This window comes from Streptomyces griseobrunneus (assembly GCF_046713465.1).
Taxonomy (GTDB): domain Bacteria; phylum Actinomycetota; class Actinomycetes; order Streptomycetales; family Streptomycetaceae; genus Streptomyces; species Streptomyces microflavus.
The window spans coordinates 5,514,317-5,571,987 of sequence record NZ_CP177080.1; the positions used below are offsets into that span (position 1 = coordinate 5,514,317).

At 70.9% G+C, this 57,671-nt stretch carries 44 protein-coding genes, 2 tRNA genes and 1 pseudogene (1 of these 47 cut by a window edge); 38 read left to right on the plus strand and 9 right to left on the minus strand.

The features are described from left to right. From mrdA to ACK8N7_RS25060, 13 genes are all read left to right on the plus strand, one after another. On the plus strand, positions 1 to 1,089 hold the end of the coding sequence (mrdA, locus tag ACK8N7_RS25000) for a penicillin-binding protein 2 (protein WP_500444198.1). It extends 1,128 nt beyond the left edge of the window; only the last 1,089 of its 2,217 coding nucleotides appear in the window; its start codon lies beyond the left edge, outside the window; it ends in the stop codon at positions 1,087 to 1,089. After that, positions 1,089 to 2,282, plus strand: coding sequence for a rod shape-determining protein RodA (gene rodA / locus ACK8N7_RS25005; RefSeq protein ID WP_500444199.1), 1,194 nt, complete (start codon positions 1,089 to 1,091; stop codon positions 2,280 to 2,282). Before mrdA ends, rodA begins: the two co-directional genes overlap by 1 nt. A gap of 30 nt (positions 2,283 to 2,312) precedes the next feature. Beyond that, a complete protein-coding gene (locus ACK8N7_RS25010) occupies positions 2,313 to 3,839 on the plus strand; it encodes a CYTH and CHAD domain-containing protein (protein WP_500444200.1) in 1,527 nt (508 codons plus the stop codon). A gap of 52 nt (positions 3,840 to 3,891) precedes the next feature. Then, on the plus strand, positions 3,892 to 5,820 hold the full coding sequence (locus tag ACK8N7_RS25015) for a TIGR03960 family B12-binding radical SAM protein (RefSeq protein WP_403208096.1): 1,929 nt from the start codon (positions 3,892 to 3,894) through the stop codon (positions 5,818 to 5,820). Between the two features lie 66 nt (positions 5,821 to 5,886). Beyond that, entirely contained in the window at positions 5,887 to 7,062 is a 1,176-nt protein-coding gene (locus ACK8N7_RS25020; protein ID WP_500444201.1) for a hypothetical protein, read from the plus strand. Between the two features lie 124 nt (positions 7,063 to 7,186). Next, positions 7,187 to 7,966 carry a TIGR03936 family radical SAM-associated protein gene (locus tag ACK8N7_RS25025; RefSeq protein WP_403208100.1) on the plus strand — a complete coding sequence of 260 codons (780 nt, stop codon included), beginning with the start codon at positions 7,187 to 7,189 and terminating at the stop codon, positions 7,964 to 7,966. A 230-nt stretch (positions 7,967 to 8,196) separates the two neighbouring features. Continuing rightward, positions 8,197 to 12,435: an Rne/Rng family ribonuclease gene (locus tag ACK8N7_RS25030; protein WP_500444202.1), complete on the plus strand. Its 4,239-nt coding sequence runs from the start codon at positions 8,197 to 8,199 to the stop codon at positions 12,433 to 12,435. Between the two features lie 346 nt (positions 12,436 to 12,781). Further along, complete coding sequence (locus tag ACK8N7_RS25035) at positions 12,782 to 13,900, plus strand: DegT/DnrJ/EryC1/StrS family aminotransferase (protein ID WP_403208104.1); 1,119 nt, start codon at positions 12,782 to 12,784, stop codon at positions 13,898 to 13,900. After that, positions 13,897 to 14,907 (plus strand): Gfo/Idh/MocA family protein, encoded by a 1,011-nt coding sequence (locus ACK8N7_RS25040; protein ID WP_351094093.1) that lies wholly within the window; start codon positions 13,897 to 13,899, stop codon positions 14,905 to 14,907. The genes ACK8N7_RS25035 and ACK8N7_RS25040 overlap by 4 nt, the downstream gene beginning before the upstream one ends. 119 nt (positions 14,908 to 15,026) lie before the next feature. After that, positions 15,027 to 17,621: a glycosyltransferase family 4 protein gene (locus ACK8N7_RS25045; RefSeq protein WP_403208107.1), complete on the plus strand. Its 2,595-nt coding sequence runs from the start codon at positions 15,027 to 15,029 to the stop codon at positions 17,619 to 17,621. A 20-nt stretch (positions 17,622 to 17,641) separates the two neighbouring features. After that, positions 17,642 to 19,228 (plus strand): glycosyltransferase family 4 protein, encoded by a 1,587-nt coding sequence (locus tag ACK8N7_RS25050; protein ID WP_500444203.1) that lies wholly within the window; start codon positions 17,642 to 17,644, stop codon positions 19,226 to 19,228. Further along, positions 19,225 to 20,844, plus strand: coding sequence for a glycosyltransferase family 2 protein (locus ACK8N7_RS25055; RefSeq protein WP_500444204.1), 1,620 nt, complete (start codon positions 19,225 to 19,227; stop codon positions 20,842 to 20,844). The genes ACK8N7_RS25050 and ACK8N7_RS25055 overlap by 4 nt, the downstream gene beginning before the upstream one ends. A 4-nt stretch (positions 20,845 to 20,848) precedes the next feature. Next, positions 20,849 to 22,132: a nucleotide sugar dehydrogenase gene (locus tag ACK8N7_RS25060; RefSeq protein WP_403208113.1), complete on the plus strand. Its 1,284-nt coding sequence runs from the start codon at positions 20,849 to 20,851 to the stop codon at positions 22,130 to 22,132. Positions 22,133 to 22,202: 70 nt separating this feature from the next. Here the strand turns inward: ACK8N7_RS25060 and ACK8N7_RS25065 are convergent, their stop codons facing one another. From ACK8N7_RS25065 to ACK8N7_RS25090, 6 genes are all read right to left on the minus strand, one after another. After that, positions 22,203 to 23,390, minus strand: a complete 1,188-nt coding sequence (locus tag ACK8N7_RS25065; protein ID WP_403208115.1) for an acyltransferase family protein — start codon at positions 23,388 to 23,390, stop codon at positions 22,203 to 22,205. Positions 23,391 to 23,543: 153 nt separating this feature from the next. Continuing rightward, positions 23,544 to 24,146 (minus strand): acyltransferase, encoded by a 603-nt coding sequence (locus ACK8N7_RS25070; RefSeq protein WP_403208117.1) that lies wholly within the window; start codon positions 24,144 to 24,146, stop codon positions 23,544 to 23,546. Positions 24,147 to 24,292: 146 nt separating this feature from the next. After that, positions 24,293 to 24,874 (minus strand): CHAP domain-containing protein, encoded by a 582-nt coding sequence (locus ACK8N7_RS25075; protein WP_500444205.1) that lies wholly within the window; start codon positions 24,872 to 24,874, stop codon positions 24,293 to 24,295. A gap of 14 nt (positions 24,875 to 24,888) precedes the next feature. Continuing rightward, positions 24,889 to 25,590, minus strand: a complete 702-nt coding sequence (locus tag ACK8N7_RS25080) for a hypothetical protein (RefSeq protein ID WP_500444206.1) — start codon at positions 25,588 to 25,590, stop codon at positions 24,889 to 24,891. A gap of 23 nt (positions 25,591 to 25,613) precedes the next feature. Further along, positions 25,614 to 25,784, minus strand: coding sequence for a hypothetical protein (locus ACK8N7_RS25085; RefSeq protein ID WP_403208123.1), 171 nt, complete (start codon positions 25,782 to 25,784; stop codon positions 25,614 to 25,616). A 228-nt stretch (positions 25,785 to 26,012) separates the two neighbouring features. Then, positions 26,013 to 26,240 carry a hypothetical protein gene (locus ACK8N7_RS25090; protein ID WP_403208125.1) on the minus strand — a complete coding sequence of 76 codons (228 nt, stop codon included), beginning with the start codon at positions 26,238 to 26,240 and terminating at the stop codon, positions 26,013 to 26,015. Between the two features lie 245 nt (positions 26,241 to 26,485). On the opposite strand from ACK8N7_RS25090, the pseudogene ACK8N7_RS25095 reads away from it, so the two are divergent. The 13 genes and pseudogenes from ACK8N7_RS25095 (at position 26,486) to ACK8N7_RS25155 (ending at position 43,892) form a co-directional block, all read left to right on the plus strand. Next, positions 26,486 to 27,414: pseudogene (locus ACK8N7_RS25095) on the plus strand (helix-turn-helix transcriptional regulator). A 252-nt stretch (positions 27,415 to 27,666) separates the two neighbouring features. Beyond that, positions 27,667 to 27,987, plus strand: a complete 321-nt coding sequence (gene rplU / locus ACK8N7_RS25100) for a 50S ribosomal protein L21 (protein ID WP_003969204.1) — start codon at positions 27,667 to 27,669, stop codon at positions 27,985 to 27,987. Positions 27,988 to 28,001: 14 nt separating this feature from the next. Further along, a complete protein-coding gene (gene rpmA / locus ACK8N7_RS25105) occupies positions 28,002 to 28,259 on the plus strand; it encodes a 50S ribosomal protein L27 (RefSeq protein ID WP_015608479.1) in 258 nt (85 codons plus the stop codon). A 143-nt stretch (positions 28,260 to 28,402) separates the two neighbouring features. After that, complete coding sequence (gene obgE, locus ACK8N7_RS25110; RefSeq protein ID WP_015608478.1) at positions 28,403 to 29,839, plus strand: GTPase ObgE; 1,437 nt, start codon at positions 28,403 to 28,405, stop codon at positions 29,837 to 29,839. A 362-nt stretch (positions 29,840 to 30,201) separates the two neighbouring features. After that, positions 30,202 to 31,701 carry a bifunctional cytidylyltransferase/SDR family oxidoreductase gene (locus ACK8N7_RS25115; protein WP_015608477.1) on the plus strand — a complete coding sequence of 500 codons (1,500 nt, stop codon included), beginning with the start codon at positions 30,202 to 30,204 and terminating at the stop codon, positions 31,699 to 31,701. 227 nt (positions 31,702 to 31,928) lie between these two features. Then, positions 31,929 to 34,052 (plus strand): hypothetical protein, encoded by a 2,124-nt coding sequence (locus tag ACK8N7_RS25120; RefSeq protein WP_403208129.1) that lies wholly within the window; start codon positions 31,929 to 31,931, stop codon positions 34,050 to 34,052. A 161-nt stretch (positions 34,053 to 34,213) separates the two neighbouring features. Beyond that, a complete protein-coding gene (locus ACK8N7_RS25125; protein WP_403208131.1) occupies positions 34,214 to 35,455 on the plus strand; it encodes a glycosyltransferase family 2 protein in 1,242 nt (413 codons plus the stop codon). 209 nt (positions 35,456 to 35,664) lie between these two features. Continuing rightward, positions 35,665 to 38,433, plus strand: coding sequence for a CDP-glycerol glycerophosphotransferase family protein (locus ACK8N7_RS25130; RefSeq protein WP_500444207.1), 2,769 nt, complete (start codon positions 35,665 to 35,667; stop codon positions 38,431 to 38,433). A gap of 234 nt (positions 38,434 to 38,667) precedes the next feature. Continuing rightward, the gene (proB, locus tag ACK8N7_RS25135; RefSeq protein ID WP_031122788.1) at positions 38,668 to 39,786 is read left to right on the plus strand and encodes a glutamate 5-kinase; all 1,119 of its coding nucleotides are present in this window, start codon (positions 38,668 to 38,670) and stop codon (positions 39,784 to 39,786) included. Positions 39,787 to 39,913: 127 nt separating this feature from the next. Next, entirely contained in the window at positions 39,914 to 40,405 is a 492-nt protein-coding gene (locus ACK8N7_RS25140; protein ID WP_403208135.1) for a DUF8830 family protein, read from the plus strand. 93 nt (positions 40,406 to 40,498) lie between these two features. After that, entirely contained in the window at positions 40,499 to 41,782 is a 1,284-nt protein-coding gene (locus tag ACK8N7_RS25145) for a glutamate-5-semialdehyde dehydrogenase (protein ID WP_403208137.1), read from the plus strand. 146 nt (positions 41,783 to 41,928) lie between these two features. Continuing rightward, positions 41,929 to 42,504: an SCO2584 family spore wall biosynthesis protein gene (locus tag ACK8N7_RS25150; protein ID WP_500444208.1), complete on the plus strand. Its 576-nt coding sequence runs from the start codon at positions 41,929 to 41,931 to the stop codon at positions 42,502 to 42,504. A 230-nt stretch (positions 42,505 to 42,734) separates the two neighbouring features. Further along, positions 42,735 to 43,892, plus strand: coding sequence for an SCO2583 family membrane protein (locus tag ACK8N7_RS25155; RefSeq protein WP_500444209.1), 1,158 nt, complete (start codon positions 42,735 to 42,737; stop codon positions 43,890 to 43,892). Here ACK8N7_RS25155 and ACK8N7_RS25160 read toward each other — a convergent pair. Beyond that, positions 43,801 to 44,946 (minus strand): M48 family metallopeptidase, encoded by a 1,146-nt coding sequence (locus ACK8N7_RS25160; protein ID WP_403208143.1) that lies wholly within the window; start codon positions 44,944 to 44,946, stop codon positions 43,801 to 43,803. The genes ACK8N7_RS25155 and ACK8N7_RS25160 overlap by 92 nt on opposite strands. Before the next feature lie 111 nt (positions 44,947 to 45,057). Between ACK8N7_RS25160 and ACK8N7_RS25165 the strand changes: the two genes are divergently transcribed. The 10 genes from ACK8N7_RS25165 to ACK8N7_RS25210 all read left to right on the plus strand — a co-directional run bounded on the left by ACK8N7_RS25165 (position 45,058) and on the right by ACK8N7_RS25210 (position 50,088). Then, positions 45,058 to 45,210, plus strand: a complete 153-nt coding sequence (locus ACK8N7_RS25165) for a hypothetical protein (RefSeq protein WP_015608467.1) — start codon at positions 45,058 to 45,060, stop codon at positions 45,208 to 45,210. Positions 45,211 to 45,294: 84 nt separating this feature from the next. Next, on the plus strand, positions 45,295 to 45,456 hold the full coding sequence (locus ACK8N7_RS25170; RefSeq protein WP_015608466.1) for a hypothetical protein: 162 nt from the start codon (positions 45,295 to 45,297) through the stop codon (positions 45,454 to 45,456). Between the two features lie 38 nt (positions 45,457 to 45,494). Continuing rightward, a complete protein-coding gene (gene nadD, locus ACK8N7_RS25175; protein WP_355085008.1) occupies positions 45,495 to 46,112 on the plus strand; it encodes a nicotinate-nucleotide adenylyltransferase in 618 nt (205 codons plus the stop codon). 19 nt (positions 46,113 to 46,131) lie between these two features. Beyond that, the gene (locus ACK8N7_RS25180; RefSeq protein ID WP_500444210.1) at positions 46,132 to 47,955 is read left to right on the plus strand and encodes an LCP family protein; all 1,824 of its coding nucleotides are present in this window, start codon (positions 46,132 to 46,134) and stop codon (positions 47,953 to 47,955) included. A 74-nt stretch (positions 47,956 to 48,029) separates the two neighbouring features. Next, positions 48,030 to 48,461: a ribosome silencing factor gene (gene rsfS / locus ACK8N7_RS25185; protein ID WP_015608463.1), complete on the plus strand. Its 432-nt coding sequence runs from the start codon at positions 48,030 to 48,032 to the stop codon at positions 48,459 to 48,461. Then, on the plus strand, positions 48,458 to 49,111 hold the full coding sequence (locus ACK8N7_RS25190; RefSeq protein ID WP_403209063.1) for a histidine phosphatase family protein: 654 nt from the start codon (positions 48,458 to 48,460) through the stop codon (positions 49,109 to 49,111). The genes rsfS and ACK8N7_RS25190 overlap by 4 nt, the downstream gene beginning before the upstream one ends. A gap of 126 nt (positions 49,112 to 49,237) precedes the next feature. Then, positions 49,238 to 49,310: transfer RNA gene (locus ACK8N7_RS25195), tRNA-Ala, on the plus strand. A 131-nt stretch (positions 49,311 to 49,441) separates the two neighbouring features. Next, positions 49,442 to 49,630, plus strand: coding sequence for a hypothetical protein (locus ACK8N7_RS25200; protein ID WP_403208147.1), 189 nt, complete (start codon positions 49,442 to 49,444; stop codon positions 49,628 to 49,630). A 3-nt stretch (positions 49,631 to 49,633) separates the two neighbouring features. Beyond that, positions 49,634 to 49,867 carry a hypothetical protein gene (locus ACK8N7_RS25205; RefSeq protein ID WP_015608461.1) on the plus strand — a complete coding sequence of 78 codons (234 nt, stop codon included), beginning with the start codon at positions 49,634 to 49,636 and terminating at the stop codon, positions 49,865 to 49,867. Between the two features lie 148 nt (positions 49,868 to 50,015). Next, positions 50,016 to 50,088: transfer RNA gene (locus ACK8N7_RS25210), tRNA-Ala, on the plus strand. A 66-nt stretch (positions 50,089 to 50,154) separates the two neighbouring features. On the opposite strand, the gene ACK8N7_RS25215 is transcribed toward ACK8N7_RS25210, so the two are convergent. Beyond that, the gene (locus tag ACK8N7_RS25215; RefSeq protein WP_403208149.1) at positions 50,155 to 51,735 is read right to left on the minus strand and encodes a ferredoxin; all 1,581 of its coding nucleotides are present in this window, start codon (positions 51,733 to 51,735) and stop codon (positions 50,155 to 50,157) included. Further along, entirely contained in the window at positions 51,732 to 53,282 is a 1,551-nt protein-coding gene (locus ACK8N7_RS25220) for a ferric reductase-like transmembrane domain-containing protein (RefSeq protein WP_403208151.1), read from the minus strand. Before ACK8N7_RS25220 ends, ACK8N7_RS25215 begins: the two co-directional genes overlap by 4 nt. 531 nt (positions 53,283 to 53,813) lie before the next feature. Between ACK8N7_RS25220 and leuS the strand changes: the two genes are divergently transcribed. Next, entirely contained in the window at positions 53,814 to 56,687 is a 2,874-nt protein-coding gene (leuS, locus tag ACK8N7_RS25225) for a leucine--tRNA ligase (RefSeq protein ID WP_500444211.1), read from the plus strand. A 151-nt stretch (positions 56,688 to 56,838) separates the two neighbouring features. After that, positions 56,839 to 57,630 (plus strand): hypothetical protein, encoded by a 792-nt coding sequence (locus tag ACK8N7_RS25230; protein WP_500444212.1) that lies wholly within the window; start codon positions 56,839 to 56,841, stop codon positions 57,628 to 57,630. The last annotated feature ends 41 nt before the right edge of the window (positions 57,631 to 57,671 follow it).

Genomic DNA, 57,671 nt, shown 5'->3' on the forward strand with positions numbered 1-57,671 from the left:
GACCGTTACAACTGCAGCAGCTCCTACAGCCTCGGCAGCCAGACCTTCGCGAACTTCGAGTCCCAGGGGCACGGTCCCATCACCCTGGGCGACGCGCTCAAGTACTCCTGCAACACCGTCTTCTACCGTCTCGGCCACGAGGAGTGGGTGCGTGACGGCGGCATAAAGCCGAAGAAGGACGCCAAGAACTGGTTCTACACCACCGCCCGCGACTTCGGTCTCGGCGCCGAGACCGGCATCGACCTGCCGAACGAGGTCAAGGGCCGCATCCCGGACCGCAAGTGGAAGCAGGACTTCTGGAAGGCGAACAAGGACGCCTGGTGCAAGGAGGGCAAGAGGGGCGGCACCTACGTGCAGCAGATCGCGTACGAGAGCTGCCTCGAAGGCAACCAGCTCAAGGCCTACGACAGCATCAACTACGCCATCGGCCAGGGTGACGTCCTCGTCACCCCGATCCAGATGGCCACCGCCTACGCCGCCATCAGCAACGGCGGCACCCTCCACGCCCCAACCGTCGGCAAGGCCGTGATCAGCCCCGACGGCAAGACGGTCCAGGAGATCAAGCCCAAGGCCACCGGGAAGCTGCCCGTCAACGCCCAGACCATCAAGGACCTCGACAAGGGTCTGCGCTCGGTGGTCGAGCCCGGCGGCACCGCCGCCTGGCGGTTCGGCGGCTGGCCGCAGGACAAGATCCCGATGCGCGCCAAGACCGGCACCGCCCAGGTGTACGGCAAGCAGACCACTTCGTGGTTCGCCACCTACACCGACGACTACACGATCATCATGACGATCTCCCAGGGCGGCACCGGCTCCGGCGCCTCCGGGCCCGCCGTCCGCAAGATCTACGACGCGCTCTACGGCCTCGACGCCGAGGGCAACCAGGATGTGAAGAAGGCCCTGCTGCCCAAGCCGCAGAAGGCGCTGCCGAAGATCCAGCCCGACGGCTCGATCTACGCCCCGAAGGTCAAGCCGTACAACCCGCAGCCGGCGGAGCCGGAAGGCCAGCAGGCGGATCCCGAGACCCTGGTGCCGCAACCCCCGGGCCAGCCCGGTCTCACCGGCTCACCCGCGTTCGGGAGGCGGCCCTGATGGCAGGTGGATTCTCCGTCGCCCGGTACGCCCCCGAGCGGGGCTCCTGGGCCAAGCTGACCGCCCGCGACTCCCTCGCCCGGCGGCTGGACTGGCCGCTGCTCGGGGCCGCGCTCGCGCTCTCCCTGCTCGGCTCGCTCCTCGTCTGGTCGGCCACCCGCAACCGCGACCACCTCACCCAGGGCGACCCGTACTTCTTCCTCTTCCGGCACGCCCTGAACACCGGCATCGGCCTCGCCCTGATGATCGGCACGATCTGGCTCGGCCACCGCACCCTGCGCGGGGCCGTCCCGGTCCTCTACGGCATCTCGGTGCTGCTGGTCGCCGCCGTCCTCACCCCGCTCGGCACCACCGTCAACGGCGCCCACGCATGGATCAAGCTTCCGGCCGGCTTCTCGATCCAGCCCTCCGAGTTCACCAAGATCACCATCATCCTCGGCATGGCGATGCTGCTCGCCGCCCGCGTCGACGCGGGCGACCAGGCCCACCCCGACCACCGCACCGTGGCCAAGGCGCTGGGCATCGCGGCCGTCCCCATGGCCGTCGTCATGCTGATGCCGGACCTCGGCTCGGTGATGGTCATGGCCGTCATCGTCCTCGGTGTCCTGCTGGCCTCCGGCGCCTCCAACCGCTGGGTCTTCGGCCTGCTCGGCGCTGGCGCCGCCGGAGCCGTCTCGGTCTGGCAGCTCGGACTGCTCGACGACTACCAGATCGCCCGCTTCGCCGCCTTCGCCAACCCGGCGCTCGACCCGGCCGGCGTCGGCTACAACACCAACCAGGCCCGCATCGCGATCGGCTCCGGCGGCCTCACCGGCACCGGCCTCTTCGAAGGCACCCAGACCACCGGCCAGTTCGTCCCCGAGCAGCAGACCGACTTCGTCTTCACCGTCGCCGGTGAGGAGCTGGGCTTCCTCGGCGCCGGACTGATCATCGTCCTGCTCGGTGTCATCCTGTGGCGCGCCTGCCGGATCGCCCGCGAGACGACCGAGCTGTACGGCACGATCGTCGCCGCCGGGATCATCGCCTGGTTCGCCTTCCAGTCCTTCGAGAACATCGGCATGACGCTCGGCATCATGCCGGTCGCCGGTCTGCCGCTGCCCTTCGTCTCCTACGGAGGGTCCTCGATGTTCGCCGTCTGGGTCGCCATCGGGCTCCTGCAGTCGATCAGGGTGCAGCGGCCGATGTCTGCCTGAACCCGCCTCACGGCGGGTAGGTGTCCGTATATGGCGGACACCAAGCGCGAGATCGAGCGGAAGTACGAAGCCACCGAAGCCACCCGGCTGCCCGACCTGAGCCGGGTGGCCGGGGTCGGCCGGGTGGTCTCCCGGGGCGTGAGCGAGCTGGACGCCGTCTACTACGACACCGCCGACCTCCGCCTCGCCGCCGACTCCCTCACCCTGCGCCGCAGGACCGGCGGGGCCGACGAGGGCTGGCACCTGAAGTTCCCCGTCGCCACCGGTATCCGGGACGAGCTCCACGAACCGCTCGCCGACACCCTGCCGCGTTCCTTCGCCGCCCTGCTCCGCTCCCGTCTCCGCCACGGCGAGGTGGCCCCCGTCGTCCGCCTGCTCTCCTCCCGTGACGTCCAGCACCTGACGGACCCCGACGGCACCCTCCTCGCCGAGGTCAGCGTCGACACGGTGTGCGCCGAACGGCTCGCGGGGGAGGGGACCGGCACCACCGCCACCTGGACCGAGATCGAGGTCGAGCTGGCCGACGACGGCGACCCCGCCTTCCTGGACGCGGTCGAGAAGAGGCTGCGCAAGGCCGGGGTGCGCCCCTCGGAGTCGCCGTCGAAGCTCGCCAGGGCCCTGGCCGAGACGGCACCCGTACCGGCCGGGGAGAAGGATCAGAAGGACGACCCGCAGACCGCGGGCGACCACGTCCTCACCTACGTACGCGAACAGATCCGCACCATCGTCGGCCTCGACCCCGCCGTCCGCCGCGACCTGCCCGACTCCGTGCACAAGATGCGCGTGGCGACCCGCCGGCTGCGCAGCGCCTTCAAGACCTACCGCGCGGTCCTCGACCGCGAGGTCACCGACCCCATCGGCGCCGAACTCAAGTGGCTCGCCGGCGAACTGGGCGTCGACCGCGACCAGGAGGTCCTCGACCAGCGCCTGGGCGCCCGCACCGAGGCCCTCCCGGGCACCCTGGTCCTCGGCCCGGTGCGCGGGCGGCTGCGGATCTGGTCGGCCGCTTGCCGTACCGGATCGCGCCGCAGGATCGTCGCCGTACTGGACGGGAAGCGGTATCTGGCCCTCCTGGACACCCTGGACGCGCTCGCCGCCGACCCGCCCCTGCGCCCCGCCGCCTCCCGCGCACCCGCCAAGGCCCTGCCCCGCGCGGTGCTCAAGGACTACAAGAAGCTCGCCCGGCGCATGGACCACGCCCTGGAGCATCCGCCGGGACCCGAGCGGGACACCGCGATGCACGAGGCCCGCAAGGCCGCCAAGCGCGCCCGGTACGCGGGCGAGGCGGCGCGGCCCGCCCTCGGGAAGCCCGCCAAGCGGTTCGCCAAGCGGGTGAAGGCCGTGCAGACCGTCCTCGGCGACCACCAGGACAGCGTGGTGGCCCGCGACGCCCTGCGCACCCTCGCGATCCAGTCCCACGCGGCCGGGGAGACCACCTTCACCTGGGGACTCCTGTACGGGCACGAGGAGGCGACCGCCGACGCGCGGGAGCGCGAACTGCCCGAGGTGTGGGCACGCGCCTCCGATCCCGTACTGCGGGCGGATCTGAAGCACTGAGCCGCGGGGTACGCTGGATGGTCACCCCAGCCGGCTCACGAAGGTTCGCGAGATGTCTGCCGCATCGGTCTTCCCACAGCTCGAAGCTCTGCTCCCGCATGTGCAGAAGCCCATCCAGTACGTCGGCGGTGAGCTGAACTCCACCGTCAAGGACTGGGACAGCTGCGACGTCCGCTGGACCCTGATGTACCCCGACGCCTACGAGGTTGGTCTCCCCAACCAGGGCGTCATGATCCTCTACGAGGTACTGAACGAGCGCGAGGGCGTCCTCGCCGAGCGCACGTACAGCGTCTGGCCGGACCTCGAAGAGCTGATGCGCGAGCACAACGTGCCGCAGTTCACCGTGGACAGCCACCGCCCCGTCGGCGCCTTCGACATCTTCGGGCTGAGCTTCTCCACCGAGCTCGGCTACACCAACATGCTCACCGCCCTGGACCTGGCGGGTATCCCGCTGGAGGCCAAGGACCGGACCGTCGACCACCCGATCGTCCTCGCGGGCGGCCACGCCGCGTTCAACCCCGAGCCGATCGCGGAGTTCATCGACTGCGCGGTCATCGGCGACGGCGAGCAGGCCGTCCTGGAGATCACCGAGATCGTCCGCGCCTGGAAGGCCGAGGGCCGCCCCGGCGGCCGCGACGAGGTGCTCTTCCGGCTCTCGAAGACCGGCGGCGTCTACGTCCCGCGCTTCTACGACGTCGAGTACCTCCCCGACGGCCGCATCGGCCGCGTCGTGCCCAACCGGTCCGGCGTGCCGTGGCGGGTCTCCAAGCACACCGTCATGGACCTCGACGAGTGGCCCTACCCCAAGCAGCCCCTCGTCCCCCTCGCGGAGACCGTGCACGAGCGGATGTCCGTGGAGATCTTCCGCGGCTGCACCCGCGGCTGCCGTTTCTGCCAGGCCGGCATGATCACGCGCCCCGTGCGGGAGCGAAGCATCACCGGCATCGGCGAAATGGTCGAGAAGGGACTCAAGGCCACCGGCTTCGAAGAGGTCGGCCTGCTCTCCCTCTCCTCCGCCGACCACAGCGAGATCGGCGACATCGCCAAGGGCCTCGCCGACCGCTACACCGACGACAAGGTCGGCCTCTCGCTGCCCTCCACCCGCGTCGACGCCTTCAACGTGGACCTGGCCAACGAGCTGACCCGCAACGGCCGCCGCTCCGGTCTCACCTTCGCCCCCGAGGGCGGCTCCGAGCGGATGCGCAAGGTCATCAACAAGATGGTCTCGGAGGAGGACCTGATCCGGACCGTCGCCACCGCGTACGGCAACGGCTGGCGTCAGGTGAAGCTGTACTTCATGTGCGGCCTGCCCACCGAGACCGACGAGGACGTCCTCCAGATCGGCGACATGGCGGTCAACGTCATCGCCAAGGGCCGCGAGGTCTCCGGCCAGAACGACATCCGCGCCACCGTCTCCATCGGCGGCTTCGTGCCCAAGCCGCACACCCCCTTCCAGTGGGCCCCGCAGCTCAGCGCCGCCGACACCGACGCCCGGCTCAAGAAGCTCCGGGACAAGATCCGCGGCGACAAGAAGTACGGCCGCTCAATCGGCTTCCGCTACCACGACGGCAAGCCCGGCATCGTCGAGGGCCTGCTCTCGCGCGGCGACCGGCGCGTCGGCTCCGTCATCCGCGCGGTCTACGAGTCGGGCGGCCGCTTCGACGGCTGGCGCGAGCACTTCAGCTACGACCTCTGGATGAACTCCGCCGAGAAGACGCTCCCCGAGTTCGGGGTGGACGTCGACTGGTACACCACCCGCGAGCGCACCTACGAGGAGGTCCTGCCCTGGGACCACCTCGACTCAGGCCTGGACAAGGACTGGCTCTGGGAGGACTGGCAGGACGCGCTCGACGAGACCGAGGTCGAGGACTGCCGCTGGACCCCCTGCTTCGACTGCGGCGTCTGCCCGCAGCTCGACCTGGACATCCAGATCGGCCCGACGGGCAAGAAGCTGCTCCCGCTGAGCGTGGTGGACAAGTAGCGCGTCCCTGACGCTCCGTAGGCCCGGCCCGGCAACCCCGGACCGGGCCTGCGCGTCATCGAGGGCATGGACGACAGCAAGCACCAGGCACTGGACCGGTACGAGCCCGACACCGCCCTGACCAGGCTGATCAGGGTTCCCGTGCGCATCGTGGTGCTGGTCGTGGTCCTGCCCGTCCGCATGGTCTGGGACCTGCTGTCCGTCGGCTGGCACGCCTTCGACCGGGTGCTGCTCCGCCCGCTGGGCCGGGGACTGGCCCGGCTCGCCGACACCCTGGTCCTGACCCCACTGGCCTGGCTGTACGCCAACGTCCTCACCCCGCTGGCCCTGGCCGTCATCTGGCTGGCGACGGCCCTGTTCATCTGGCCCTGGACCGGCCTGTGGCGGTACGTGGTCGTGCCGGTGGCGAAGTACGGGATCGCGGTGCCGCTGGTGTGGCTGTACGCGAACCTCCTCACCCCGCTCGGCCACGGCGCGGCCTGGCTGTTCACCACGCTGGTCGTCGCCCCTGCGGTGGGCTTCTGGCGGTACGTGCTCGTCCCGGCGGCGGGGTACGGCGTGGCTGTGCCGCTGGTGTGGCTGTACGGAGCCGTCCTCACCCCGCTGGGCCGGGGCACGGCGTGGGTGCTGGGCAAGGTGCGGCAGGGGACGGCCTGGCTCGTGGGCGGGGTGTGGCAGGGCATCGCCTGGACCTTCGGCCTGCTGTGGCAGGGCATCGCCGCCACCGGGCGCGGGCTCGGGACCGCCGTCACCTGGCTGGTCATGACGCTGCTCGTCACCCCCGCCTCCTGGCTGTACCGCCACATCCTCGCCCCGGTCGGCCGGGAGATCGCGGCGGCCGCCGAGGTCGCCTGGCGGATCGCGGGGTACCTCTCCCGGGCGGTGGGCCGGGGGATCGCCTGGCTGGCCCGGCACCTGATCGGCGTACCCGTGGTCTGGGTCTACCGCACGCTGGGCACCCCGGTCGGTCACTTCGTCCGGGACGCCCTCTGGGTCCCGGCCCGACGCGCCGCCGCCGAGGCGGGCCGCGCCGCCCGCGGGGCCCTCGCCACCGCCCGCGAAACCGTGCGGCAGGCCCGCCGGGACGCCTGGCGGGCACTGGCCGGCGGGGCGGGCGGGGCGCGGTCCGGGGAACCGCTGGGGGTGCCTGCGCGTACTCTGGGTAGTACAACGACTGTCCCCAGCGCGGCGCAGGCGTCCGAGACCTCCCTGCTGGGCGAGAAACTCGTCAAGCAGGGGTGAGTAGGAGCCGCACCCCGGGGACCACCCCGTACTTCGTGGGCGGCGCTCCACAGCGCCCGCCCCGCACCGAGGAGAAGAACCACTGGGCAAGCGACAGCCCGAAGGCCCGCCGCCCGCACCGGCAGTGCAGCGCATCCGTCTGCGCTACACCAAGCGCGGCCGCCTCCGGTTCACCAGTCACCGCGACTTCCAGCGGGCCTTCGAGCGGGCACTGCGCCGCTCCGAGGTGCCGATGGCGTACTCGGCGGGCTTCACCCCGCACCCCAAGGTCTCCTACGCCAATGCCGCCCCCACCGGCACGGGCAGCGAGGCCGAGTTCCTGGAGATCGCCCTCACCGAGGCGCGCGACCCCGACCTCCTGCGCGAGCTGCTCAACGACTCGCTGCCGGACGGTCTCGACATCACCGACGCGGTGGAGGCCCGGACCTCGGGCCTCGCCGAGCGGCTGACCGCCTCCGTCTGGGAGATGCGCCTGGACGGCGTCGAACCCGACGAGGCGCGTAAAGCCGTCGACGCGTTCAACGCCGCCGGGAGTGTCGAGGTCCAGCGCAAGGCGAAGAACGGCATCCGCACCTTCGACGCCCGCTCCGCCGTCGCCGACCTGCAGGCCCTTGATCAACCGGCTGATAGGCCGGGGGACAAGCCCTGTGCGATACTGCGGCTGGTTGTTCGGCACGTGACACCTGCCGTGCGACCCGACGACGTCCTGTCCGGTCTCCGCGCTGTGGCCGACCTGGCGCCGCCCGTCCCCGCTGCGGTGACGAGGCTGGCGCAGGGGCTCTTCGACGAGGAGTCCGGCACGGTGACCGACCCGCTCGCGCCCGACCGCGAGGCCGCCCCGACCGCACATCCCGCGGTCGCAGCAGCCGTCGCGACGGCGCCGGAAGGTGCAGGTTCCGCGTAAGGCGGTCGTTGTAGCGCAGCCCTCCGACTCGGGAGCCACCTGGGTCGGGCCGCGCACTGACCCATAAGACTTTCGCCAGGCCGTGCGCAACACCGCGTACGGAACCGGCGAGCCAGACATCAGCTCCCGTGCGGCGCCCGCGCCCCGGACGAGCGGTACCGCACCACTGCGGACCGTGCCGGACCGGAATCAGACGCGGCGCCCGGGAGCGCGACGGGAGAACCGCCCGCATGCCTCAGCCGAACGAACCCGCTACCAACGGGAACAACGAAGAGAACACCCCCGGGGACAAGCTGCCGCCGCGCCGCAGGCGCCGCGCCGCTTCCCGCCCGGCGGGCCCGCCCGGCGCACCCCTGACGCCGGCCGGCACCGAGGAGACCGCACCGGCCGCCGAGGCCGCCGCCGTGGAGACCCCGGCCGCCGCGCCCGAGGAGACGGCCCCCGAGAGCGCACCCCCCGCCCGTACGCGCCGCCGTGCCGTGCGCAAGGCGACCGCGCCCGTCGGCGCTCCGGAGACCGCCGAGGTGGTCGCCGAGACCGTCGAGGCAGCCGCCCCGACGGCCGCCGCGGAGGCCCCGGCCGCCGAGGCCGCCGACAGCGACGCCCCGGCGCCGCGCACCCGCCGCCGCGCGGTCCGCAAGGCGACGGCTCCGGCCGGCGCCCCGCAGGCCGCCGAGGTCGTGGAGGTCGTCGAGACCCCGGCCGTGCCGCTCGTGGAGGAGGAGCCGGAGGCCGAGCCCGAGGCCGCCCCGGAGCCCCCGGCACCGCGCCGCCGCCGTGCCTCCCGCAAGGCGACCGCGCCCGCCGGTGCCCCGCAGGCCGCTGTGGTCGTCGAGCCGGTCGCGCCCGCCGAGCCCGTGGCCGAGCCGGCCGTCGAGGCCGCCGAGCCGGTCGCACCCACCGCCGAGGCCCCGCGCGGCCGCACCCGCCGCCGTGCCTCCGCCCCGGCCGGTGCCCCGCAGGCCGCCACGGCCGCCGCCCCGGAAGCGGTGGACGAGCCCGCCGCCGTGCCGGCCCCGGCCGCCGCCGAGATCGCCGAGCCCGCCGAGGAGACCCCGGCGCCGCGCAGCCGCCGCCGTGCCTCCCGTAAGGCCACCGCCCCCGCCGGAACCCCGCAGGTCACCGAGGCGGCCGAGCCGGTCGCCGCCGCTCCCGCCTCCGCCGAGGAGCCCGTGGAGAGCGTCGAGGCCGGCGAGAGCCTGCCCGCCGCCGTCGCCGAGGAGCTCGCCGCCGAGGTGGAGGAGGTCGAGGAGGCCGCCCCGCGCGGACGCCAGCGCCGCCGGGCCACCGCCGCCGCGGGCCGCCCCGAGTTCACCGCCAAGACCGAGGAGCCGACCCGCAAGGGCCGTCGCGCGACGCGCCCCGCCGTCGCCGTGTTCCAGGCCCCGGTCTTCGCCGAGCCGATGTTCCAGACCCCCGAGACGGCGGCCGCCGCCGCTGCCGCGGCCGGTTCCTCCTCCCCGTACGACGAGGTGGACGAGGTCGACGAGGCCGAGGAGCAGCAGACCGCCGAGGTCCAGCAGGCCCCCGCACCCGCCGAGGCCGCGCCGCAGGGCGGTTCGCGCCGCCGTCGCCGCCGCCGTGGTGAGGCCGCCGAGGCCGAGCGGGCCGCCGAGCCCGCCGCCCCGGTGGAGACGCCCGCCGAGCAGCCCGTGGAGGAGGCCCCCGAGGCCGAGGCGGACGAGCACGACGGCGAGGACACCGACGAGTACGGTGACCGCCCCTCGCGCCGTCGCCGTCGCGGTGGCCGCCGTCGCCGTCGCGGCGAGGCCAACGACACGGACGACGCCGAGCAGCACGCCGACGAGGCGCCCGCGCACTCCCGTTCCGAGGACTCCCGCGCCGAGGCCGAGCAGGCGCAGGGCCAGGACGCCGACGAGGAGGAGGACGACGACAACGACTCCTCCGCGTCCGGTTCGAGCAGCAGCCGTCGCCGTCGCCGTCGCCGCAGCGGTGAGGGCGGTGCCGAGGCCGACAACGGCACGGACGACCCGGAGCGTACGGTCGTCAAGGTCCGCGAGCCCCGTAAGAAGGAGGAGCGCGAGCCGGGCACCGGCTTCGACGAGGTCCAGTCCATCAAGGGCTCGACCCGTATGGAGGCGAAGAAGCAGCGCCGCCGCGAGGGCCGCGAGCAGGGCCGTCGCCGCGTCCCGATCATCACCGAGGCGGAGTTCCTGGCCCGCCGCGAGGCCGTCGAGCGGGTGATGGTCGTCCGCCAGAGCGGCGAGCGCACCCAGATCGGCGTCCTCGAGGACAACGTGCTCGTCGAGCACTACGTCAACAAGGAGCAGGCCACCAGCTACGTCGGCAACGTCTACCTGGGCAAGGTGCAGAACGTCCTGCCCTCCATGGAGGCCGCCTTCGTCGACATCGGCAAGGGCCGCAACGCAGTCCTGTACGCCGGTGAGGTCAACTTCGAGGCGCTCGGCATGGCCCACGGGCCGCGCCGCATCGAGACCGCGCTCAAGTCCGGCCAGTCGGTCCTGGTCCAGGTGACCAAGGACCCGATCGGCCACAAGGGCGCCCGGCTGACCAGCCAGGTCTCCCTGCCCGGCCGTTACCTCGTCTACGTGCCCGAGGGCTCGATGACCGGGATCAGCCGCAAGCTGCCCGACACCGAGCGCTCCCGCCTCAAGACGATCCTCAAGAAGATCGTCCCCGAGGACGCGGGCGTCATCGTGCGCACCGCCGCCGAGGGCGCCAGCGAGGACGAGCTGCGCCGTGACGTCGAGCGGCTCCAGGGTCAGTGGGAGGAGATCCAGAAGAAGGCGAAGGGCACCAGCGGCTCGAACGCGCCGACGCTGCTCTACGGCGAGCCGGACATGACCGTCCGGGTCGTCCGCGACATCTTCAACGAGGACTTCTCCAAGGTCATCGTCAGCGGTGACGACGCGTGGGAGACGATCCGCGGTTACGTCTCGCACGTGGCGCCCGACCTCACGGAGCGGCTCTCCCGCTGGACGTCCGAGGTCGACGTCTTCGCGACGTACCGCATCGACGAGCAGCTGATGAAGGCGCTGGACCGCAAGGTCTACCTGCCCAGCGGCGGTTCGCTGGTGATCGACAAGACCGAGGCGATGGTCGTCGTCGACGTCAACACCGGCAAGTTCACCGGCCAGGGCGGCAACCTGGAGGAGACCGTCACCAGGAACAACCTGGAGGCGGCCGAGGAGATCGTGCGCCAGCTGCGGCTGCGCGACCTCGGCGGCATCGTCGTCGTCGACTTCATCGACATGGTGCTGGAGTCCAACCGGGACCTCGTCCTGCGGCGCCTCCTGGAGTGCCTGGGCCGCGACCGCACCAAGCACCAGGTCGCCGAGGTCACCTCGCTCGGCCTGGTCCAGATGACCCGCAAGCGGGTGGGCCAGGGTCTGCTGGAGTCCTTCTCCGAGACCTGCGTCCACTGCAACGGCCGCGGTGTCATCGTCCACATGGAGCAGCCGACGTCCGTCGGTGGCGGCGGCGGTTCCAAGAAGTCCAAGAAGCGCGGCCGTGGCGGCGCCGGCCAGGACCACGAGCACGGTCACGAGCAGGACCACGGCCACGACGACCACACGGCCGAGCCCGTCGAGACCGAGTCCGAGGCCGAGCTGGCCGCGGAGGTCGCCGCCCCGGTGTCCCTGGCGGACCTGGAGCCGGCCGCCGACGAGGAGTTCTACAGCAGCCCGGCCGAGGCCGAGGCGGCCGCCTCGCGCGGCCGTGGCCGCCGCCGGGCGACCCGCAAGGTGTCGGCCCCGGCCGGCGCCCCGAAGGCCCAGGCTCCCGCCCCGGTTGCCGAGACGCCCGCTCCCGTCACCGAGGCGGAGCCGGTGGTCGACACGCCCGAGCCCCAGGCCCCGGAAGCCCCGGTCGCCCAGGAGGCCCCGGCCGCTCCGGAAGCCGCCGAGCCGGCCGAGGCCGCGCCCCAGGGCCGTACGCGCCGTCGCGCCACGCGAAAGGCGTCCGCCCCGGCGGGTTCGCCGAAGCAGGCCGCAGCGGCGGAGCCGGTGCAGCCGGCCGAGCCCACCGCGGACCCGGCAGCCGTCGAGGACCCGGTCGTCGAGGCGCCCGCCGAGCCCGCTCCCGTACCGGAGACCCCGGTGGCGGAGGCCCCCCAGGAGGCCGCTCCGCCGCGGGCCCGGCGCCGGGTGACCCGTAAGGTCACCGCTCCGGCTGGTTCGCCCACGGGTGCGGAGGAGGCAGGGGTCGTCGTCGTGGAGTCGGCGCCCGAGGCGAAGGCCCCGGAGGCCGAGGCCGACGCGTCCGACGAAGCGGTCCCGGCGAAGAAGACGGCCCGCAAGGCCGCCGCCAAGAAGGCTCCGGCGAAGAAGGCGGTGGCCAAGAAGACGGTCGCCAAGAAGACCGCCGCGAAGAAGACCACGGCGAAGACGACCGCGAAGAAGGCGACGAAGAAGACCGTCGCCGCCGAGCAGTCGTCGCCTTCCGTGACCGCTTCGGCGCCGTCCCCCGACGGCGAAGCGTCGGCCTGATGACGCACCGGATGCCGAATCCGTAATCGGATGTTCATTGTCCGTGGCCCGTTCCGATACTTTCGGGGCGGGCCACGGGCTTTGTTTCAGAACTGATGCAGGACCGGGTTAACGGGCCCGAAATGGCCTGAGAAATCCCTGATAATGTGACGGCGGTCGCTGGACTGTCAGGATTCTTCGCAGAAACTACAACCGGTGACCGGGCCCGGTGACAGACAGACCGGACCAGAATCCTCGGCAGGGCGTCGGCATCGCGCCGGTGGGGTTTCGCGCGGCCTCGTAAGACGTCCCGCACCCCTGAGCTCTGCCTTGTAAAGAGCTCTTGCGGTGTTCAAGGAGGACGTCCATGACGAGCATCAACGAGCAGCCGATCCCTGCTGCCCGTCCGGTCATCGGGGAAGACGAGATCGAGGCCGCGGTACGCGTACTGCGCAGCGGCCGGGTCGTGCAGGGGCCCGAGGTCGCGGCCTTCGAGGAAGGCTTCTCCCGCCTGGTCGACGGCAGGCACTGTGTCGCCGTCAACTCGGGCACCTCGGCTCTCCAGCTACTGCTCCTCGCGCTGGGGATCGGTCCCGGCGACGAGGTGATCGTCCCCTCGTTCTCCTTCGCGGCCTCCGCCAACGCGGTCCGCCTGGTCGGCGCCGACGTGGTCTTCGCCGACATCGAGCCGGGCAGCTTCGGCCTCGACCCGGCAGCCGTCGAAGCCGCGATCACGCCGCGCACCGCCGCGATCATGCCGGTCCACCTGTACGGCCACCCGGCCGCGATGGACAAGATCATGCCGATCGCCGAGAAGCACAAGCTCGCCGTGGTCGAGGACGCCTGCCAGGCCCACGCGGCGGCGCTGAACGGCACCCCGGTCGGCGCGTTCGGCGCGGGCGGTACCTTCAGCTTCTACCCGACCAAGAACATGCACTCCCTCGAGGGCGGCATGGTCTCCACCGGCGACGCCGAGCTGGCCCGTACCCTGCGCCTGCTGCGCAACCAGGGCATGGAGCAGCGGTACGCCAACGAGATCGTCGGCGCCAACATGCGGATGACCGACGTCAACGCGGCCGTCGGCCGCGTCCAGCTCGCCAAGGTCGAGGGCTGGACCGAGCAGCGCCGTGCCAACGCCGCCTACTTCGACGCCAACATCACCGCCCCGAGCGTCACCCTGCCGCCGGTCGCCGAGGGCGCCCGGCACATCTACCACCAGTACACGGTGCGGATCCGGGGCGACCGGGACGCCGCGATGGCCAAGCTCACCGAGGCGGGCGTCGGCAACGCGGTCTACTACCCGACGCCGATCCACCGCCTCAAGCCCTACTGGGAGCCGGACCAGAAGGCGGGCCGCACCTGGGACCTGCCGGAGACCGAGAAGGCGGCCGCCGAGGTCGTCTCGCTGCCCGTGCACCCCTCGCTCACCCAGAACGACCTGGAGCGCATCGTGACCGCCGTGAACTCCCTGGGGGAGAACCTGTGAGCGCCGTACTGAAGGCCGGGCTCATCGGGCTCGGCTCCATGGGACGCCACCACGCCCGCGTCCTCGCCGGCCTGGAGGGCGTCGAGCTGGTCGGTGTCGTCGACCCGATGGGCGACAAGAACGGCTGGGCCCAGGGCGCCCCCGTCCTGTCGACCGTCGAGGAACTCATCGCCCTCGGCATCGACTACGCCGTCGTCGCCTGCCCCACCGGCCTGCACGAGGAGGTCGGCCTGCAGCTCGCCGACGCCGGTGTCTGCGCCCTGATCGAGAAGCCGCTCGCGGACACCGTCGAGGGCGCCCGCCGCCTCGTCGAGGCCTTCGAGTCCCGCGACCTGGTCGCGGGCGTCGGCCACATCGAGCGCTGCAACCCGGCCCTCCTCTCGCTGCGCAGCCGCCTGGAGGCCGGCGAGCTGGGCGACGTCTACCAGGTCGTCACCCGCCGCCAGGGCCCCTTCCCGCACCGGATCGCCGACGTCGGCGTGGTCAAGGACCTCGCCACCCACGACATCGACCTGACGGGCTGGGTCACCGGCCAGACGTACACCTCGATCGCCGCCCACACCGTCTCCAAGTCGGGCCGCCCGCACGAGGACATGGTCTCCGCCGTCGGCCAGCTCTCCGACGGCACGATGGTCAACCACCTGGTCAACTGGCTGAGCCCGCTCAAGGAGCGGTTCACCTCGGTCACCGGCGAGCGCGGCTGCTTCATCGCCGACACCCTCACCGCCGACCTCACCTTCCACTCCAACGCCGCGGTCACCACCGAATGGGAGGCGCTGCGCGCCTTCCGCGGGGTCTCCGAGGGCGACATGATCCGTTACGCCATCCCCAAGCGCGAGCCGTTGCTTGTCGAGCACGAGCTCTTCCGCGACGCTGTACAGGGCAAGCCCGCCGATATCTGCACCTTGCGCCAGGGGCTTCGTACGGTCGAGGTGGCCGCCGCGGTCATCGAGTCGGCGACCCGGGGCGTGACCGTACGGCCCGCAGCCATGAGCACCACAGCCTGAGACTCGGCACGACAGGCCGGTTGCCCGGCGACACGGTGTGCCGCTGATGTTCCGGGCGGAGCGGGCTCCTGGAGTCCGCTCCGCCCGGGCCCGCCTGTTTTCACTGGAGGAAGCACGTAATGGAATCCCCTGCCCGCCGCCCGCGGCTCGCAGTGATCGTCGCGAATGGTGTCACGGGCGACTCCCGGGTCCAGAAGACGGCTGTGGCCGCGGCCCGGGACGGCTGGGACGTCACGCTGATCGGGAGGAGCGCGACCAAGCGGGTCGAGCGCTCCAGGATGGGCCCGATCGATGTGATCAAGGTGCCCGTGACCAATGAGTTCAAGCGCTCGGTGAACGGACGCAGGAACCGTCCGCTGCGCGGTTCCGTGACGCAGTTCGGTATCCGGGACCAGAACGAGCTGAACCGGTACCAGGCCTCCTACCGTGCCTGGGTCCGCCAGAAGTCCGCGGAGTCGGCCTGGGCGAAGGGGCCCCGGAAGGCGTCCCTGAAGACCGTGCTGCGGGCCCGCCGCGCCCTCCACCAGCTGCGTCTGCGCGCCTTCAACTGGGAGGAGCGCCGCAGCGAGATGCCCAAGGACCCCGCTCCGGTCCGTGACTGGCGCCGGGACTGGCCGCAGCTCGTCGACATCGACCTGGCCTTCGGCCCGGTGCTGGAGAAGCTCAAGCCGGACGTCATCCACGCCAACGACGCCACCACGATCGTCACCGCCGCCCGCAGCGCCGCCCGGCTGCGCGCGGCCGGACACCGCTGCGTCTGGATCTACGACGCGCACGAGTACGTCCGGGGCGTCGAATGGCCCAACCGTCGGCAGGCCTACGCGTTCCCGGCGGCCGAGGCCGAGTTCATCGGCCGCGCCGACGCGGTCGTCACGGTCTCCAGCCAGCTCGCCGATCTCCTCACCGCCGACCACAAGCTCTCCCGTCCGCCGGTGGTGGTGGGCAACTCACCGGTGCGTGAGGTGATCGGTTCAGGCAGGTCCGGGCTGTCCGTCCGCGAGTCCTGCGGCCTGGCCCCCGACGTACCGCTGATGGTCTACTCCGGCTGGCTCGGCCCCGAGCGCGGGGTGGACGCCGTCATCGACGGGCTCCCCGAGCTGTCCGGGGTGCACCTGGCGATCGTCTCCAGCCGGGTCACCCCGCTGCTGGAGGAGCTGCTGGAGCGGGCGCAGACGCTCGGCGTGCGCGACCGCATCCACCTGGTGCCGTACGTGCTCCAGCACGAGGTCCCCGACTACCTCTCCTCCGCCGACCTCGGCCTCACCCCGTTCCGCCGGGTGCCCAACTGCGAGGTCTCCCTGCCGACGAAGGTGGCCGAGTACCTGCAGGCCGGGCTCCCGCTGGTCACCAGCGATGTGCGGGTCATCAAGGCCTACGTCGAGGAGAAGGGGCTCGGCACGGTCTTCACCTGGGACGACCCGAAGACCTTCGTGGCCGCCGCGCGGTCCGCGCTGAGCAGGCGCCAGGAGCTGGCCGAGCACATCACCGAGGACGTGCTCAAGGACCTCTCCTGGGAGCAGCAGAGCGCCGCCCTGCTGGAGCTCTACCGCTCGCTGTCGAAGAAGACGCCCCCCGGCCCGCGCACGGACGTGCCGTGGACCGTGCAGGAGACCCCCGGGCTCAACCGCCCGGTGAAGGCCTCCGGCGAAGGCGCCGACCCGACCTGGCGCAAGCTCGGACCGACCCGGATCAAGCTCGGTCTCGGCCCCGCCAACTACGCCGGGCAGGGCGCCGCGTTCGCCCAGGCCCTCACGCAGGCCCACCCGGACGTCTCGGTCGAAGTCGTCATGAACCAGCTTCCCCAGTCGTTCGACTACCCTGCCGACGTCTACGTCAACGCCGCCGGCCTCGTCGAGCTCGACGTACAGCTGGAGCAGGTCAAGCGGGTCATCGGCCGCTACACGCATGTGCTGGTCGACGCGTTCCAGCCGCTCTTCGGCCGGCTCAACGGCAACTCGATCCAGGGCGACCTCGCCGCACTCCGCAAGGCCCGGATCAAGGTGGCCCTGCTGGCCCACGGCAGCGAGATCCGGGACCCGGCCCGCCACCTGGAGCGCCACGAGTTCTCGCTGTTCCGCGACGCCCCCGAGGGGATCGCGGAGAAGCTCCAGACGAAGGCCCGCAACAACCTCAAGATCGCCGAGCGGAGCGGGCTGCCCCTCTTCGTCACCACCCCCGACCTGCTGGAGGACCTGCCGACCGCGCAGTGGGCGCCCCTGGTCGTCGATGTGGCGGCCTGGGCCAGTGACCGGCCGGTGATGGAGCGCGAGCGGCCCGTCGTGCTGCACGCCCCCTCCAAGCGGTGGACCAAGGGCACCGACCGGATCATGCCGGTCCTGACCGAGCTGCACGACAAGGGAGTGATCGACTTCCGGCTCGCCGAGGGGATCCCCTGGAGCGAGATGCAGGAGCTGGTCAAGTCGGCGGACCTGGTCCTGGACCAGTTCACCACCGGCAGTTACGGCACCTTCGCGGTGGAGGCGATGGCGGCTGGCAAGCCCGTGGTCGGCTACATCAGCGAGACGGTGAGGACGGCCACGCAAGGAGGGCTGCCCATCGTCAACGCCACCCCCGACACCCTCCGGGAGGTGCTGGGCGCCCTGCTGGAGGACCGGGAGGGCACCGCGGCGATCGGGCGGGCGTCCGTCGAGTTCGCCCACACCTACCATGACGGAACCTGGACCGCCCAGGTGCTGGGTGGATTCCTGAAGTGAACGGTCCAGAAAGGCTGTTGATGGAAGCGCAGGACATGCCGGACGGTGGGTCCGGCAAGGGCCGGGTCGTCATGCTGGTCGACAACAAGGTCGACGGCGACTCCCGGGTGCAGAAGGCCGCCGAGTCCATGGCCGCGGCCGGCTGGGACGTGACCCTGCTCGGCCTGGTGCGCAGCGGCAACGGGCGCAGCTGGAAGCTCGGGGACGCGCAGGTGCGGCTGCTGCAGCTGAAGACCCCCCTGGCCAAGCGGCACGCCGAGCGGCACCGCTCCTTGCTGCGCCGGCCGCTGGCCTACCCGCCGGGTCCCCTCGGGGCGTACCGGCGGCAGTGGGTGAAGGCGTGGCGGGCGGACGTCACGACCCGCCGTGCCGCGCTCAAGGTGGCTCCGCAGGCCGTGGGCTCCCCGCTGTTCCGCAAGTCCGAGAAGGCCCGTCTGGTCGTCGCCGGACCGGTCTCCCGGATCGTGCAGCGCTGGGTCGCCCTCCGCTCGAACCAGACGGCCGAGGCGCAGCGCGCCGGGCGTGCGCTGCGCGGTCCGCTGGACCGTGCGTTCACCGCGTTCTGGAAGGCGTCGAAGGGCAAGAGGGCCTGGCGCAGGCTCGAACCCGTCCTCTGGGACTACGAGCTGACGTACGGCAAGGAGATCGACGCCCTCAAGCCCGACCTCATCCACGCCAACGACTTCCGGATGCTCGGAGTGGGCGCCCGCGCCGCGATACGGGCGCGGGCCAAGGGTCGCCAGGTCAAGCTGGTGTGGGACGCCCACGAGTTCCTGCCCGGCGTACGCCCCTGGGAGGACAACGCCCACTGGATCCCGGGCAACACGGCGCACGAGAGCGAGTACGCCCCCTTCGCCGACGCCGTGGTCACCGTCTCCGAGGGGCTCGGCGACCTCCTGCGCGAACGCCACGGGCTCACCGAGCGGCCCACGGTCGTCCTCAACGCACCGGACCGCCCGGCCGAGCCGCGCGAGGACGAGGAGACCGAGCCCGTACCGGATCTCCGTGAGCTGTGCGGTATCGGCCCCGGAGTCCCGCTGGCCGTCTACAGCGGATCGCCCGGTCCCCAGCGCGGTCTCGGCGACATGGTCGAGGCGCTGCCCGCGCTCGACGGGGTGCACATGGCCCTGGTCGTCCCCCGGCCCGCGGCCGCGTACATCAAGGGGCTCCAGGCGAGGGCCGAGGAGCTCGGCGCGGGCGACCGGCTGCACGTCGTGCCGTACGTCCCGCACTGGCAGGTCGTCCGCTTCCTGTCGGCCGCCAACGTGGGCTGCATCCCGATCCACCACTGGCCGAACCACGAGATCGCCCTGATCACCAAGTTCTTCGAGTACTCGCATGCCAGGCTGCCCCTGGTGGTCAGCGATGTGAAGACCATGTCCGAGGTCGTCCGCTCCACCGGGCAGGGCGAGGTCTGTGTCGCCGAGGACGTGCCGGACCTGGTCCGGGCGATCAAGCAGGTCCTGGCCGACCCGGACCGCTACACCGCGGCCTACGACAAGCCGGGGATGCTCGACACCTGGACGTGGGAGGCCCAGGCCGAGGTACTGGACGGCCTGTACACGCGACTGCTTTCCGACGCGAAGAAGGCGGGCCCACGAGGATGAGTACCACTCCCGACGTCAGCGTCGTCGTCGCGGTCTACAACACGATGCCCTACCTGACGGAGTGCCTGAACTCCCTGGTCCGGCAGAGCATCGGGCTGGACCGGCTGGAGATCGTGGCGGTCGACGACGGGTCGACCGACGACAGCGGCGCCGAGCTCGACCGGTTCGCCGAGCGCTACCCGGGCGTCGTCAAGGTCCTCCACCAGGAGAACTCCGGCGGCCCGGCAGCGCCGAGCAACCGGGCGCTGGAGGTCGCGTCCGGCCGCTTCGTGTACTTCATCGGCTCGGACGACTACCTGGGTGACGAAGCCCTGGAGCGGATGGTCTCCTACGCCGACAAGCACGATTCGGACGTCGTGGTCGGCAAGATGGTGGGCACCAACGGCCGTTACGTCCACCAGAAGCTGTACGCGGAGACCTCGCCCGACATCAGCCTGTACGCGTCGAGCCTCCCGTTCACGCTGGCCAACACCAAGCTCTTCCGCCGTGAGCTGGTGGAGAAGCACAAGCTGCGGTTCCCGGAGGACATGCCGGTCGGCAGCGACCAGCCGTTCACCATCGAGGCGTGCGTCCGGGCCCGCAGGATCTCGGTCCTCGGCGACTACACGTACTACTACGCGGTCAAGCGCGGTGACGCGAGCAACATCACCTACCGGGCCGACCACCTGGCCCGGCTCCGGTGCGCCGCCAAGATCATGGACCACACGGCCGCGCTCATCGAGGCCGGACCGCAGCGCGACGCCGTCTTCAAGCGGCACTTCGAGTGGGAGCTGTCCAAGCTGCTGCTCGACGACTTCCCGGCCCTCCCGGTCGAGACCCGGCGGCAGATCTGCGAGGGTCTGGCCGTTCTGCTGGAGACCTACTTCACCGATGGCCTGCGCGATGCGACCGGAGTGAAGAGACGGGTCCGCTTCGGCCTCGCACAGCGCGGTGCCGTCGACGAGCTCACCCGCGCCATCGCGGACGAGACCGAGCACGGCGCTCCGCCCTTCCTCCTGGAGGGCGACCGCGCCTACGCGCCCTACCCGGGCTTCCGGGACACCGGGGTCGGCCTCGACGACCACTGGTACGAGGCGCGGGAGACGGTCGCGGGCAGGCTCGCGGCCGGTACGAAGCTGGAGTCGGCCGCCTGGGAGCAGGACGGGGAGGAGCTCGGTCTCGCCCTGAAGCTGCGGGTCGGTGTCACCGGCGACACCTCGTCGGCCGTCGTCGCCCTCGCCCAGGGCGCGCTGCCCGCCAGTGCCGACAAGCCGGGCGCCCGCAAGCTGCCCAAGGACGCCCTGCGCCCGAAGGCGGTCGGCGAGTTCACCCGGGAGCCCGCCGGGGACGGCGACGGCACCCTGCTGAGCGCCCGTATCCCGGTCGAGCCCGTCCGCGCCAAGCGGGGCGTACGCGTCTACGTCGACGTCGCGGGCATCACGTACGAGATCCCCGTCCGCACCGAGGGCCTGCCGATGCCGCTGGCCCGCCGGTGGGGACGGACCACCCCCCACCGTGTGGCGGCCGCCCCGAACGCGAAGGGGCGGCTCGTGATCACGACGGCCCCGCTGTGGGAACCGAAGCTTGGCGTGGGCGCACGGCTGCGCCGAACGCTTTCAAGGTCGAAGAGGAAGTAACCCGATGAACATCTGTGTAGTCGCGCTCGGCAAGATCGGGCTTCCGCTCGCCGTGCAGTTCGCCGCCAAGGGCCACAAGGTCATCGGCGCGGACGTCAACGAGAAGGTCGTCGAGCTGGTCAACGCGGCCACCGAGCCGTTCCCCGGCGAGCACGACCTGGACGTCAAGCTCAAGGAGACAGTCGGCGCCGGCCTGCTCTCCGCGACGACGGACACCACGGCCGCGGTCGCCGCGTCCGACGCCGTCGTGGTCGTCGTCCCGCTCTTCGTGGACACCGAGGGCACCCCGGACTTCGGCTGGATGGACTCCGCCACCAAGGCCATCGCCGCAGGCCTGAAGCCCGGCACCCTGGTCAGCTACGAGACCACGCTGCCCGTCGGCACGACACGTACCCGCTGGGCGCCGATGCTGGCCGAGGGCTCCGGCCTCACTCCGGGCGAGGACTTCCACCTGGTCTTCTCCCCGGAGCGGGTGCTGACCGGCCGGGTCTTCGCCGACCTGCGCCGCTACCCCAAGCTCGTCGGCGGCATCGACGAGGCGTCCGCCGCCGCGGGCGTCGCCTTCTACGAGGCCGTGCTCGACTTCGACGAGCGTGAGGACCTGCCCCGCCCCAACGGCGTCTGGGACCTCGGCACGGCGGAGGCCTCCGAGCTGGCGAAGCTCGCCGAGACCACCTACCGGGACGTCAACATCGGCCTGGCCAACCAGTTCGCCCGGTTCGCCGACCAGAACGACATCGACGTCAAGAAGGTCATCGAGGCCTGCAACAGCCAGCCCTACAGCCACATCCACCAGCCCGGTATCGCGGTCGGCGGCCACTGCATCCCGATCTACCCGCGGATGTACCTGTGGAACGACCCCGAGGCGACCGTCGTACGCGCGGCCCGCGAGGCCAACGCCGCGATGCCCGAGTACGCCGTCGACCTGCTGGCCGCGGCCTACGGCGACCTGGACGGCGTCGGGGTCCTGGTGCTGGGCGCCGCCTACCGCGGCGGCGTCAAGGAGACCGCGTTCTCCGGTGTCTTCGGTGTCGTCGAGGCGCTCAAGGCACGCGGCGCGGTGCCGTTCGTCTCGGACCCGATGTACACCGCCGAGGAGCTGACCGCCCACGGCCTGGTCCCGCACGAGAGCCAGGCCGTCACCGCGGCGATCCTCCAGGCCGACCACGCCGAGTACCGCGAGCTCGCCGCCGCCGACCTGCCGGACGTCCGCGTCCTGGTCGACGGCCGCCGCACGACGGACCCGGCGAAGTGGGCCGGCGTGCGCCGCGTCGTCATCGGCGGCTGACACCACCGCACAGCACCGAGCCCCCCGCCGTCGTCCGGTCGGGGGGCTCTCTGCCGTTGTGAGCCGGGTGTCAGTGACCCGTTCGGCCGGGCACCGGCGGACTCTCCTGCGTGCCGCGGTCCGCCCGGTCCCGCCCCTCCCGCGCGAGCCTGGCCCGCAGCCACCGCTGGGACGGCCGCTCGACCAGGTGGTGGAGGAGCCAGGCCGCCAGGACCATCGCCGCGACGGTGAGCAGCAGGGTCGGCCAGGCGCCCAGCGTTCCGTACACCGTGCGGATCATCGCCCAGCCGAGCTCCTCGTGCAGGAGGTAGAGCGGGTAGACCAGTGCCCCGGCGGTGGCGAACCAGCGCCACCCGACACGGTCCAGCTTGTGCAGGGCGACCGCCAGCACCAGCAGATAGAAGACGGTGACCAGCGCCAGCGCGATGTACGGGTCGCGGTCCATGCCCCGGTCGTGCCGGAGGCCGTCGGCATGCTGGACCAGATCGCTCTGCATGACCAGCCAGCCGGCGGCCAGCAGCCCCCACAGCTGGAGGTCCGGCCCGAAGCGGTACATCAGGTACATCGCGATGCCGCTGACGAACAGCGCGGTGTTCAGCGGCTGCGCGAAGATCCCGAGGATCGGCACCTGGTTCCCCGGCTGCTGCACCAGCACACTCGCCAGGAGCCACAGCCAGCAGAAGACCGAGACACGGCGGTAGTCGAGCCCCCGCCAGATCACCAGCAGGAAGATCAGATAGAAGGTGAGTTCGACCCACAGGGTCCAGTAGGCGCCCACCAGGTGCTGGGCGGAGAGCGGTACCTGGAGCATCGTCATGTTCGTCAGCGACTCACTGACGCTCGGCCCGGTGCGTGACCCGTCGGGCATGGCCCGCCAGACCGCGAAGGCGGCGAGCGCAGAGAACCAGTAGGCCGGGAAGAGCCGCAGGAAGCGAGCCCGTACGAACTGCCCCGGGGTGCGGTCCCACGCCGAGAGGCAGATGACGAAGCCGCTGATCAGGAAGAAGAGCTGGACGCCGTACGAACCGTACGAGGTCACGGGGAAGAGCCAGGGGAACAGCTCCTTGGGGTTGACCCCCCAGTTGGCCTTGGACGCCGCGTCCACCCCGGTGTAGTGGAACGCCAGGACGCTCAGCGCGGCGATCACCCGCAGGGCGTCCAGGGCGTACAGCCGCGGCGCGGCCGGCCGGGCGGAGCCGGGGCCGGCTTCACCGGGCGCAGCCGACTCTCTGGGAATCCGGACCTCGGTCTGGCTCATGGGGGCCTCGTTCGGCTTGCTCGGACGGTCACCGGACACACTAAGGGACCGGTTGTGGTGCCCATGGCAGAGCACCGAGTGCGCGACGGGCACGCTGCGGCCCGGCCGGAACCGGTCGCCCGGCCGGGCTCCTTCCCTGCGGCCCCGGTGGGCTCAGGCGGAGCGCTCCCCGAGGACCCCGTCCTTCTCCTCGTACACCGTCCCGCTCTGCGGGCACTCCCACACACCCGGCTCACCCTCGCGCGGCACCAGGCGCACGCCGCTGTGGCCCACCCAGCCGATCTGCCGGGCCGGTACACCTACGACCAGGGCGAAGTCCGGGACGTCCTTGGTCACCACGGCACCGGCCGCGACCATGGACCACCGGCCGATCCGCACCGGCGCGACACAGACCGAGCGCGCGCCGAGCGAGGCGCCCTCGGCGACCTTGACGCCCACGGCCTCCCAGTCGCCGCCGCGCTTCTGCTTGCCGTCGGGGTCCACCGAGCGCGGGTTGTGGTCGTTGGTGAGGACCACCGCAGGGCCGACGAAGACGCCGTCGCCGAGCTCGGCGGGCTCGTAGACGAGGGCGTAGTTCTGCAGCTTGACGTTGTTGCCGATGCGGACGCCGGTACCGACGTAGGCACCCCGCCCGACGACGCAGCCCTCTCCGAGCTTCGCTCCCTCACGGATCTGCGCCAGCTCCCAGACGCTGCTGCCTGCCCCGATCTCGGCGGTCTCGTCGACCTGGGCGGTGGGCTGGACCCTGTAGTTCACGTGCTGCGCCTTCCGGGAGGTGTCTGCTTGTCCGGCGAGCATACGGTCTTCCCGCCGGGCCCTCCCGCCTCCTGGGACGGGAGAAGTGGGAAACGGCTGTGCCTGCCCCGGCCCGGGGCAGGCACAGCCGTTTCCCGCCCGGTTCATCAGCCCTTCGGCGAGATGAAGGCGAGTGCCGGTCCGGCGCCGACGGGACTCGACGCGTTCGCCCAGTTGAACCAGCCGGTCTTCTGCACCTGCCGGCTCTCGCTGCCGCCGACCGTCTCGATCTGCTTGCCGTCGTCCGAGACGGCCACCACGATGTTCACGTGGTTGGCCTCGCCGTCGGTCAGGTTGTTGTCGGTGTCGAACAGCACCGCGTCACCGACCTTGGGGGAGCCCGTCCGGTACGTGTCGTGGCGCAGACCGTACTCGCGGAGGCTGATCGCCCGGGCGTCGAGCGCCGACGCACCGGTCACATGGTTGCCGGCCCAGATGTACTTCACGAACTCGGCGCACCAGGCGCGGCTGTGGTTGAAGTCGTAGTCGTTGAAGTTGTTCCCGACCTCGGCCTTGGCGTCCTTGGCGATGTCCTCAGCGAGCGTGCTCACCGACTTGCAGGTCACCTGGCCGAGTGCGGCGGACAGGAGCGTCTGGGTCCAGCCGGAGGCATCGACCGGGTCGTCGTGGTTGTAGGCGATGTCGTCGCCCTTGCCGTCGGAGATGTTGGCGTCCTTGTACCAGTACATGGCGCCGGTCTTGGCTATGCGGCCGTAGTAGTAGCCGCTGCCGGAGGAGACGACCTGGTCGAAGCCGGACCAGCCGGACTCCTTGAGGTCGTCCCGCTTCCAGGAACCACCGATGATCTTGTACGAGTGGAGCTTCCCGGCTTCGGTGGTGGCGAGGAGGCGGTCCTGGCCGGTGCTGGTGAGGGTTTTGAGGACGAAGCCGGTGCCGATTTCGGCGCGTTCGCCGATGTGCTGGCTGCCTGCGGGCTTGGCCTGGGAGACGGAGTACTGGAGGAGGGTGCCGTTGGTGGTGGTGCCGTAGAGGTGTCCGTAGCCGTCGTAGGTGAGCTTGTCGTGGTCCAGCCTGTGTCGACGATCTTCTTGATGGCGGAGACGGCGAGGGTTTCGTCGTTGGTCTGGACGTCGATGCGGTAGAGGGCGCCGGTGGTGGAGGTGACGAGGATGGTGTTGAAGTTGAGGGTGGCCATGGCCACGGGGGTGAAGCCGAGGTCGAGGCCGATGAGGGTTCTGACGCGGTTGCCGTTGCCGGGCGTGATGGCGGTGTAGGTGAGCCGGCCGTCGTCGAGGACGCCGTAGATGGAGCTGGTGCCCGTGCAGACCTGTTCGGCGGCCTGGGCGGTGCCCGTGCCTACGCCGACGGTGAGCATCCCGAGCGAAACCGCACCGGTGAGCAGTGCGCCGATGGTTCGCCTGGCGCTGGTGGACGTGGTCTTCATGATTTTCTCCCCGAGCCCGTTGATTACTGCCAGCTCATGTCGTTCGTCTGGGCGACCACGGGTGCACCGCCCTTGAATGCGGCGCTTGCCGCGCTGCTGTTTCCCGCCGACACGGTGAAAGCGATCACGGGGGCCACGAGAACCAGAGCGAGAACGGCGGCCCTGGCGGACTGGAGGTGATGGGTGATGCTCATGGCGGTGGCTGGCCCTTCAGCTGTGGTGGTCGGCGGAACGCAGTGACGAATGAGCCGTTCGAGCTGCTCCGTTGAGGTGCGGCTTCGTTCGGTGAGCACAGCTAAGCCGCAGTTCAGAGGGGTGCGGAAGAGATATCGCCTCGCCCGAAACGGCCGTGGACGCTTCTGTCCAGCACTCGTGGGAGAGGGGGGCCGTTCAGCCCGTGGGCCGGGGCGGCGGCCGGGCATTCACCCGCTGAGCAGCGGGGCGACGAGCGGTACCCCCACGCTCAGCAGCCGGGCGGCGGGCAGCGACGGATCCTCCAGCAGCCGGCGGCAGACCGTCGTCGCCCATTCCTCCGCCTGTGCCAGGGAATCCGAGACCAGGTAGAAGCCCAGGACGAAGTGACGGGGCGGCACGGGGTGGACCGAAAGGTGTTCGACGCGATCGGCCACGGTCAGTGCCGAACTGGTCAACTCGCCTATATCTTCGGGGACTTCCGATGGGCTGAGTACTTCGAAACGCGCGTGGACGAGGAACATGCCTTTCACCGTCGCCGGGAGGAGCTCCGCGATCGGGCCCTCGGCTCTGGACGCTTTGGGTCATGGCCTCATCAGGCCTGCTTCCGCGCGGGAAGCGGCCACATATGCGTCGGTCAATTGAAGTACCGGTGAAGATCCTGAGACGATCATGGTCGTACATATGTGTCACTGACACGGGGATGCGGATGTTGACCGAACTCGCGGCTGGCCTCGGCGCGTCGGAGGAGGCGGTGCGCAGGGCGCTGGACGAGCTCAGCGAGCTGGCCCTCGTACGGCCTTCCGCCGAGGGCACACGGGGCGGCTGCGGGCGGTGTCGCCGGACATCGGCATGGAGATCCTGATGGCCCGGAGGCAGGCCCAGCTGTCCGCGCAGAAGCAGCGGCTGGACGCTTCGAGGGCGGCGGTGCAGCTGATCGCGGAGTACGCCGAGCTGACCCCGGAGACCCGCCAGCCCGGCGTCGAGCAGCTCGTCGGACTGGACCGGATACGCGACCGGCTGGTCTCGCTGACCCACGGCACGAAGAAGGAAGTGCTGTCCTTCTCGCCCGATTCCGTACTGACGGAAGCCGCGATCGAAGCCTCGCGCCCCCTCAACGAGGAGCTCCTGGGCCGCGGGGTGCGCATGCGCACGATCTATCTCGACAGCGTCCGCAACAGCCCGCCCACCATCGAGCACGCGAACTGGCTGGCGCGCCTGGGGGGCGAGGTCCGGACCGCCGCCGTACTGCCGATCCGCATGCTCATCGTGGACGGATCCACCGCACTGATCCCCGTGAGCAGCGAGAACACCGCCGACGGTGCCTCCGTGCTGACCGGCGAAGGCATGCTCACCGCACTCCTCGCCCTCTTCGAGACCACCTGGGCGGCCGCTCATCCGCTCGCCGACGTCGCCCCCTGCGGGGCCGGCGGGCCCACCGCCCAGCAGTCGACGGCGATCCGGCTGCCGGCCGAGGGGCACACGGACGAAGCCATCGCCAGACGGCTCGGTGTGTCGCCGAGGACGGCCCGGCGGATCGCCAACGAACTCATGGAGCGGCTCTCCGCCCGCAGCCGCTTCGAGGCCGGGGTCCGCGCCGTACAGCACGGCTGGCTGTCGGCCCGCCTCTGAACCGGGGGAGGGGGCCCGGTGGCTTCACGGAGGTGCCCTCACCCCGGTTTGACCCCCACACCCCCGCCCCGTAACCTTGACCCTCGGTGTGTTTTCCGTACGCACCTACCCCTGAGCACATCCCTCCCGGTAACGGTCGGTGTTCGCGCCGTCCGCCAGGAGAGGCCGCTCATCCTTCCGGATCGCCCCGGGCCCCGGCCCGTGCGAGCGGCTGGCATCAGGGGATCCGTTCCGAGCGAGAGAGAGATCCGCGTGTACGCCATCGTGCGCAGCGGTGGTCGCCAGCACAAGGTTGCTGTCGGCGACATCGTTGAGGTTGACAAGATTTCCACTGCCAAGGTTGGCGACACGGTCGAGCTCTCGACCCTGCTCGTTGTCGACGGTGACGCGGTCACCAGCGACCCGTGGGTGCTGGACGGCATCAAGGTCACGGCTGAGATCGTGGACCACCACAAGGGCGCGAAGATCGACATCCTTCGCTACAAGAACAAGACCGGCTACCGCCGTCGCCAGGGTCACCGCCAGCAGTACACGGCGATCAAGGTCACCGGTATCCCCGCGGCTGCGAAGTAAGGGACTGAGAACACATGGCACACAAGAAGGGCGCATCTTCCACTCGGAACGGGCGCGATTCCAATGCTCAGCGGCTCGGCGTGAAGCGCTTCGGCGGTCAGGCCGTCAACGCCGGTGAGATCCTGGTCCGCCAGCGTGGCACCCACTTCCACCCGGGCACGGGCGTCGGCCGTGGCGGCGACGACACGCTGTTCGCGCTGACCGCCGGTGCGGTGGAGTTCGGTACGCACCGTGGCCGCAAGGTCGTGAACATCGTTCCGCTCGCCGTCTGATCTTTCGACGCGCGCAGAACGTCACACAGCACCTTCCGAGGGCGGATCTCAGCTTTCCCGGCAACCGGGGAAGCGGGTCCGCCCTCGGCGTGTTACGACAGAGACAATTCCGTATTTTCCTGCTGTACCTGGAGGCACCAACCATGACCACCTTCGTGGACCGCGTCGAGCTGCATGCCGCCGCGGGTAACGGAGGCCACGGCTGCGCCTCCGTACACCGTGAGAAGTTCAAGCCGCTGGGCGGCCCCGACGGGGGCAACGGCGGACGGGGCGGCGATGTGATCCTCGTCGTCGAGCAGTCCGTGACCACGCTCCTGGACTACCACCACAGCCCCCACCGCAAGGCCACCAACGGCCAGCCCGGCGCCGGCGACAACCGTTCCGGCAAGGACGGGCAGGACATGGTCCTGCCCGTGCCCGACGGCACCGTGGTCCTCGACAAGGCCGGGAACGTGCTCGCCGACCTCGTCGGCCAGGGCACCACCTTCATCGCCGGCCAGGGCGGCCGCGGCGGCCTCGGCAACGCGGCGCTGGCCTCCGCCCGCCGCAAGGCCCCCGGCTTCGCGCTGCTCGGTGAGCCCGGCGAGAGCCGGGACATCGTCCTGGAGCTCAAGACCGTCGCCGACGTGGCCCTCGTGGGGTACCCGAGCGCTGGCAAGTCCTCGCTGATCTCGGTGCTCTCCGCGGCCAAGCCGAAGATCGCGGACTACCCGTTCACCACGCTCGTCCCGAACCTCGGCGTCGTCACCGCCGGCTCGACGGTCTACACCGTCGCCGACGTCCCGGGTCTCATCCCCGGTGCCAGCCAGGGCAAGGGCCTCGGCCTGGAGTTCCTGCGCCACGTCGAGCGCTGCTCGGTGCTCGTGCACGTCCTGGACACCGCGACGCTGGAGTCCGACCGCGACCCCGTCTCCGACCTCGACATGATCGAGGAGGAGCTGCGGCTGTACGGCGGCCTGGACGACCGGCCCCGCATCGTCGCCCTCAACAAGATCGACATCCCGGACGGCCAAGACCTCGCCGACATGATCCGCCCCGACCTGGAAGCCCGCGGCTACCGCGTCTTCGAGGTCTCCGCGATCGCGCACAAGGGCCTCAACGAGCTCAGTTACGCGCTCGGCGGGATCATCGCCGAAGCGCGTGCCGCCAAGCCCAAGGAGGAGGCGACCCGCATCGTCATCCGTCCCAAGGCCGTCGACGACGCGGGCTTCACCGTCGCCGTGGACGACGAGGGCATCTACCGGGTGCGCGGCGAGAAGCCGGAGCGCTGGGTGCGCCAGACCGACTTCAACAACGACGAGGCCGTCGGCTACCTCGCGGACCGGCTCAACCGCCTCGGTGTCGAGGACGCCCTCATGAAGGCGGGCGCCCGGGCCGGCGACGGCGTGGCGATCGGACCCGAGGAGAACGCGGTCGTCTTCGACTGGGAGCCGACCGTGACGGCCGGCGCCGAGATGCTGGGCCGCCGAGGCGAGGACCACCGCCTGGAGGAGCCGCGCCCCGCCGCGCAGCGCCGCCGGGACCGCGACTCCGAGCGCGACGACGCGGAGAAGGAGTACGACGAGTTCGACCCCTTCTAGGGAGCACCTGCGGCAGGACTTCCAGGGAGCACCGCAGGACTTCCAGGCGGCACCGGAAAGCAGGACCGGACGGCTCGGCTCCGTATGGGGGCGGGCCGTCCGGTAGCCTCGGGCCCGGATGGCGGGCGGTCCGGCCGTTCCGGCGGTCACGCCGGCTGCCCGGGCCCGCGGATGTGCCGATTACGCAACACCTCTGTGGATTCGATCACCCCGCGTCGCGGCCCGCACCATCCAACCTCCCTGGCCAGAGGGTGAACTGCGGGTTTCCGCAGTGCGAGCGGCGGACGACGTCCACCTTGCGAGACGGTCACGGAGAGTGCGACCATCACACTGTTCCCCCGTCATAGCAAGGTAGGTCGTCTGTGTCTGTGCCGCACGAAGCCAAGCCCCGGACCACAGCGGTCGTGCTCGCCGGTGGTACCGGACAGCGCGTGGGACTGTCGATTCCCAAGCAGCTGCTGAAGATCGCCGGCAAGGCAGTCATCGAGCACACGCTGACCATCTTCCAGAACGCCGAGGACATCGACGATGTCATCGTGCTGATGGCGCCCGGCTTCGTGCCCGACGTCGAGAAGATCGTCGCCAAGGCGCAACTGACCAAGGTCACCCGGATCATCGAGGGCGGCACCACCCGCAACGAGACCACCGAGCGTGCCATCGCGGCCCTCGGCGAGGGCCTGGCCGAGGGCGAGGACCGCAATGTCCTCTTCCATGACGCGGTACGCCCCCTGCTGTCACAGCGTGTGATCAAGGACTGCGTCGACGCCCTCGACCGCTACCAGGCCGTCGACGTCGCCATCCCGTCCGCGGACACGATCATCGTGACCCGCACCCACGGCGAGGACGGGGAGTTCATCACCGAAGTCCCCGACCGCTCCCGGCTGCGCCGCGGCCAGACCCCGCAGGCGTTCAAGCTCTCCACAATCCGCAAGGCGTACCGGATCGCGGCGGGAGACCCCAACTTCCAGGCGACCGACGACTGTTCGGTGGTCCTCAAGTACCTCCCCGACGTGCCGATCTACGTGGTCGCGGGCGACGAGTACAACATGAAGGTCACCCAGCCGGTCGACGTCTTCATCACCGACAAGCTCTTCCAGCTCGCCTCCACCGCCGCCCCGCGCCAGGCCGACGAGGCCGCCTACCGCGAGCTGCTCTCCGGCAAGACCCTCGTCGTCTTCGGCGGTTCGTACGGGATCGGCGCCGACATCGCGACGCTGGCCGAGAGCTACGGCGCGAGCGTCTACGCACTGGGCCGCTCCACCACCGGTACGCACGTGGAGAACCCGGTCCACATCGACGAGGCGCTCTCCAAGGCGTACGCCGAGACCGGGCGCATCGACTACGTCATCAACACGGCGGGCGTCCTGCGCATCGGCAAGCTGGCCGAGACGGACAACACGACGATCCAGGAAGCCCTGAACGTCAACTACCTGGCCCCCGTCCAGATCGCCCGCGCCTCCTACAAGTACCTCGCCGAGACCCAGGGCCAGCTGCTGCTCTACACATCCAGCAGCTACACCCGGGGCCGCGCCGAGTACAGCCTCTACTCCTCCACCAAGGCCGCCATGGTCAACCTGACCCAGGCGCTCGCCGACGAGTGGGCGGGCGAGGGGATCCGGGTCAACTGCGTCAACCCGGAGCGGACCGCGACGCCGATGCGCACCAAGGCGTTCGGCCAGGAGCCGGAGGGCTCGCTGCTCTCCTCGGAGGCCGTGGCGCGCACATCGCTGGACGTGCTGCTCTCCGCGCTGACCGGTCATGTGATCGACGTACGGCAGCAGGACCCGACGGCCGAGGCCTCCGCGTCCTCCGGGTTCGAGCAGGCGCTGGCCTCCGTGCTGGACCGTCAAGAAGATGTGTAATAATTCTTGACAATTGTGCTTATACGGGCCTCTGTTATCGCTTAGCGCGATCGCAGAGGCCCGAATGCGTGAAGCCGCACCTTCACATTTCCCTCAATACGTGAATCAAACCGGCACCCCCCTGGAGCAGGTTCTTCGTGATTTCGACAGCCATTCGCCTGGCCCGTGTGGGCAGCAGGTCAGAACTGGCGGCAGCGTTGTTGATGGGGCTGGGATATCCCTGCGTCATGCTCGCCGCGCTCATTCCGAACGTCTGGTTCTTCGCGGCGGCCACGGCTGTCACGTATGCCGCGGACTGGTATCTGCACCAGCGGGGGAGCTATCTGGTCAACCGGCTCAACAAGGTGCGGGCCGGACTGCCCATCCGCTTCCTGCTGCGCCAGCTGATGGTCATCCTGCTGCTGGCCCGGCTGGACCTCGCCGAGGACCCGCTCTTCTACGCGGCGGTCGCCACCTTCCTGCTCTTCTACGGCCTGCAGGCCCCGCACGGCGCCCTGACGACCCTGATCCGGCTCCGCCGCACCATGCCGGTCGTCACCCGCAACGTCGACCTGCACGCCGTACGGATCCCCGACGCACCGCCGGGCACGCTGCTGCGCCGCTCCGCCGAGAAGATGCTGCACCTCGACATCCCGGCGGTGGCAGGCATCCTGATCGCCGCCGGGACCGGCGAGGACATCGTCGGCTTCGTCGGCGCCGCACTCACCCTGCTGCTGGCCCTGGCCTACCTCGCGGCGCTCGTCCCGTACATCCGCCGCGGCCGCCTGGTGCCCCCGGCCGCCGCTGTGCTCAAGGCCGTCGACACCTGGCTGCGCGAGTACCAGCCGACCGTGGTGCTCTACTTCTCCGGCTCCAACGAGTCCGCCTACCAGGGCAACATGTGGCTGGAGACCATGGCCCGGGTCGAGGGCCGGCCGCTGATCATCATGCGGGAGCGCGGTCTGGTCCCGCAGCTGTCCGAGACCTCCGTCCCGGTGCTCTGCGTCCCGGCGGGCACGCACCTGATGAACCTGGACCTCTCCACCGTCCGGGTCTGTCTGTATCCGGCCAACGTCGGCAAGAACATCCACATCCTGCGCGTGCCGACCATGAAGCACGTCTTCATCGGCCACGGCGACAGCGACAAGCTCGCCAGCGTCAACCCGTACTCCAAGGTCTACGACGAGGTCTGGACGGCCGGCCTGGCCGGCCGCGACCGCTACGCGCTGGCCGACGTGGGGATCCGGGACGAGGACATCGTCGAGGTCGGCCGCCCGCAGTTGGAGCCGATTCTGAGCTGGACGGGCGCCGTCAAGAACCCCATCCCGACCGTGCTGTACGCCCCCACCTGGGAGGGCTGGGACGACAACCCCGGCAACACCTCCCTGCTCCTGGCGGGCGAGAACATCGTGCGCCGGCTGCTCGCCGCCGACGACCCGGTCCGGATCATCTACAAGCCGCACCCCTTCACCGGCATCCGCAGCGGCAAGGCCAAGGGGGTCGACGCCCGGATCCGCGGGATGCTGGGGAAGGCGGCCGCCGAGCGCGCCGCCGAACCCCGCTGGGCGAAGGAGGCGGAGCGGGCAGCCGCCGCGCAGAGCGCCGCCAAGGCCGAGCTGGTGCGGATCGATGCCCGCCTCGCGGAGCTCGCGGCCGTGGGCCGCTCCGGCGGGGACGAGTCGGAGGAGTCGCGGGTCTCCCTCGCCGACCCCGCCCGCGAGGCGGAGACGGCGCAGCTGCGGGCTGCGTGGAACGACGCCTACTGGCGCTCCTTCGGCTGGTGGGAGCACCGTACGGTGATGGGGGCGCAGCCCAAGCTGTACGACTGCTTCAACGAGTCCGACGCCATGGTCTCGGACATCTCCAGCGTGGTCTCCGACTTCATCGCGAGCGGCAAGCCGTACGCGGTCACCGACTCCGCGGCGCTCGGCGCCGAGGAGTTCAAGCGGCAGAACACCGCCGTACGGGCCGCGGTCATCCTCTCCAACAGTGCCGAGGAGCTCGACGAGCTGCTGGCCGCGGTGGCCGACCCGGCGGCGGACGCGCTGGCGGAGGCCCGTCGCGAGCTGAAGACCTACCTCCTGGGGCCGGACGAACCGACCTCCATGGAACAGTTCAACGCCGCCGTACGGGCGCTCATGGCCAAGGCCGAGGCCCGCAACGCCGGTGCCGCCCAGCGGCTCGGCGACCAGCCCGTGGCCGTCCCGGACCGCGAGGCGGCCTCCAGCGGCGTCGGTACGGGCAGGCCGGAGGCGCTGGCCGAGGCCGGTGTCGCGGCGGACCCGGACGCGGTGGGCGGGGCCGAGGTCGAGGCCGAGGCGGCGGCAGCGGCGGAGGCCACGGTCACCGAGGGGACCTCGGCCGCGCGCTGAGGCGTACAACTGATCGAACTGGCTGAAAGTCACGCAACCCCGACGGCGACCCGTACGTCTCTCCTCAGGGAGGGGATGTGCGGGTCGTTCGGCATGTCGATGCATAGAGAGTGCAGAGTCGGGCAATCTGCCCTCTTTCGTGATCAAATCGACGGGTGCACATGGCCGACATGCCCAGGACGAACCACGAGCCCGATGTCAGTGTGATCATCGGAGCGTATGAAGCGATGCCCTACCTGATCCGGTGTCTGGAGTCCGTGGAGGCACAGACGATCGGCGCCGGACGCCTGGAGATCGTCGCGGTCGACGACGGCTCCACGGACGGTACGGGTGAGTACCTGGAGGAGTTCGCCGCCCGGACGGCGATCCCCACGCGCGTCGTCCGCCAGGTCAATTCCGGCGGCCCCAGCGGCCCGCGGAATCTCGGCCTGAAGCTCGCCCGCGGCCGGTACGTCTTCTTCCTCGACGCCGACGACTATTTCGGCGAGGAGGCCCTGGAACGCATGGTCGCCATGGGCGACCGGGCGGGCACGGACGTGGTGCTCGGAAAGATCGTCGGCGTCAATCGCGGTGCGGCGAAGTCGATGTGGAAAGAGACCGTCGAGCGCGCCGACCTCTATACATCCAACATCAAATTCACGCTGAGCGCCCAGAAGCTGTTCCGGCGCGACCTCCTCGTACGCCTCGGCATGGCCTTCGACGAGAAGCTGAAGACGGGCGAGGACGCCCTGTTCACCATGGAGGCGTACCTGCGCGGCAACGGCGTCTCCGTCGTCGCCGACTACACCTGCTACTACCTGGTCGGCCGCGAGGACCGCAACCAGATGACCAAGAAGGGCGGCTACCAGCGGCGGTTCGACTCCGCCCGCGCCCTCATGGGGCTCATCGCCGACCTGGCGCCCGCGGGCCCGCGCAGGGACTCGCTGATGGTGCGTCCGTTCGTCATCACGCTGCTGCCCCAGTTCGGCCCCGGACTGGTGAAACAGTCCGACGCCGTACGCCGGAAGAAGATGGCGCTCGCCGCCCCCCTGATGGACGCCCACTGGACACCGGAGCTCGGCCGCCGGCTCAAGGTCCACGAGCGGCTGCGGCTCACCGCTCTCGCCGCAGGACGGCTGGACCTGCTGCTCGACATCGCGGCCTTCCTGCGCGACAAGAAGGAGCCCGAGGTGATCCGCCGGGGCGACCGGATCCTCCTGGCCTACCCGCACTACGACGAGGCGGCGAAGGACTCCGTACTCCCCGAGCACGCCTACGAGGTGGCCGTCACCGAATGGGTCGGCGGCCGGCGCATCGAGCCCCCGCAGCGGAAGCCGCACGTGTCCTTCGCCCGCCGGGTGGTCCGCAAGGCCCGCCGTACGGTGCTGAGTGCCCTGCGCGCCCCCCGCGCGCACCGCGTCTGACCGACCGGCCCCGCGGGCCGCGCCACCGTCCCGGCGAGGGCCCGGCGAGGACCCGGGGCGGGCCTGGCAAGAGCCCGGGCCGGGTCGATCCTGTGATTGGCCTCACGCCATACTGGGGTGCAACCATGAGACCGTTGTAGGCGTCTCATTTACGCCCCGTCTTCCAGGGGTTCATCATCTGCACGTCCCCCCGGAAAGGCCCTCCCCTCGTGGCGTCCCTCGAAGCGATCCCCGAAGAGCTCAGCCGGCTCATGAAGTACTTCCCGGAGACCCCGGCCGAGGAGCGCCCCGCTTTCCACAGCGCCGCCAAGGACTTCCTGGACCGGGCGGCCCCCAAGATCGTCCGGCAGTTCTCCCCGATGGCCCGGGTCAAGTGGCACCTGGCGGCCAGCGGACGCGGCGAGGAGCTGGCGGGCCTGCTCCACTACGAGCGGGAGAACCCGGGAGCCTTCGCCGTGAAGGGCCTGCGGCGTGCCCGTATCGAGCTGCCCGGCATCGAGAGCTCCTCGCTGCCGTCCTCGGTGCGCAACTTCAACCGCAGCGAACTCCCCGTACGCGGCAAGCTCCTGGACCTCGTCTGGGAGGACGGCAAGCTCGTCGTCAAGGGCTACGCCTACATCCCCAACGTTCCCTCGGCCACCGGCAAGCGCTCCCTGCGCGTCGCCGTGCTGCGCCGCCAGGGCAGCCGCTCCGCCCTCCCGCTGCGCCTGCGCACGGTCGAGGAGCCCCGCGCCACGACCGAGGCCAAGGGCGCTCTGCACAACTACGACTGGTCGGGCTTCGAGATCGGCATCGACCCGGGCCGGCTCCGCGTGCGCGGCCAGTGGCAGTCGGGCACCTGGCGCCTGGGCGTCGGCATCCCGCGCCCCGGCGGCATGTCCGTGGGCAGCATCACGAAGAACAACGCGGGCTCGGCGGGCCACAGCTACACCCGCGTCCTGGACGACGGCGTCCGGCTCGTCGCCGGCTTCGACCGCAACCGGCTCAAACTCACCGTGGACGTCGTCCCCGCCGAGATCGAGTCCCAGGAATCCGACGGCGACACCCTCACCGTCACCCTCCGCTCCCAGGTGACGGCCCCCGCGGGCAAGTTCCCCACCGCGCTGCGCATCGACCACGAGCCGAGCGGCTTCGCCACCGACCTGCCGCTGAAGCAGACCGGCACCGGCGACGACGGCTGGCTCCGCCACACCGCGAAGCTGCCCCTCGCCGACCTCCCCACCGACGGTGTCACCCCCGGCAAGCCCCGCAAGTACCGCGCGCTCATCGTCTTCGCCGACGGCACCACCCGCCGCGCCACCAACGGCGAGAAGCTGCGGACCGACGTCCACCCGCTGCCCGACGGGCGCGAGCTGGCCGTCCTCACCGACGGCGCAGGGAACTTCACCCCGCAGCTGCGGACCGTCCAGCCCGTCGTCGACAGCGTCCGCTGGAGCGCCGACGGCGAGCTGGAGCTCGCCGGCTCCTACGCCGGCCCGGCCGAGCAGATGAAGATGGTCCTGCGCCACACCGGCCGCAACGAGGACCGCCCGCTGCCCGTCGAGTTCGCGGACGGCCGCTTCACCGCCCGCCTGCGCCCGGACACCATGGAGACCTACGAGGGCACCGTGCCGCTGCGCGCCGGCCGCTGGATGCCGCGCCTGCGCCTGCGCAGCGAGTGGGACCACACCCGCGACCTCCCCGTCACGATCCGCCCCGACCTCGTCTCCGTACTGCCGCTCTCCCACCGGGGCGAGCACCGCACGTACACCGTGGAGCGCCTCGACTTCGACCGGATCTTCGTGGAGTCCGGCCCGGTCATCGGCCCCGAGCTGCGCGGCGCCTACCGCCAGCGCCTCATGCGTGACGTCTACACCCCCGAGCAGCGCAAGCTGCCGCTGCGCGAGGCCGTGCTCTACAACAGCTTCGGCGGCAAGCAATTCTCCGACTCGCCCCGCGCGGTCTACGAGGAGCTCAAGCGCCGCGGCACCGACGTCGAGCACATCGCGATGGTCCACGACCAGCAGGTCGTCCTGCCGCCCGGCGTCCGCGGCGTCGAGTGGGGCAGCAAGGAGTGGTACGAGGCGCTGGCCCGCAGCCGGTACGTCGTCACCAACGGCGGCATCCGCGAGTGGTTCGTCCGCCGGGAGGGCCAGGTCGTCGTCCAGACCTGGCACGGCACCCCGCTCAAGCGCATCGGCGCCGACCTCCTCGGCACCCCGAAGGCGAACCTGGCCTACATCGCGAGCCTCCCGCAGCGCTCGCGCCAGTACAGCCTGTTCATCACGCCGAACGCCTTCACCACCCCGATCATGACCAACTCCTTCCGCCTCCAGTGCGAGGTGCTGGAAGCGGGCTACCCGCGCAACGACGTCTTCCACGCCCCCGACCGCGTCAAGCGCGCCGCGGCCGTACGGGAGAAGCTCGGCATCCCCGCGGGCAAGAAGGTCGTGCTGTACGCGCCCACCTGGCGCGACGACCAGCGCTACGGCGGCCGCCGCTTCAAGCTGGACAACCAGATCGACGTCGAGGCCGCGAGGCGCGAGCTCGGCGAGGACCACGTGCTGCTCTACCGCAAGCACCACAAGGTCCTCGACTCCATCCCCGGCGCCGGACAGGGCTTCGTCTACGACGTCACGTACTACCCGGACATCGCCGACCTCTACCTGATCGCCGACGTGCTGATCACGGACTACTCCTCGGTGCTGTTCGACTTCGCCCACTCCGGGCGGCCGATGCTCTTCTTCACGTACGACCTGGAGCACTACCGCGACACCCTGCGCGGCTTCTACTTCGACTTCACCTCCCGCGCCCCGGGACCGCTGATCAAGACCTCCGAGGACCTGGTCTCCGCGATCCGGAACATCGACGAGGTGAGCGAGGAGTACAAGGAGAAGTACGCCCAGTTCCGGGTCGACTTCTGCGAACCCTCCGACGGCCGCGCCGCCGCCCGGGTCGTCGACCGGATGCTCGCCGTCAAGGACGAGCAGCAGGGCTGAGCCACCCCGGCCGCCCCACGGCTGTCCACCGGGCGAAACCGGCAGGCAGCGGGGGCGGCCGCTCGCGTACTGTGCTGTGCCGGGGGCGGCACGCACGCGCCTCACCGAACACCGGGGCGATCCAGAGCGAGGAAGCACGTGGCAGAGCAGAGGCCGTCGGACCGTAGGGCGTCGGACGGCACGGCGTCTGACCGCGAGCCCTCGGCCCGCACGCCGTCGGGCCGCGGGCCGGAAGTGACCGGCGCCCGCCGGATCGTCGTCAAGGTCGGCTCCTCCTCGCTCACCACGGCCTCCGGCGGCCTCGACGCCGACCGGGTCGACGCCCTCGTCGACGTCCTGGCCAAGGTCAGGGACGGCGGCGAACGCGAGGTCGTCCTCGTCTCCAGCGGTGCCATCGCCGCCGGGCTCGCCCCCCTCGGCCTGGTCCGCAGGCCCAAGGACCTCGCCCGTCAGCAGGCCGCCGCCAGCGTCGGCCAGGGTCTCCTCGTCGCCCGCTACACCGCCTCGTTCGCCCGCTACGGCGTCCGCGTCGGCCAGGTGCTCCTCACCGCCGACGACACCAGCCGTCGCGCCCACTACCGCAACGCCTACAGCACCCTCGACAAGCTCCTCGAAATGGGCGCCGTCCCCGTCGTCAACGAGAACGACACCGTCGCCACCGACGAGATCCGCTTCGGTGACAACGACCGGCTCGCCGCCCTCGTCGCCCACCTCGTCCACGCCGACCTGCTGGTCCTGCTCTCCGACGTGGACGGTCTCTACGACGGCCCGCCCGGCACCCCCGGCGCCTCCCGGATCGCCGAGGTCACCGGACCCGACGACCTGGCCGGCGTCACCATCGGCAGCGCCGGGAAGGCGGGCGTGGGCACCGGCGGCATGGTCACCAAGGTCGAGGCCGCCCGCATCGCCACCGCCGCCGGCGTCCCGGTCGTCCTCACCTCCGCCAGCCGGGCCGCCGACGCCCTCGCGGGCCGCGACACCGGCACCTACTTCCACCGCACCGGCCGCCGCTCCGCCGACCGGCTCCTGTGGCTCGCCCACGCCTCCACCCCGCAGGGCGCGCTCACCCTGGACGACGGCGCCGTACGGGCCGTGGTGGAGCGCCGCACCTCGCTGCTGCCCGCCGGAATCTCCGCCGTCGAGGGCGAGTTCAGCGCCGGCGACCCGGTGGAGCTGCGCGATCTGCGCGGCACCCCGGTCGCCCGCGGACTCGTCAACTTCGACGCGAAGGAGATCCCCCAGCTGCTCGGCCGCTCCACCCGCGATCTGGCCCGTGAGCTGGGCCCCGCCTACGAGCGCGAGGTCGTACACAGGGACGATCTCGTCATTCTCGTGCCACGCCTCACCCCCTGAAACGGCTGAAAGTCCCGCCATCGGGCAGGGACCTTTACCAAAACCGCCCCACGCCCGCCCGTGGACTGGTCCACTTTGTATCGGGGAATCAGGGGTCCGCACAGCAACACATCACAGGAGGCCGCCGGTGAGACGAGCGCGCCCGGGGGCGTCGCCCCGAGGCACGGGCAGCCGCGCCCTGACGAGTGTCGGAGCGGGGGCCGACTTCGACCGGAACACGCCCCTGGGAGGCACCGCCGATCAGGAGCCGGTGACGGACCGGCAGGAGGACCGCCAGCAGTCGAAGCTGTGGCACATCACCCTCAGCGTCTCGGGGACCGAGACCCCGCTGGGGGAGGTCAGACGCGGCCTGGAACAGCTCGCGCACGACCACCCCTTCCTGCTGACCAGCCGTTACGCCAACGACCACGCGGAGATCCGCTACTGGGAAGAGGCCCGCGACCTGCACGACGCGGCCGCGGTGGCGCTGCGGCTGTGGGGCGAGCACCGCTCCAGCGCCCAGCTCCCGCCGTGGAAGATCGTCGGCCTCGAAGTCATCGACCGTGAGACGTACCACCTGCGTATCGCCGAGGGCTACGGGCCGCCGCCCGCCGCCCCCGTCGGCGTGCACCCTTACTGAAAGGCCCCGGGCGAGGTGTCCGCCCTTCGGGCGGCCGTCTCGCATCACGGGATACGTGCCGTATGCCCGCAGAGCGCGCATTACTCTGCGGGCATGACCACGCTCTCGCCCTACGACAACATGTCCCCGGTCGCGCAGACCGCTTACCGGGCCCGTGCGGCCGCCGCAGATATCGCGCCACTTCCGCGTGCTGCCAAGGACGACGCGCTGCTGGCCATCGCCGACGCCCTCGAAGTGCGGACCGCCGAGATCGTCGAGGCCAACGCGCAGGACGTCGAGCGAGCCCGCGAGGCCGGTACGAGCGAGGGCATCATCGACCGGCTCACCCTCACCCCGGAGCGCATCCGCGCCATCGCCGCCGACGTACGGGACGTGGCCGCGCTGCCCGACCCGGTCGGCGAGGTGGTGCGCGGCTCCACGCTGCCCAACGGCATCGACCTGCGCCAGGTCCGCGTCCCCCTCGGCGTGGTCGGCATCATCTACGAGGCCCGCCCCAATGTCACCGTGGACGCCGCCGCCCTCTGCCTGAAGGCCGGCAACGCGGTCCTGCTGCGCGGCTCCTCCTCCGCCTACGCCTCCAACACCGCCCTGGTCCGTGTCCTGCGCGACGCGGTCGGCGGCTCGGGCCTCCCCGCCGACGCGGTGCAGCTCGTCCCCGGCGAGAGCCGCGACTCCGTACGGGAGCTGATGCGGGCCCGCGGCCTGGTCGACGTCCTCATCCCGCGTGGCGGCGCCTCCCTGATCCGTACGGTCGTCGAGGAGTCCACGGTCCCCGTCATCGAGACCGGCACCGGCAACTGCCATGTCTACGTCGACGCGCAGACGGACCTGACCATGGCCGTCGACATCCTGATCAACTCCAAGGCCCAGCGCCCCAGCGTCTGCAACTCCGCCGAGACCCTGCTCGTCCACAAGGACGTCGCCGACGCCTTCCTGCCGCTCGCCCTGGACGCGCTGGCCGAGGCCGGGGTCACCGTGCACGGCGACGAGCAGGTCCTCGCCCACGCCGAGGGGACCAAGGCCACCGTGGTCGCGGCGACCACGGAGGACTGGGAGACCGAATACCTCTCGTACGACATCGCGGCGGCGGTCGTGGACTCGCTGGACGCGGCGGTGGCGCACATCCGCCTCTGGTCCTCCGGCCACACCGAGGCCATCGTGACCACCTCGCAGGCGGCCGCCCGCCGGTTCACCCAGCTGGTCGATTCGACCACGGTCGCCGTCAACGCCTCCACGCGCTTCACGGACGGCGGACAGTTCGGCTTCGGCGCCGAGATCGGCATCTCCACGCAGAAGCTGCACGCCCGCGGCCCGATGGGGCTGCCGGAGCTGACCTCTACGAAGTACATCGTCACCGGCGACGGCCACACCCGGTAGCCGCGCCCCTGCCCGTACGCCGGGCCGGGCATCCCGCCCGGCGTACGCACACGGGTCATGGACCGGCCGCATGTTCCCCCTCCCGCCCACCGGACGACTTTCCGGAGCACCTGCCCAAAAGGTCCCGGCAGGGCTACGCTGAATCCGTGCCGGACGACGTGGGGGGCAAGCCGTTCCCGGACGGCTGGGAGCCCGACGACGACCGCGGGGGCGCGGACAAGGACTTCGCCTCCGTGGTGTTCGACGAGGACTTCGTCCGGGCCGCCGTCGTCCATGAACCCACCGCCGTGGAGCGCCTCCTCGCCGCCGCGGAAGCCCGCGCGCAGGCCGACGCCGCCAGGGCCCGCCGCACACGCCGGCCCAGGGACGGCGAACACGGCTCCTACGGGCGCTCCAGGTCCTATCACGACCCCCAGGACCTCGATTACGACCCCGAGTACGACGACGGTGCCGAGCCGGGCCCCTACGGGCAGGGCGGCGGTCCGCGGGCCTACCGGGGCGCCGCCCGCTGGCACCGCCCGGTCGCCTGGCTGCTGGCCCTGGTGATGGGCATCGGAATGGTCGCCCTGGCCTTCTCCGCCGTCTACCGGAGCGCCTCGGCCCACCGCCAGGATCCGATGCCGCCGCCCGTGACCAGTGGTGTGGACCAGCCCGGAGCGATTCCGCCGGCCCCCGCGGTCCACCCCCGCCCGGCGGTCTCCGCCACCCCCGGTGCCCCCTGAACCCTCCCGCGCCGTTCCCCGGGCCGGGGGACCGGTCGGACGTCACCCGTCCGGCGGTAGCCGCGGGCACCACTTCCCGCCGCTCTCCGCGTTTACGTACGCGCCGATCGACCTACTCTGAAGATGTGACCCCTCGCTTCCGGGGGGCTTCTCGCTGCCGGATGCCTGACGGCCGAAGCAGACCGTTGCGCACCGAGCAGACCGGTGGTGTGGAGATCGGGAGAGAAGTCATGACAGGCCGCTCAGAACCGCCGAACGGCCCGCCCGAGAACCCCGAGGGCGGCGAGGACGAGTACCGCTCGCTCGTCTTCGACGAATCGTTCATCCGCAGTGCCCGCATGCAGGAGTTCTCGGCCCAGGAGCGGATGGGCGAGCACGCCCGCGCCGTGCGGACGCTGCCGGAGCCGGTGGCCCCGGCCGGCCACGGCTCCAGGGCCGCCATCGTGCTGGTCGTCCTCATCGCCCTGGCCTTCGCCACGGCCGTCTACATCGGCTTCCGCAATCCCTATCCGCAGCCCGTCACCCGACGGGCCGAGCCGTTGCGGACCACCGTGGTCCCCCTCGCCCCACGCGGAACCGTGCCCGCCGGATCACCCGAGCGGCTCTACCTGGCTGCCCCGCTCTCCGGCTTCCGGACCGGAGCGGAGGGCATCAACTTCCCCTCCGTACGGCGCACGCAGAACTTCTCGGACAGCCAGATCACCACCGCCCTCGCGATCGTCAAGGACTTCCTGGTGGAGTCCTCGCTCAACCCGGACGTCCTCACCGGACAGGTCCGCCGGCCCGTCGAACAGCTCCTCGACCCGGACCAGCGGGGCCAGTTCGAACGGTCCATGAGCAGCCCCGCCGACGACGGGCTCCACGCCGCCACCGGCTGGCTGGTGCGCTTCGACCCGGCCCAGGTGGAGCTCGCGGACCCGCAGATCCGGGTCCAGGGCACCCTCTCGTACGCGGAGGACGGCGCGGGCACCCTGGAGGTCGTCTCGGACCACACCTTCACCTACGCCCTCCGCCCGGCGGAAGGCCCCCCGAAGGAGGACGGCGCGTCCCTCTTCACCGTCCGGCGCGAGCTGCACTTCCGCTTCGACCGGGAGGACCTGCGGTTGCACCGCCTTGAGGTGCGCACCGCCCACGTACAGGCCGGGCCGCAGTCCTGCTCGGCCGGTGCCACGGGGACGCTCCGCCCGCTCCTGGCGGGAGAGCGGGCGGACGACCGGGGCCCCGCGGTCACCGACCCGTACGCCCCGGGCAGGCCCGCGGCGGCACTCTGCGGAACCCTGGCGCCGCTGGGCTCCCCTACGCCTTCCGCGGCCCCTCCTCAGGACCCTCGGGACCTCCGGGACCTCCAGGACCCTCAGGCCCTTCGGGAGTTCCGTCCTCGTCCGTAGCGGAGGTGCCCGCACCGCCCCTGGCGGCCCCGGCGCCCCCGGTGAACTTGTCGCGCAGCTTGCCGCCCAGGTCCCCGGCGCCTCCGGCGATGTCACCGACCAGCTTCATCAGCGGGTCCTTGCTCGTACGCACCGTGTCGGCGTAGTGCGAGGCGGACTCCCGGAACGAGTCCGTCACCGAGGCGTCCTTGTCCTCGTCGCGCCTGGGGTAGTGGCCGTCCATGATCCGCTGGTAGTCGCGGGTCTCCGACCACTTCTTCAGCTCGGCGGCCCGCACCGTGGTGAAGGGGTGCGTCCGGGGCAGCACATTGAGGATCTTGAGGACCGAGTCCCGCAGATCCCCGCCCTTCTCGTACTCGTCGGCCTGGGCGAGGAAGGCGTCCACATTCATCTCGTGGAGGTGGTTGCCACCGGCGATCTTCATCAGACCGCGCATCGAGGCCTGGATGTCCTGGCCCACCAGCAGCCCGGCCCGGTCGGCCGAGAGCTCCGACTTGCGGAACCACTCGCGCAGCGCCGTCACTATCGCCATGATCGCCACGTTGCCCAGCGGGATCCAGGCGACCTTCACGGCCAGGTTGGTCAGGAAGAGCAGTATCGTCCGGTACACCGAGTGGCCGGAGAGCGCGTGGCCCACCTCGTGGCCGACCACCGCCCGCATCTCCTCCTCGTCGAGCAGCTCGACCAGGCCGGTGGTGACCACGATGATCGGCTCGTCCAGCCCGATACACATGGCGTTGGGCTGCGGGTCCTGCTTGACGTACATCGGCGGGACCTTCTCCAGGTCCAGGATGTAACACGCGTCGCGCAGCATGTCGTTGAGGTGGGCGAACTGGGCTTCGCTCACCCGGACGGAGTCGGAGAGGAAGAGCAACCGCAGGCTGCGCTCCGGGAGGAGCCCGCTGAGCGCCTTGAACACGGTGTCGAAACCGGTGAGCCTGCGCAGGGCCACCAGGGCCGAGCGGTCCGCCGGGTGCTCGTAGGCCCGGGACGAGATCCCGGGGAATCGCCTGCGCGCCCTGCTCGGCACGTTCTCGTGACTGCTGTCGGTCATGGATGGCCCCCTGTTCGTACGAGACGTTGCTCGTCCCCCTGGCGAAAACCAGCGTATGTGCTGGCGCTACGGTGTGCGGGGGGCTGTGGATAACTATGAGGAGCGCCCGAAATGCCACACACCGCCGTACTGCTCGCCGCCGTCGCCGACGAACAGGGACCGGGAGCCACCCTCCGGATCGTCCTGCTGGCCTCGATCGTCGGAGCGGTGCTGCTGGCCTGGTTCCTGCTGCGCGGTTACCGCAACGACGACAACAACGACTGAGTCGGCGTGAGCGTGCCCGGGGTGCCCGCATACGATGTGCCCGACGTCTTCCTTCCGACTCACGATCGATAGGTCCTGCCGACGATGAGCCTCACGAGCACCGCACACCAGCTGGTCACTCTCGCCTCCGAGGGTGGCGAGGGCGGCAACCACGAAAGCCTCAACCCGTACGTGACCGGTGTCGGCGCCTTCCTCGCGCTGATGTTCCTGCTCTGGATCACCACCCGCTTCAACCGCGACCGCTGAGGCAGAGGCGTACAGCTGTGCCAGTAGGCTCTGCACGCATGGGAGAGCAGGAAGTGCCTACCGGCCCCGAGAAGCGCCGAATCGGCGTCATGGGCGGGACATTTGACCCGATTCATCATGGACACCTGGTGGCGGCCAGTGAAGTGGCCGCCCAGTTCCATCTCGACGAGGTCGTGTTCGTCCCGACCGGGCAGCCGTGGCAGAAGAGCCACAAGAGCGTCTCCCCGGCCGAGGACCGCTATCTGATGACGGTCATCGCCACCGCGTCCAACCCGCAGTTCTCGGTCAGCCGCAGTGACATCGACCGTGGCGGACCGACGTACACCATCGATACGCTGCGGGACCTGCGCGAGGTCCACGGCGACGCGGACCTCTTCTTCATCACCGGCGCCGACGCGCTGTCCCAGATCCTCACCTGGCGCGACGCGGAGGAGCTGTTCTCGCTCTCCCACTTCATCGGTGTGACCCGGCCGGGTCACGTGCTCACGGACGACGGGCTTCCCGAGGGCGGTGTCTCCCTGGTGGAGGTGCCCGCGCTGGCGATCTCGTCCACGGACTGCCGTGAGAGGGTCGCGCAGGGGGAGCCGGTCTGGTACCTGGTGCCGGACGGCGTGGTCCGCTACATCGACAAGCGCCAGCTGTACCGCGGCGACTGAGCCACGGAGAGGGGCACCGGTGAACGACCGACAGAACCCGTACGACCACGACCCGTACTACCAGCAGCCGCAGATCATCGGCTACGACGAGTACGGCCAGCCGGTGTACCAGCAGCAAGGGCAGCAGCAGGACCAGCAGCAGTACGACCGGCAGCAGTACGACCCCTACGCCGCGCAGCAGGGTCAGCAGCAGGGCCAGGGCCAGCACCAGGGGCAGGCCCCGGAGACGGGGTACGGATACGACCCGTACGGCCAGGCCCAGCAGCCCCAGCAGCCTCAGGCCCAGCCGTACGACCCCTACGCGGGCCGGCAGCACCCCCAGCAGGACCAGGGCGGCCAGGGCGCCGACCAGGGATACGGCCAGGGTCAGCAGTACGGCTACGGCGGCTATACCGACTACGGCTACGCCACCGGGCAGCAGCCCGCCGCCGTCGACACCGGTCAGCAGTGGAACATCCCGCAGCAGGGCACCGCCCCCGCCCCCGAGCAGGCCCCGCAGCCGGCCGCTCGGCCCCCGCGCGAGCAGGCCCACGAGCGGGAGCCGGAGGCCGAGGCGGACCCCGCCGTTCCCGGGCAGCGCCCCGCGCCGGACTACCGCACCGAGCAGTTCTCGTTCATCGAGGAGCCCGACGAGGACTCCGAGGACGTCATCGACTGGCTGAAGTTCACCGAGAGCCGCAGCGAGCGGCGCGAGGAAGCGCGCCGCAAGGGCCGCAACCGGATGATCGCGCTGATCGTCGTCGCCGTGCTCGTGGTGGTCGGAGGTGTCGGGTACCTCTGGTCCGCCGACATGCTCCCCGGCCTCTCCGGTACGGAGGAGAAGAAGGCCGTCGCCGTCGGTGCGCAGCAGCGCGACGTGATCGTGGTGCACCTGCACAACACCAAGAAGGGCGGCACCTCGACCGCCCTGCTCGTCGACAACACCACCACCAAGCAGGGCACCACCGTCCTGCTGCCGAACACCCTCGCCGTCGCCGGTGACGACGGTTCCACCACCACGCTCGGCAAGTCCGTCGACGACGACGGCAGGACCGGCACCCGGGAGTCGATCGAAACCCTCCTGGGCACCAGGATCAGCGGTACCTGGCGGCTGGACACCCCGTACCTGGAGATCCTCGTCGAGCAGGTCGGCAACATCGAGGTGGACACCGACATCGATGTGCCCGACGCCAAGAAGGGTGCCGCGCCCCTCGTGAACAAGGGGGAGGCGCAGACGCTCAGCGGCCCGATGGCCGTGGCGTACGCCACCTACCTGGCACCCGGGGAGGCCGAGGCCAAGCAGCTGACGCGGTTCGGGGAAGTCATGCGCGCGGTGCTGCGCAAGATCTCGGAGGACCCCAAGGCCGCGACCGTCACCGTGGAGACGCTGGCGCAGGTCCTGGACCCGTCGCTGCCGGAGAAGGACCTCGGGGCCTCGCTCGCCAAGCTGGCCTCGCGGGCCAAGGTCGGTGACTACAAGACGGCGATGCTGCCCGTCCAGGACGACGGCACCCTCACCGACGCGGCCACCCGCAGCGTCGTCAGGGACATCCTCGGCGGCACGGTGAAGGCACCCGAGGAGGGCGCGCCGCTGCGGGTCGCCGTCCGCAACGCCACCGGGAACGCCCGCGCCGGGGAGTCCGCCCGGATCGTGCTTGTCAACGGTGGTTACGCCTTCGTGGACAGCGGCAAGGCCAAGGACGAGGCCGAGTCCGTCGTGATCTACCGGACCGCCGAGGACAAGGAGAAGGCCACGGAGGTGGCCAAGACCCTGGGGCTGTCCGCCGGTGCCGTGAAGAAGGGCGAGCCGGCCGCCAACGCGGACGTCTCCGCCGTACTCGGCCAGGACTACAAGACCGGGTAATCGTCGGCGTGAAGGGCTGTCGGCGGTCCGTGAGACCCTAGAGGTTGCATCCGACCGCCGACGAAAGCCTGCATGTGACCGCCACGGACCGCTCCATCGAGCTCATCAACGCCGCCGCTCAGGCGGCCGCCGACCGGCTCGCGCACGACATCATCGCCTACGACGTCAGCGATGTGCTGTCGATCACCGACGCCTTCCTGCTGGCCTCGGCCCCCAACGACCGCCAGGTCAAGTCGATCGTCGACGAGATCGAGGAGCAGCTCCAGAAGGAGCTCGGCGTCAAGCCGGTGCGCCGTGAAGGCGACCGCGACGCCCGCTGGATCCTCCTCGACTACGTCGACATCGTCATCCACGTCCAGCACAGCGAGGAGCGCGTCTTCTACGCGCTCGAGCGTCTGTGGAAGGACTGCCCGGAGATCGCCCTCCCCGAGGACGCGGTCAGGACCCGAGGCAAGGCCGAGGAGCACGCACAGCTCAACGGCAGCACGGAAGGTGACCAGAGCTGAACGGCAGTCGCAGCGGCAGGGGCCGCAAGATCGTTCTCTGGCGTCACGGCCAGACCGCGTGGAACCTGGAGCGGCGCTTCCAGGGCTCCACGGACATCGAGCTCACCGAGGAGGGCGTCGGGCAGGCCCGTCGGGCCGCCCGGCTGCTCGCCTCGCTGAAGCCCGATGCCGTCGTCGCCTCCGACCTCAGGCGGGCGGCGGCCACGGCCGCCGAGCTCGCGGCCGTCACCGGTCTCACCGTGGCCCACGACGCCGCGCTCCGTGAGACGTACGCGGGCGCCTGGCAGGGTCTGACGCACGTGGAGATCGTCGAGCGGTTCGGCGAGCAGTACGCGGCGTGGAAGCGCGGCGAGCCGGTGCGCAGGGGCGGCGGTGAGCTGGAGACCGAGGTTGCCGACCGGGCCGCACCGGTCGTGCTTGAGCACGCCGAGAAGCTGCCCGCCGACGGCACGCTCGTCGTGGTCAGCCACGGCGGCACGATCAGGACGACGATCGGCCGGCTCCTCGGTCTGGAGGCGCACCACTGGGAAGGGCTCGGCGGGCTGACCAACTGCTGCTGGTCGGTCCTGGGCGAGGGCGCGCGCGGCTGGCGCCTGCTGGAGCACAACGCCGGCACGCTGCCGGAGCCGGTGCTCGGCGACGACGACTAGGACCGCTCGGGCGCTGTTTCCGGGCCGTCTCCGGGCGTCTCCGGCCGGATTTCACTTTCCGGCAGGTCACAGGCTAAAGTTCTTCTTGTTCGCAGCGCGGAAACGCAGGGAAACAGAGCGAACAGCGGGGCTATAGCTCAGTTGGTAGAGCGCCTGCATGGCATGCAGGAGGTCAGGAGTTCAATTCTCCTTAGCTCCACAATAAGGATCCCGTCCCCGTCTGGGGGCGGGATCTTCTGCGTAGGGGCGTGAAGCGGGCTGACCCCCTTGCGGGGTCATGGCAGAATCGGAGCGCCGGAGGGGGCGACGGACCGATCGGGAGGGAGCGCGATGCCTGCGAGTCGCGAACACGTCCCCGACCTGCTCCTTGTCGCCGCCTCGTTCCCCGGCTCCGTAACGTCCGAAGATCGATCCCGTCTCGGCTGCCCGTCCTGCGGTTCGTCCCACGTGGCCCAAGTCCTGGGCGACAACGGAGGGGTCTCCTACGTGTGCACGGCCTGCGGCCACAGCTGGAGCTGACTGATGGGTGCACACAGGCGTAAGTGCGACTGGTGCGGCAGCGGTACGCCCATTGTCAGGGACATGGACCCGATCAACCCGGAATACCAGTACTGGTGCGAGGAATGCGCGCGGGCGCTGATCATAAAAGGCGACCCCATCGAGACCTACCGGGAGCTGGAGGGGGAGCCGATCTACGGGCGCCTCTTGGAGGAGCACTGCACCCTCAAGCGGTTCTACTCCTTCGCGACAGCGTGAGCCTCCGGGCCTCTGACCTGCGGCTGACGGTTCAACGCCCGGGATAATTCGGGCATATGTGTGCGCACCGGAAACGATTTGGTGAAGCACCGGGGGGACCGTGTAATGTTCTCGATGTCGCCAAGGGGAACCGGGCGGCGGACAACAAGGGGCTATAGCTCAGTTGGTAGAGCGCCTGCATGGCATGCAGGAGGTCAGGAGTTCAATTCTCCTTAGCTCCACGAGCTCCACATGAAGAAGCGGGCCACCCGGATCGGGTGGCCCGCTTCTTTCGTCGTGGCGCCCGGTCAGCCGCGTCCGCTGCCCAGGGCCCGCCGGTTGACGGCGGCGGGCAGAGCGGGGCGCTGCTCGGCGGCCGACTGCTCGATCCGGAGCGCCAGGGCGGGGCAGCGCCGTACGGCCCGCTGGGCGCGCCCGCGCAGATGCATCGGAACCGAGGCGTCCGCCACCGCCGGATAGCCGTCGGGGCCCAGCCTGATGAGCTCGGGGACGATGTCCGCGCAGAGGCCGTGGCCCTGGCAGAGTGTCCAGTCCACCGCCAGCTTCTCGCCGCTCGGAATCGACTCCTCCAGGTCCTGGTATCCGGAAGCGGGCAGCGGCAGCACACCGAGCGTCTCGCGGCCGCAGCCGCCGTCCAGGACATGGGCGGCCAGGTCGTCCGTGAACGCCGACAGCGCCGACATCAGGAACCGCGCCGAACCGTCCGGGTGCTTGCACGCGCCCCGGCCCTTCACGGCCTGGGTCACCTCGCGCAGTGCCTCCAGCGCGGCGGGCCCGCCGCCGTTCAGTACGTCGGAGAGTCCGCCCGCCGCCGCCGGGAGCCCCAGCTTGCACGGGCCGCACTGCCCGGCGGTCTCGGCGGCCAGCCAGTTCGTGATCCGGAGGGACTCGCCGAGCGGGCACGTCTCCGGCCCGATCGGCAGGATCGCGCCCGCGCCCAGCGCACCGCCCACGGTGGCCAGGGACTCCCGGGATATGACCGCGTTGTGGGAGGCGACGGCGTCGATCCAGTTGCCGTGGTAGCCGCCCGTCAGGACCCCTTGGGGCAGCGGCGGCGCTCCGGCCAGTTGCAGGATGTACCGCAGCGGCACGCCGGTCGGCACTTCGATGACCATGGGCCGGGCCACGGCGCCGGAGACGGTGAGCAGGACGGTGCCCGGTTCGTTCGGCAGCCCGGTGTGCCCGTAGCGGCGAGGGCCTATCCGGGCGGCGACGGCGAGTTGGGCGTACGTCTCGGCGTTCGACAGCAGGGTCGGGGAGCCGCCGACCCCGGTCTCCGCCGCCCGCTCGCGCCGGCCCGGGGGCAGGGCCGGCCCGCCGTTCGCCGCCCGGATCACCGAGGACGCCTCGCCGGAGACCATGCGCTCCGGGGTGCGGATCACCCGGGCGCGCAACTGCTGGCCGCGCCGGTCGGAGAGGCCGCGCTCGGCCAGTGCCGCGCGTACGGAGACCTCGGTGGAGTTACGGGTGACGGCGACGACCAGCGTGCGCGCGCCGAGCGCCTCCGCGGCCAGCAGGGCGCCGTCCAGGATCAGGTGCGGGGCACGGTTGAGGAGGACGGTGTCCTTGCGGCAGGCGGGCTCGCCCTCGCTCCCGTTGATCACGACGACGGGGCGCACCCCGCGCCGGATGGACGCCTTCGCCACCGCCCGCAGTTTCTTGCCGAAGGGGAACCCCGCCCCGCCCCGCCCGGTCAGGGAGATCGCTTCGGCCAGCTCGGCCAGCCGCTCGCCGGTCATCGGTTCGAGGGGTCCGTGCACCTTCAGGTGCATGGCGAGGTCGAGCCGCTCCACCAGGTCGAAGCCGGTGGTCAGTTGCGGCAGGCCGACGACGCGGACCTCGGGAACATCGGGGAGGGGGTCGTTCACGGGCGGTCTCCTGCGGGTGCGTGCCAGGGTTCGCCGGCCGGGGGCGCGGAGAACGGTCCGGTCGGCGGCTCGGCGCCGGTGCCGGGGGTGGCTGGGGTGTGGGATTCGGCCGCCTGAGCAGCCCTGTACGGGGCTTCGTATGAGGCTTCGTAGGAGGCTTCATAGGAAGGAGCGGGTGTGCTGGGCGTCGGGGCGCCTTCAAAGGAAGACGTCGCGTCGGCTGTGCCGTACGCCGTGGCGCCGTATGCCGTTGTGTCGTACACCGGGGTGGCGTACGGAGGTGTCGTGCTGAGCGGTGGCGTGTACACCGGTGGTTCCTGCGGGGGCGTGTAGGTGTGCTCGGCACCGTGCGGGCGGTGGTGGGCCTGCGCGGGCGGTGCGGGGGACGGGGCGGGCCATCTGGGGCCCGGCACGCGCGTGGCGTCACCGGCCTGGGACACGGCGCGGTATCCGGCCGATATCCCCGGCCCGCCGACAGGGCCGTCCGCGAGCCGGTCGGAGCTGCGCGGAGGCGGTTCGTACACCGGGGGCTGGACCCCGTACAGCAGCTCCGTCGGCGCTTCGTGCAGGGAGTGCGTCTCGTGCGGAGCGCGCGCCTCGTACGGGACCTGCGTTTCGTGCAGGGAGTGCAGCGAGCCGGACAGCGGCATGGGCGGGGGTGGTGTCGGCGGGAGGAGCGGCGCCGACAGGGTGCGCGGGCGCACCGGAGTGCCCCGGACCTCCCGGTCCGGCTCGCTCCACCCCGCGGGGTCTCCCGGAGGCGGCTGACGGTCCGTGCCGGGCCCGCGTTCCGCACCCGGCCGCGAGGACCCGCGCAGCACCGGGTCCGGCGCGTCGAACTCCCCTTCCGGGCTCATCAGCGCGGCGATCCGGTCGGTGATCCGGCGCTTCGCCGGGCGGGGCAGCAGCCGCAGGCACAGGGCGCCGGCGACGGCGGTGAGGCACAGCCCGTACATCACGACGACCCAGGTCGCGGGTGCCCGGCCCGCGTACAGGCCATGGACCAGAGCGGCGCACCAGGCCGGATAGGCCAGGGCGTGCAGGGCGCGCCACCGCCCCGCGATCCCGCCCGCCTCGCGGGGGGAGCCCAGCGACTGGCCGAGCCGGGTGGCCGTGGGGGAGGGCTGGGCGAACGCGCTGCGCAGCGCGCCGGTCGCCGCTGTGACGACCATGAGCAGTCCGGCCAGCGAGCCGAAGCCGATCAGCCCCGCCGTACCCGAGACGCCGAGGCCGAAGGGTATGAGGGCGCCGAGCAGGGACACATGGCCGAGGGCGATCTTCACGGTTCCGTGCAGCAGCAGGAAGCCGAGCGCGGCCACGGCTGTGGCCCGGTGGATGCCCTGGCAGGCGATCCGCTGGCGGGTGGAGAGGAACAGCCGGTCGGTGGCCAGCAGGCCCCAGGCGACGGCCGCGCTGAGCGAGACCAGCGACAGGACGCCGGTGGTGAAGTCGAGGGTGGCGCGGAAGCCGTCGCTCCCTGCGACGGCGAGCAGAGGGACGAATACCAACGCGGTGACAGTCAGGCCGCCCTGTACAGGCCGACTCATTCCGGTGCTCATGGTGGGGGATACGCGGATCTTGCGATGAGGGTTCATAGGGGCGACTCCGAATAGTTCGGCAAAGCGGTCCCGTTGCCGCATGCTAGGACGCCCCATACCAACCAGTACGGGCTTTGCTCGGTTGCCCCGATAGAAGTCGGTACGCCGAGTAACCCCCGCTTCCCGGGCGTTCCCTCCGCCCCTGGAGTCGTCCCAGGACTCCGCCGAAAGCCCACCGGAAGCCCGCCGATCACACACCGCACGCCCACATCAGCATCACGCGTCAGCTACTGAGGGCGACGGGTGAGCAGGTGGGTACCGGCTCACGCAGGCGCTGTCCGCCCACCGGTTACTCCCCGCTCCCCTCCGGACCCGTGCGGTACCCTGACGCCATGCGTGCCGTACGCCTTCTGCTTAGCGAGCCGCGCTGACCAGTTCCGACCGGTGAGAACGCCTGGTCGGAGTCAGCGCGGCGTCCCCTCCTGTGCGAGGGGATTTTTCGTTTCCCGGCAGATGACGATCGATGGAGCTTTGAGGATCATGAGCGAGACGAATTCCGCAGCCGAGACGGCCGCGCCGCACCGCTACACGGCGGCGATGGCCGCCGACATCGAGGCACGCTGGCAGGACTTCTGGGACGCCGAGGGGACGTACGAGGCACCGAACCCCACCGGAGACCTGGCGGGCGACCCGGAGCTGGCCGCCAAGCCGAAGAAGTTCATCATGGACATGTTCCCGTACCCCTCGGGTGCGGGGCTGCACGTCGGACACCCGCTGGGCTACATCGCCACCGATGTCTACGCCCGCCACCAGCGGATGACCGGCCACAATGTGCTGCACACCCTGGGCTTCGACGCGTTCGGCCTGCCCGCCGAGCAGTACGCGGTCCAGACGGGCACCCACCCCCGGGCCTCCACCGAGGCCAACATGGAGAACATGAAGGTCCAGCTGCGCCGACTGGGCCTGGGCCACGACAACCGCCGTTCGTTCGCGACGATCGAGGCCGAGTACTACAAGTGGACGCAGTGGATCTTCCTGCAGATCTTCAACTCCTGGTACGACACCGAGGCCGACCGGGCCCGCCCGATCGCCGAGCTGGTCGAGCAGTTCGAGAACGGCACACGGGCGACCCCCGACGGCCGTGAGTGGAGTGCGCTGAGCGCCGCCGAGCGCGCCGACCTGCTGGGCGAGTACCGCCTGGCGTACGCCTCCGACGCGCCCGTCAACTGGTCGCCGGGGCTGGGCACCGTGCTGGCCAACGAGGAGGTCACCGCCGACGGACGCTCCGAGCGCGGCAACTTCCCCGTCTTCAAGGCCAAGCTGCGCCAGTGGAACATGCGCATCACCTCCTACGCCGACCGGCTGCTGAACGACCTGGACGGGCTGGACTGGCCCGACGCCATCAAGCTGCAGCAGCGCAACTGGATCGGGCGCTCCGAGGGTGCCCGCGTCGAGTTCCCGGTCGACTCCGCCGGCGGCATCACCGTCTTCACCACCCGCCAGGACACGCTGTTCGGCGCCACCTACATGGTGCTGGCGCCCGAGCACGAGCTGGTCGAGCGGATCATTCCGGCCGCCTGGCCCGAGGGCACCCACCCGGTGTGGACCGGCGGCCACGCGAGCCCGGCCGAGGCCGTCACCGCGTACCGCAAGCAGGCCGCCGCCAAGTCCGACGTCGAGCGGCAGGCCGAGGCCAAGGACAAGACCGGTGTCTTCACCGGCGCGTACGCCACCAACCCCGTCAGCGGCGAGAAGGTCCCCGTCTTCATCGCGGACTACGTCCTGATGGGCTACGGCACCGGCGCGATCATGGCGGTACCGGCGCACGACGCACGCGACTTCGCCTTCGCGCGCGCCTTCGAGCTGCCGATGCGCTGTGTCGTCCAGCCGTCGGACGACCGCGGCACCGACCCCTCCACGTGGGACGACGCCTTCGGTTCGTACGACGCGAAGCTGGTCAACTCCTCCAACGACGACATCTCGCTGGACGGCCTGGGCGTCGTCGAGGCCAAGGCGAAGATCACCGAGTGGCTGCAGGAGCACGGCGTCGGCGAGGGCACCGTCAACTTCCGGCTGCGGGACTGGCTGTTCAGCCGGCAGCGCTACTGGGGCGAGCCCTTCCCGATCGTGTACGACGAGGAGGGCATCGCCCACCCGCTGCCCGAGTCGATGCTGCCGCTGGAGCTGCCGGAGGTCGAGGACTACTCGCCGCGCACCTTCGACCCGGAGGACGCCGACACCCAGCCCGAGACCCCGCTGTCGCGCAACGCCGACTGGGTCAACGTGACGCTGGACCTGGGCGACGGCGCCGGCCCGCGCAAGTACCGCCGTGAGACCAACACCATGCCCAACTGGGCCGGTTCCTGCTGGTACGAGCTGCGCTACCTGGACCCGAACAACGACCGGCAGCTGGTCGACCCGGAGATCGAGCAGTACTGGATGGGCCCGCGCGAGGGGCAGCCCACCGGCGGTGTCGACCTGTACGTCGGCGGCGCCGAGCACGCCGTACTGCACCTGCTGTACGCGCGCTTCTGGTCCAAGGTGCTGCACGACCTGGGCCACATCTCGTCGGCCGAGCCGTTCCACAAGCTGTACAACCAGGGCATGATCCAGGCCTTCGTCTACCGCGACGCTCGGGGCATCGCCGTCCCGGCCGCCGAGGTGGAGGAGCGCGACGGCGCCTTCTACTACGAGGGCGAGAAGGTCAGCCGCGTCCTGGGCAAGATGGGCAAGTCCCTGAAGAACGCGGTCACGCCGGACGAGATCTGCGCCGAGTACGGTGCGGACACCCTGCGCCTGTACGAGATGGCGATGGGCCCGCTGGACGTGTCGCGCCCCTGGGACACGCGTGCGGTGGTCGGCCAGTACCGGCTGCTGCAGCGGCTGTGGCGCAACGTGGTCGACGAGGAGACCGGCGAGGTCACCGTCGTCGACACGGAGCCCGGTGAGGACGCCCTGCGGGCCCTGCACAAGGCCATCGACGGGGTCGGCCAGGACCTGGAGGGGATGCGGTTCAACACCGCCATCGCCAAGATCACCGAGCTGAACAACCACCTGACGAAGGCGGGCGGGCCGCTGTCGCGGTCCGTGGCCGAGCGGCTGGTCCTGCTGATCGCCCCGCTGGCCCCGCACGTGGCGGAGGAGCTGTGGCGCCGGCTGGGCCACACCGAGTCCGTCGTCCACCAGGACTTCCCGGTGGCCGACCCGGCGTACGTCGTGGACGAGACCGTCACCTGCGTCGTCCAGATCAAGGGCAAGGTCCGGGCCCGCCTGGAGATCTCGCCCTCCATCACGGACGAGGAGCTGGAGGCGCTGGCCCTGGCGGACCCGGCGGTCGTCGCGGCGCTGGGGGGGGCCGGGATCCGCAAGGTGATCGTGCGGGCGCCGAAGCTGGTGAACATCGTCCCCGCGTGACCGCCGTCCGTTGATGGTCGCGGTGCGTAGTCAGGGCCATCCCCTACGGGCAGGTTGGGGGTTCCGAAGGAACCCTCGGCCTGCCCGTTCCGTTTACGGTGGAGGGGAGCGACCGCTACCGGCAGCCGCATCGAGACACCGAGGGGCATTCATGGAAGCCGCGATCACGATCTTGGCGCTGCTCTTCGTCGCGTTCATCGCGTTGGGCGTCTATGCGACCGTGAAGGCTGTCGGCGCGGCCAAACGAGGCGTGGACCGTACGATCACCCAGGCCCGTCGCACGGTGGAGGACACCACCCTCCGGGCCAAGAGCTTCGGCCAGACCGGTGTAGCGGGTGAGCTGGCGCAGCTCCGGCTCGCTCTGCGCACCTCGATGCGTGCCACCCAGGACGCCCTGCACGCCGGTGTGGCGGAGGACTCCTCGCTCGCGGAGTCGGTGGGCCTCTTCCGCAGGCTGAGCGCCCACGGCCTTGAGCTGGACGACGAGCTGAAGCGCCTGGAGCGTGAGCCGGACCGGGCGACGGTCGCCGCACTGCTGCCGCAGCTGAAGGAGCGCACGCAGCGGATCACGCACTCGGCGGACTCCCTGCGCTGGGCGGCCCGGGACCGGGCGCGGCAGTTCGCCGACGACGACCTGGACGCGTTGAACGCGCAGATCGACATCGAGGCGGGGGCCCTGCGCCACTGGACCGTGGAGGAGCAGCGGCCCCAGCAGGCTTCGGGGGCCGCCTCCCAGGGGCCGGGTGCCGGGGCGACGCGGGCGCACGACGCCGGGGTGGACTGGCCCGAGCCGACGGCCGGCGCCGGGAACAGCAGCACGGCGGACGAGTCCTGGGGCGGACCGGCCCGCGAGGAGGCCCCGCAGGCGATCACCGCGCCGGACCCGCACCTGCGGACGAGGTATCCGTGGCAGAAGGCCGCCAAGACGGAGACGACCAACTGACGGCGGGGCCGTTCCCGGATTTCCCGGCTTCTCGTGTTCTC

Bases quoted from the DNA above. Each gene is read 5' to 3' on its own strand.
- rodA (WP_500444199.1), top strand. From the start codon at position 1,089: ATGGCAGGTGGATTCTCCGTCGCCCGGTACGCCCCCGAGCGGGGCTCC.
- ACK8N7_RS25010 (WP_500444200.1), top strand. From the start codon at position 2,313: ATGGCGGACACCAAGCGCGAGATCGAGCGGAAGTACGAAGCCACCGAA.
- ACK8N7_RS25015 (WP_403208096.1), top strand. From the start codon at position 3,892: ATGTCTGCCGCATCGGTCTTCCCACAGCTCGAAGCTCTGCTCCCGCAT.
- ACK8N7_RS25020 (WP_500444201.1), top strand. From the start codon at position 5,887: ATGGACGACAGCAAGCACCAGGCACTGGACCGGTACGAGCCCGACACC.
- ACK8N7_RS25030 (WP_500444202.1), top strand. From the start codon at position 8,197: ATGCCTCAGCCGAACGAACCCGCTACCAACGGGAACAACGAAGAGAAC.
- ACK8N7_RS25035 (WP_403208104.1), top strand. From the start codon at position 12,782: ATGACGAGCATCAACGAGCAGCCGATCCCTGCTGCCCGTCCGGTCATC.
- ACK8N7_RS25045 (WP_403208107.1), top strand. From the start codon at position 15,027: ATGGAATCCCCTGCCCGCCGCCCGCGGCTCGCAGTGATCGTCGCGAAT.
- ACK8N7_RS25050 (WP_500444203.1), top strand. From the start codon at position 17,642: ATGGAAGCGCAGGACATGCCGGACGGTGGGTCCGGCAAGGGCCGGGTC.
- ACK8N7_RS25055 (WP_500444204.1), top strand. From the start codon at position 19,225: ATGAGTACCACTCCCGACGTCAGCGTCGTCGTCGCGGTCTACAACACG.
- ACK8N7_RS25060 (WP_403208113.1), top strand. From the start codon at position 20,849: ATGAACATCTGTGTAGTCGCGCTCGGCAAGATCGGGCTTCCGCTCGCC.
- ACK8N7_RS25065 (WP_403208115.1), bottom strand. From the start codon at position 23,390: ATGAGCCAGACCGAGGTCCGGATTCCCAGAGAGTCGGCTGCGCCCGGT.
- ACK8N7_RS25075 (WP_500444205.1), bottom strand. From the start codon at position 24,874: ATGTACTGGTACAAGGACGCCAACATCTCCGACGGCAAGGGCGACGAC.
- ACK8N7_RS25080 (WP_500444206.1), bottom strand. From the start codon at position 25,590: ATGAAGACCACGTCCACCAGCGCCAGGCGAACCATCGGCGCACTGCTC.
- ACK8N7_RS25085 (WP_403208123.1), bottom strand. From the start codon at position 25,784: ATGAGCATCACCCATCACCTCCAGTCCGCCAGGGCCGCCGTTCTCGCT.
- rpmA (WP_015608479.1), top strand. From the start codon at position 28,002: ATGGCACACAAGAAGGGCGCATCTTCCACTCGGAACGGGCGCGATTCC.
- obgE (WP_015608478.1), top strand. From the start codon at position 28,403: ATGACCACCTTCGTGGACCGCGTCGAGCTGCATGCCGCCGCGGGTAAC.
- ACK8N7_RS25120 (WP_403208129.1), top strand. From the start codon at position 31,929: ATGCTCGCCGCGCTCATTCCGAACGTCTGGTTCTTCGCGGCGGCCACG.
- ACK8N7_RS25125 (WP_403208131.1), top strand. From the start codon at position 34,214: ATGGCCGACATGCCCAGGACGAACCACGAGCCCGATGTCAGTGTGATC.
- ACK8N7_RS25145 (WP_403208137.1), top strand. From the start codon at position 40,499: ATGACCACGCTCTCGCCCTACGACAACATGTCCCCGGTCGCGCAGACC.
- ACK8N7_RS25155 (WP_500444209.1), top strand. From the start codon at position 42,735: ATGACAGGCCGCTCAGAACCGCCGAACGGCCCGCCCGAGAACCCCGAG.
- ACK8N7_RS25160 (WP_403208143.1), bottom strand. From the start codon at position 44,946: ATGACCGACAGCAGTCACGAGAACGTGCCGAGCAGGGCGCGCAGGCGA.
- ACK8N7_RS25165 (WP_015608467.1), top strand. From the start codon at position 45,058: ATGCCACACACCGCCGTACTGCTCGCCGCCGTCGCCGACGAACAGGGA.
- ACK8N7_RS25170 (WP_015608466.1), top strand. From the start codon at position 45,295: ATGAGCCTCACGAGCACCGCACACCAGCTGGTCACTCTCGCCTCCGAG.
- nadD (WP_355085008.1), top strand. From the start codon at position 45,495: ATGGGAGAGCAGGAAGTGCCTACCGGCCCCGAGAAGCGCCGAATCGGC.
- ACK8N7_RS25200 (WP_403208147.1), top strand. From the start codon at position 49,442: ATGCCTGCGAGTCGCGAACACGTCCCCGACCTGCTCCTTGTCGCCGCC.
- ACK8N7_RS25205 (WP_015608461.1), top strand. From the start codon at position 49,634: ATGGGTGCACACAGGCGTAAGTGCGACTGGTGCGGCAGCGGTACGCCC.
- ACK8N7_RS25220 (WP_403208151.1), bottom strand. From the start codon at position 53,282: ATGAGTCGGCCTGTACAGGGCGGCCTGACTGTCACCGCGTTGGTATTC.
- leuS (WP_500444211.1), top strand. From the start codon at position 53,814: ATGAGCGAGACGAATTCCGCAGCCGAGACGGCCGCGCCGCACCGCTAC.
- ACK8N7_RS25230 (WP_500444212.1), top strand. From the start codon at position 56,839: ATGGAAGCCGCGATCACGATCTTGGCGCTGCTCTTCGTCGCGTTCATC.